The sequence below is a fragment of the Anaerosporobacter sp. genome (genome assembly GCF_031551385.1).
In the GTDB taxonomy this organism is placed as follows: domain Bacteria; phylum Bacillota; class Clostridia; order Lachnospirales; family Lachnospiraceae; genus Anaerosporobacter.
Genome location: NZ_JAVBNS010000009.1, coordinates 57,367 through 115,037, shown reverse-complemented (window position 1 = coordinate 115,037; position 57,671 = coordinate 57,367). Strand labels below are relative to the sequence as shown.

At 36.4% G+C, this 57,671-nt stretch carries 59 protein-coding genes and 3 pseudogenes (1 of these 62 running past the window's edge); 2 read left to right on the top strand and 60 right to left on the bottom strand.

What is annotated here, in order from left to right:
- From pglX to RMR19_RS01655, 5 genes are all read right to left on the bottom strand, one after another.
- Positions 1-919, bottom strand: partial view of a BREX-1 system adenine-specific DNA-methyltransferase PglX gene (gene pglX / locus RMR19_RS01680; protein ID WP_242875498.1) — the 5' portion only. The gene continues 443 nt to the left of window position 1, outside the view; only the first 919 of its 1,362 coding nucleotides appear in the window; it begins with the start codon at positions 917-919; the stop codon falls past the left edge of the window.
- A gap of 203 nt (positions 920-1,122) precedes the next feature.
- On the bottom strand, positions 1,123-2,340 hold the full coding sequence (locus RMR19_RS01675; RefSeq protein ID WP_002835202.1) for a tyrosine-type recombinase/integrase: 1,218 nt from the start codon (positions 2,338-2,340) through the stop codon (positions 1,123-1,125).
- 81 nt (positions 2,341-2,421) lie between these two features.
- On the bottom strand, positions 2,422-2,625 hold the full coding sequence (locus RMR19_RS01670; RefSeq protein WP_000814512.1) for an excisionase: 204 nt from the start codon (positions 2,623-2,625) through the stop codon (positions 2,422-2,424).
- Between the two features lie 456 nt (positions 2,626-3,081).
- Positions 3,082-3,312, bottom strand: a complete 231-nt coding sequence (locus RMR19_RS01660; protein ID WP_000857133.1) for a helix-turn-helix domain-containing protein — start codon at positions 3,310-3,312, stop codon at positions 3,082-3,084.
- A complete protein-coding gene (locus RMR19_RS01655; RefSeq protein ID WP_000804599.1) occupies positions 3,309-3,731 on the bottom strand; it encodes a sigma-70 family RNA polymerase sigma factor in 423 nt (140 codons plus the stop codon). The genes RMR19_RS01660 and RMR19_RS01655 overlap by 4 nt, the downstream gene beginning before the upstream one ends.
- 504 nt (positions 3,732-4,235) lie before the next feature.
- On the opposite strand from RMR19_RS01655, the gene RMR19_RS01650 reads away from it, so the two are divergent.
- Positions 4,236-4,589 carry a helix-turn-helix transcriptional regulator gene (locus RMR19_RS01650; RefSeq protein ID WP_001227347.1) on the top strand — a complete coding sequence of 118 codons (354 nt, stop codon included), beginning with the start codon at positions 4,236-4,238 and terminating at the stop codon, positions 4,587-4,589.
- A 59-nt stretch (positions 4,590-4,648) separates the two neighbouring features.
- Here the strand turns inward: RMR19_RS01650 and RMR19_RS01645 are convergent, their stop codons facing one another.
- The 25 genes and pseudogenes from RMR19_RS01645 to RMR19_RS01520 form a co-directional block, all read right to left on the bottom strand.
- A complete protein-coding gene (locus RMR19_RS01645) occupies positions 4,649-4,837 on the bottom strand; it encodes a cysteine-rich KTR domain-containing protein (RefSeq protein ID WP_012962334.1) in 189 nt (62 codons plus the stop codon).
- A 97-nt stretch (positions 4,838-4,934) separates the two neighbouring features.
- On the bottom strand, positions 4,935-6,854 hold the full coding sequence (gene tet(M) / locus RMR19_RS01640) for a tetracycline resistance ribosomal protection protein Tet(M) (RefSeq protein WP_026389858.1): 1,920 nt from the start codon (positions 6,852-6,854) through the stop codon (positions 4,935-4,937).
- 15 nt (positions 6,855-6,869) lie between these two features.
- A complete protein-coding gene (locus RMR19_RS01635) occupies positions 6,870-6,947 on the bottom strand; it encodes a tetracycline resistance determinant leader peptide (protein ID WP_442871521.1) in 78 nt (25 codons plus the stop codon).
- Between the two features lie 283 nt (positions 6,948-7,230).
- Positions 7,231-8,145 (bottom strand): conjugal transfer protein, encoded by a 915-nt coding sequence (locus tag RMR19_RS01630; protein ID WP_002345006.1) that lies wholly within the window; start codon positions 8,143-8,145, stop codon positions 7,231-7,233.
- A 14-nt stretch (positions 8,146-8,159) separates the two neighbouring features.
- Entirely contained in the window at positions 8,160-9,161 is a 1,002-nt protein-coding gene (locus RMR19_RS01625; RefSeq protein WP_020224359.1) for a bifunctional lytic transglycosylase/C40 family peptidase, read from the bottom strand.
- A 216-nt stretch (positions 9,162-9,377) separates the two neighbouring features.
- The gene (locus RMR19_RS01615; RefSeq protein ID WP_442871519.1) at positions 9,378-9,938 is read right to left on the bottom strand and encodes a hypothetical protein; all 561 of its coding nucleotides are present in this window, start codon (positions 9,936-9,938) and stop codon (positions 9,378-9,380) included.
- A gap of 39 nt (positions 9,939-9,977) precedes the next feature.
- Positions 9,978-10,361, bottom strand: a complete 384-nt coding sequence (locus RMR19_RS01610; protein ID WP_001234287.1) for a YdcP family protein — start codon at positions 10,359-10,361, stop codon at positions 9,978-9,980.
- Between the two features lie 18 nt (positions 10,362-10,379).
- Positions 10,380-10,694 carry a YdcP family protein gene (locus RMR19_RS01605; RefSeq protein ID WP_000420680.1) on the bottom strand — a complete coding sequence of 105 codons (315 nt, stop codon included), beginning with the start codon at positions 10,692-10,694 and terminating at the stop codon, positions 10,380-10,382.
- A gap of 332 nt (positions 10,695-11,026) precedes the next feature.
- Positions 11,027-11,989 carry an Eco57I restriction-modification methylase domain-containing protein gene (locus RMR19_RS01600; protein ID WP_295679510.1) on the bottom strand — a complete coding sequence of 321 codons (963 nt, stop codon included), beginning with the start codon at positions 11,987-11,989 and terminating at the stop codon, positions 11,027-11,029.
- A gap of 405 nt (positions 11,990-12,394) precedes the next feature.
- Positions 12,395-13,204, bottom strand: coding sequence for an ANT(9) family aminoglycoside nucleotidyltransferase Spw (locus RMR19_RS01595; RefSeq protein WP_002294509.1), 810 nt, complete (start codon positions 13,202-13,204; stop codon positions 12,395-12,397).
- Positions 13,205-13,335: 131 nt separating this feature from the next.
- Complete coding sequence (locus tag RMR19_RS01590; protein ID WP_002294507.1) at positions 13,336-13,863, bottom strand: phosphoribosyltransferase family protein; 528 nt, start codon at positions 13,861-13,863, stop codon at positions 13,336-13,338.
- Positions 13,864-13,906: 43 nt separating this feature from the next.
- Positions 13,907-14,770 carry an aminoglycoside nucleotidyltransferase ANT(6)-Ia gene (locus RMR19_RS01585; RefSeq protein ID WP_002294505.1) on the bottom strand — a complete coding sequence of 288 codons (864 nt, stop codon included), beginning with the start codon at positions 14,768-14,770 and terminating at the stop codon, positions 13,907-13,909.
- Between the two features lie 32 nt (positions 14,771-14,802).
- Positions 14,803-15,537, bottom strand: coding sequence for a class I SAM-dependent methyltransferase (locus RMR19_RS01580; protein WP_000662263.1), 735 nt, complete (start codon positions 15,535-15,537; stop codon positions 14,803-14,805).
- Complete coding sequence (locus RMR19_RS01575; RefSeq protein ID WP_000228166.1) at positions 15,518-16,387, bottom strand: nucleotidyltransferase domain-containing protein; 870 nt, start codon at positions 16,385-16,387, stop codon at positions 15,518-15,520. The genes RMR19_RS01580 and RMR19_RS01575 overlap by 20 nt, the downstream gene beginning before the upstream one ends.
- A gap of 102 nt (positions 16,388-16,489) precedes the next feature.
- Positions 16,490-16,735, bottom strand: coding sequence for a single-stranded DNA-binding protein (locus tag RMR19_RS01570; protein WP_000567889.1), 246 nt, complete (start codon positions 16,733-16,735; stop codon positions 16,490-16,492).
- Positions 16,736-16,807: 72 nt separating this feature from the next.
- Positions 16,808-17,002, bottom strand: coding sequence for a hypothetical protein (locus RMR19_RS01565; RefSeq protein ID WP_242952494.1), 195 nt, complete (start codon positions 17,000-17,002; stop codon positions 16,808-16,810).
- Between the two features lie 39 nt (positions 17,003-17,041).
- Positions 17,042-17,164 (bottom strand): hypothetical protein, encoded by a 123-nt coding sequence (locus RMR19_RS01560; RefSeq protein WP_310601764.1) that lies wholly within the window; start codon positions 17,162-17,164, stop codon positions 17,042-17,044.
- A 2-nt stretch (positions 17,165-17,166) separates the two neighbouring features.
- Positions 17,167-18,264, bottom strand: a complete 1,098-nt coding sequence (locus tag RMR19_RS01555) for a restriction endonuclease subunit S (RefSeq protein WP_073285189.1) — start codon at positions 18,262-18,264, stop codon at positions 17,167-17,169.
- Complete coding sequence (locus RMR19_RS01550; protein ID WP_073285192.1) at positions 18,265-18,486, bottom strand: hypothetical protein; 222 nt, start codon at positions 18,484-18,486, stop codon at positions 18,265-18,267.
- Between the two features lie 15 nt (positions 18,487-18,501).
- A complete protein-coding gene (locus tag RMR19_RS01545; protein WP_084139138.1) occupies positions 18,502-19,092 on the bottom strand; it encodes an N-6 DNA methylase in 591 nt (196 codons plus the stop codon).
- Positions 19,093-19,112: 20 nt separating this feature from the next.
- Positions 19,113-19,754: a hypothetical protein gene (locus RMR19_RS01540; protein ID WP_073285195.1), complete on the bottom strand. Its 642-nt coding sequence runs from the start codon at positions 19,752-19,754 to the stop codon at positions 19,113-19,115.
- A 624-nt stretch (positions 19,755-20,378) separates the two neighbouring features.
- A complete protein-coding gene (gene lnu(B), locus RMR19_RS01535; RefSeq protein ID WP_073285199.1) occupies positions 20,379-21,182 on the bottom strand; it encodes a lincosamide nucleotidyltransferase Lnu(B) in 804 nt (267 codons plus the stop codon).
- 53 nt (positions 21,183-21,235) lie between these two features.
- Positions 21,236-22,720, bottom strand: coding sequence for an ABC-F type ribosomal protection protein Lsa(E) (lsa(E), locus tag RMR19_RS01530; protein WP_002294513.1), 1,485 nt, complete (start codon positions 22,718-22,720; stop codon positions 21,236-21,238).
- 442 nt (positions 22,721-23,162) lie between these two features.
- Positions 23,163-23,531: a hypothetical protein gene (locus RMR19_RS01525; protein WP_060854318.1), complete on the bottom strand. Its 369-nt coding sequence runs from the start codon at positions 23,529-23,531 to the stop codon at positions 23,163-23,165.
- Between the two features lie 48 nt (positions 23,532-23,579).
- Positions 23,580-23,741: pseudogene (locus tag RMR19_RS01520) on the bottom strand (recombinase zinc beta ribbon domain-containing protein); the annotation flags it as partial.
- A gap of 67 nt (positions 23,742-23,808) precedes the next feature.
- Here RMR19_RS01520 and RMR19_RS01515 point away from each other — a divergent pair.
- On the top strand, positions 23,809-24,267 hold the full coding sequence (locus RMR19_RS01515; RefSeq protein WP_002325145.1) for a hypothetical protein: 459 nt from the start codon (positions 23,809-23,811) through the stop codon (positions 24,265-24,267).
- Positions 24,268-24,317: 50 nt separating this feature from the next.
- On the opposite strand, the pseudogene RMR19_RS01510 reads toward RMR19_RS01515, so the two are convergent.
- The 30 genes and pseudogenes from RMR19_RS01510 to RMR19_RS01360 all read right to left on the bottom strand — a co-directional run.
- Positions 24,318-24,536 (bottom strand): annotated as a pseudogene (locus tag RMR19_RS01510) (hypothetical protein); the annotation flags it as partial.
- A gap of 615 nt (positions 24,537-25,151) precedes the next feature.
- Positions 25,152-25,316 carry a hypothetical protein gene (locus RMR19_RS01505; RefSeq protein WP_295685181.1) on the bottom strand — a complete coding sequence of 55 codons (165 nt, stop codon included), beginning with the start codon at positions 25,314-25,316 and terminating at the stop codon, positions 25,152-25,154.
- Between the two features lie 18 nt (positions 25,317-25,334).
- Positions 25,335-25,994 (bottom strand): type A chloramphenicol O-acetyltransferase, encoded by a 660-nt coding sequence (gene catA, locus RMR19_RS01500; protein ID WP_073285202.1) that lies wholly within the window; start codon positions 25,992-25,994, stop codon positions 25,335-25,337.
- Between the two features lie 291 nt (positions 25,995-26,285).
- Entirely contained in the window at positions 26,286-26,804 is a 519-nt protein-coding gene (locus tag RMR19_RS01495; RefSeq protein WP_073285207.1) for a GrpB family protein, read from the bottom strand.
- 22 nt (positions 26,805-26,826) lie between these two features.
- Positions 26,827-27,408, bottom strand: coding sequence for a nitroreductase family protein (locus tag RMR19_RS01490; RefSeq protein WP_073285210.1), 582 nt, complete (start codon positions 27,406-27,408; stop codon positions 26,827-26,829).
- Positions 27,409-27,456: 48 nt separating this feature from the next.
- Entirely contained in the window at positions 27,457-27,981 is a 525-nt protein-coding gene (locus tag RMR19_RS01485; RefSeq protein ID WP_031577803.1) for a DinB family protein, read from the bottom strand.
- Between the two features lie 131 nt (positions 27,982-28,112).
- Positions 28,113-29,576, bottom strand: coding sequence for an ABC-F type ribosomal protection protein Msr(D) (gene msr(D), locus RMR19_RS01480; protein ID WP_073285213.1), 1,464 nt, complete (start codon positions 29,574-29,576; stop codon positions 28,113-28,115).
- Between the two features lie 120 nt (positions 29,577-29,696).
- Positions 29,697-30,914 carry a macrolide efflux MFS transporter Mef(A) gene (gene mef(A) / locus RMR19_RS01475; RefSeq protein ID WP_073285216.1) on the bottom strand — a complete coding sequence of 406 codons (1,218 nt, stop codon included), beginning with the start codon at positions 30,912-30,914 and terminating at the stop codon, positions 29,697-29,699.
- A gap of 429 nt (positions 30,915-31,343) precedes the next feature.
- On the bottom strand, positions 31,344-32,924 hold the full coding sequence (locus RMR19_RS01470) for a recombinase family protein (protein ID WP_139241718.1): 1,581 nt from the start codon (positions 32,922-32,924) through the stop codon (positions 31,344-31,346).
- On the bottom strand, positions 32,921-33,340 hold the full coding sequence (locus RMR19_RS01465) for a recombinase (protein ID WP_073285220.1): 420 nt from the start codon (positions 33,338-33,340) through the stop codon (positions 32,921-32,923). Before RMR19_RS01465 ends, RMR19_RS01470 begins: the two co-directional genes overlap by 4 nt.
- Before the next feature lie 323 nt (positions 33,341-33,663).
- Positions 33,664-34,134: a Csac_0668 family 2Fe-2S cluster-binding (seleno)protein gene (locus RMR19_RS01460; RefSeq protein WP_442871520.1), complete on the bottom strand. Its 471-nt coding sequence runs from the start codon at positions 34,132-34,134 to the stop codon at positions 33,664-33,666.
- 152 nt (positions 34,135-34,286) lie between these two features.
- Positions 34,287-36,130 (bottom strand): annotated as a pseudogene (locus tag RMR19_RS21975) (heavy metal translocating P-type ATPase).
- A gap of 15 nt (positions 36,131-36,145) precedes the next feature.
- On the bottom strand, positions 36,146-36,367 hold the full coding sequence (locus RMR19_RS01450) for a cation transporter (protein WP_026478195.1): 222 nt from the start codon (positions 36,365-36,367) through the stop codon (positions 36,146-36,148).
- Between the two features lie 145 nt (positions 36,368-36,512).
- The gene (locus RMR19_RS01445) at positions 36,513-36,881 is read right to left on the bottom strand and encodes an ArsR/SmtB family transcription factor (protein ID WP_073285227.1); all 369 of its coding nucleotides are present in this window, start codon (positions 36,879-36,881) and stop codon (positions 36,513-36,515) included.
- 490 nt (positions 36,882-37,371) lie between these two features.
- Complete coding sequence (locus tag RMR19_RS01440; RefSeq protein ID WP_073285230.1) at positions 37,372-37,551, bottom strand: hypothetical protein; 180 nt, start codon at positions 37,549-37,551, stop codon at positions 37,372-37,374.
- Positions 37,552-37,554: 3 nt separating this feature from the next.
- On the bottom strand, positions 37,555-38,010 hold the full coding sequence (locus RMR19_RS01435; protein ID WP_073285235.1) for a hypothetical protein: 456 nt from the start codon (positions 38,008-38,010) through the stop codon (positions 37,555-37,557).
- 66 nt (positions 38,011-38,076) lie between these two features.
- Complete coding sequence (locus RMR19_RS01430; RefSeq protein WP_073285238.1) at positions 38,077-38,778, bottom strand: SpoVG family protein; 702 nt, start codon at positions 38,776-38,778, stop codon at positions 38,077-38,079.
- A gap of 69 nt (positions 38,779-38,847) precedes the next feature.
- Positions 38,848-39,210 (bottom strand): hypothetical protein, encoded by a 363-nt coding sequence (locus RMR19_RS01425; protein WP_073285241.1) that lies wholly within the window; start codon positions 39,208-39,210, stop codon positions 38,848-38,850.
- Between the two features lie 25 nt (positions 39,211-39,235).
- Positions 39,236-46,765 (bottom strand): helicase-related protein, encoded by a 7,530-nt coding sequence (locus tag RMR19_RS22105; protein WP_331654598.1) that lies wholly within the window; start codon positions 46,763-46,765, stop codon positions 39,236-39,238.
- Between the two features lie 17 nt (positions 46,766-46,782).
- Positions 46,783-47,151, bottom strand: a complete 369-nt coding sequence (locus RMR19_RS01410; protein ID WP_310601763.1) for a hypothetical protein — start codon at positions 47,149-47,151, stop codon at positions 46,783-46,785.
- 15 nt (positions 47,152-47,166) lie between these two features.
- Positions 47,167-47,364 carry a DpnD/PcfM family protein gene (locus RMR19_RS01405; RefSeq protein WP_310601762.1) on the bottom strand — a complete coding sequence of 66 codons (198 nt, stop codon included), beginning with the start codon at positions 47,362-47,364 and terminating at the stop codon, positions 47,167-47,169.
- 65 nt (positions 47,365-47,429) lie between these two features.
- Positions 47,430-49,391: a C40 family peptidase gene (locus tag RMR19_RS01400; RefSeq protein WP_334308187.1), complete on the bottom strand. Its 1,962-nt coding sequence runs from the start codon at positions 49,389-49,391 to the stop codon at positions 47,430-47,432.
- Positions 49,392-49,459: 68 nt separating this feature from the next.
- Positions 49,460-49,780, bottom strand: coding sequence for a hypothetical protein (locus tag RMR19_RS01395; RefSeq protein ID WP_310601761.1), 321 nt, complete (start codon positions 49,778-49,780; stop codon positions 49,460-49,462).
- A gap of 39 nt (positions 49,781-49,819) precedes the next feature.
- The gene (locus RMR19_RS01390) at positions 49,820-50,881 is read right to left on the bottom strand and encodes a S66 family peptidase (protein ID WP_310601760.1); all 1,062 of its coding nucleotides are present in this window, start codon (positions 50,879-50,881) and stop codon (positions 49,820-49,822) included.
- Between the two features lie 87 nt (positions 50,882-50,968).
- Positions 50,969-52,849: a hypothetical protein gene (locus RMR19_RS01385; RefSeq protein ID WP_310601759.1), complete on the bottom strand. Its 1,881-nt coding sequence runs from the start codon at positions 52,847-52,849 to the stop codon at positions 50,969-50,971.
- Positions 52,850-52,869: 20 nt separating this feature from the next.
- Entirely contained in the window at positions 52,870-55,254 is a 2,385-nt protein-coding gene (locus RMR19_RS01380; protein ID WP_310601758.1) for a VirB4-like conjugal transfer ATPase, CD1110 family, read from the bottom strand.
- Between the two features lie 104 nt (positions 55,255-55,358).
- Complete coding sequence (locus tag RMR19_RS01375; RefSeq protein ID WP_310601757.1) at positions 55,359-55,889, bottom strand: PrgI family protein; 531 nt, start codon at positions 55,887-55,889, stop codon at positions 55,359-55,361.
- A 14-nt stretch (positions 55,890-55,903) separates the two neighbouring features.
- Positions 55,904-56,302 (bottom strand): DUF4313 domain-containing protein, encoded by a 399-nt coding sequence (locus tag RMR19_RS01370; RefSeq protein ID WP_310601756.1) that lies wholly within the window; start codon positions 56,300-56,302, stop codon positions 55,904-55,906.
- Between the two features lie 13 nt (positions 56,303-56,315).
- Positions 56,316-57,158 (bottom strand): hypothetical protein, encoded by an 843-nt coding sequence (locus RMR19_RS01365; protein ID WP_073285276.1) that lies wholly within the window; start codon positions 57,156-57,158, stop codon positions 56,316-56,318.
- Positions 57,159-57,219: 61 nt separating this feature from the next.
- The gene (locus RMR19_RS01360) at positions 57,220-57,597 is read right to left on the bottom strand and encodes an electron transporter RnfA (protein WP_310601755.1); all 378 of its coding nucleotides are present in this window, start codon (positions 57,595-57,597) and stop codon (positions 57,220-57,222) included.
- Positions 57,598-57,671: the final 74 nt, after the last annotated feature.

The following is a 57,671-nucleotide window of genomic DNA, read 5'->3' as shown; positions in this document are numbered from 1 at the left end:
ACATACAACCTACTGCATAAGATATAAAACTCTTTATATCCTTTTGTAAGTCAGCTTGATAAATTGTTATATCTTTATCTTCTACTTCTGGACCTAATTCGTTCTGCAAGCCATAAATATCAATAAATATACGATTTATTTCTTCTTCGTTTTTTTTGAGTTGACAAAAGCGTTTTTCACATTCTCTTTTCCACTTTTCAAATGCATTTTTTAAATTTGATGAATCTATAAATGGGTGTTTTGTAAATTCCCAGGATGATTCGAAAGCATTCCAATCCATTTTAGAAATCACTTCACTATTAGCAACTAAATCAATTGTGTCAGAAATATATTTCTCTGATAATATGATCGGAAGCTTGGATATATCTCCTTGATTATAATTCAACCCTTCGTTAAAAAAACCTAAGTATTTTTGTGCAAGCTTAGAATTTAAGAACCCAACTATATAATATAAAACTGCTCTTTCTGCAAAAATAGCCATTCCAGCATTCGAAAACAAAAAACCTTTTGGAAATAATCTGACAGAAAATGAACTACTTGATATTGCAGACCAAGTAGCACCATTTCTAAAATAGTAATCTCTATTTTGTGGCCTGGCTCCCTTTTTTCCAGCCTTATTAATATGGTTAATCACGTAAATCCCATCATCCTTCCAGTTAACTACCTCGTCATTGTTCCCGTACCATTTTCTAAATTCTCCACCATTATTATATGGAAACCATACACTTTTTTCTTTCATAATCACATTATTTAAACATAAGTTTTCAGTTGAACATTCAAACCATTTTCTTACAAATAAATCTACATCACCTGTTTGTAATCCAACTTTAGGGCTACACATGTCAGCTAGAGATTTACCATCTTGAAATGAATTTACAGCAGCTTTGCTTGCCCAAAAGGAAAGTGGACTTCCTGTAATAAAACAAAATTCTTCTATATTTTTTAGATAAACAAAGTATAAATTTCTAATTATCTTTTTATATTTTCTTAAATGCTCGTAAAGCCTTATTCTATGTGCTTTCGAGTATTTTTACTGTAGGAAGATACTTCACGTTTCTTTGCATATTTCCTCATGTCTTAGCTGTCAGAAGTGGTAAATAAGTAGTAAATTCATTTGTACTACTAAGCAACAAGACGCTCCTGTTGCTTCTCTTTATTCAAGCGTTTCATCTCTGACATTGCGGAATCAAATGTTGCGTGTGCGTAATAGTTCAGCGTCATGGCTATATTTGCATGCCCCATAATGTATTGTAATGCTTTTGGGTTCATTCCTGCATTTGCATAGTTGGTACAGAATGTATGTCGCAAACTATGTGGAGTGATGTGTGGTAACTTATCATCATTATACTTGTTGTATTTCTTAACAAGACCTTTCATCATACCATTATAGTCACTCGCCACTTTTGGATAGTTCTTTCTATTAAGAAAGAGGAAATCACTATATCCATCAATCTCAACACGCTTATCATTCTTTCGATTCGCTAACACTCGCTTAAATGCTTGATAGGCTTCTTCAACCATAGGAACTTGACGTTCACCACTTTTGGTCTTTGGTGTTTCAATGTAGTACCCAATTTCAGTATCTCTCAATAGCTGATGGTCTATATTGACAAGACGATTCTCAAAATCTAAATCTGGAAGTGTCAAACCACCAAACTCTGAAATACGAAGACCTGTTTTTAAGAGTATCAGAATTTCATCATAATTTTTGCTGTAGGTTTTATCAGCTTTCGCAAAGGCTAACAGTTTTTCTTCCTGTTCTCCTGTTAGTACGGTCTTAGGGACAGTATCATCATCAAGAACTGCATTCAGTTGAAAGTCAAATGGATTCTTCCGAACACAATCATCTTGTATCGCAATGTAGAATGAAGCCTTTAAAGAACGTTTATAGTTATTGATGGTTTGATAGGCATAACCATTTTCACTCATTCTAATCGCCCATTCTTTAGCGTCTGATGGTTTAATACTATCAATACTTCTTGCACCTAACTTGTCTTTCTTCAAAATATCCATAAGATATTTGCGTCCAGTTTCAGTATTTTTTCTAACCTTTGGTCTTTGAGCGTTCTGTTTTGCGTAAAGCTGGCAGAGTGTCATTTTCTTTCCTACAACATCAATACCATCATGAATGTCTTTCTGTAACTCTGCGATTTTCTCCCTAAGTGAGATACAATCACGCTTTCCTGCTGGTACTCTGTCTGTAGCCACAAGTTTCCACGAGTAAACAAATTGCGGTTCTCCAAATGAATCTGTATATTTGTATAAGTATCTTCCGTCTTTTCGTTGGCTCTCTCCAGTCTTTAAAATTCGACCTTTATTGTCACGTCTTTTTTCTGACATGGCATTTGCTCCTTTCCATTATGGAAAGAGCCCTGATACGACTTAATACTATTTTATCATATACAAGACCCTTTGGCTACGCTAGATTGCGTTCAATGTATCTATAATTTTTTCAAATTGTTTTCGTTTAACCTGAATACGATTGCCATTCATAATCAGCCAGTTTGCATTTTTATTTTCTTCTGCCAAACGACGCAGCTTGTTTTCGCCAATACGAAAATATTTTGACGCTTCTTCAATAGTTAGGGTATAACGCTCCCAAATCGGAATGTCAGTCTGCTTCATAAAATCCTCCTTTCCAAATCACTTATTGGATTTCATAAAAGTTGTTTTACAAGCAATCGAACAGCTCTAGCAAAGCTCACGGGAGTTCCACCCCTGCATGGTTCTCATGTAGCCATACTCATTGCCTGCGACGCTTTTAACGCTCGGACTATTGACTGTATGGGAGTATCATTATCACGATAAGAAAGTCGTCGCTGGCAATCCTGCTAAAGATTGTTTTTCGGAACACTAACTGAAACGCTCGCTATCTTTAGAAGATAGGTCATGGCGGTTAGCTCCGTTGGCTCTTTTCTTATCGAAACGTATTCAATTACTTTTATTCAGTTTTCAAAGAACAATGGCTCGTTAGCCTATCAAAACACATTGAAAGCTCAATATGCTTTGATGGAATAACAAACCTCCCTGTTCGGGAAGCGTGGAATAGTATGGCACGCTTCCACGAAAAGAGAGAGGTTATTACTTAATTTCAAATGACAGAATCTTTGTAATCAGTCTGGTTTCCATTCTTCCACGTAAGACTTCATCAACGACCATACTTTGATTGCCATATTCATCTTTCATAAGTCGTAGGGAACGTTTCGTTATGTACCCTCTGTAATGATGTAGAATCTGGTTAATCGCTTCTGTATCGCCATCTGTTGCCTTTACAATGAGAGGAAAGGGAATCATAGGATATTGTGTTTTCATTCTTCAAATTCCTCCATAAACTTTTTGATTAAGGCTAGTCCACTGGTTCTATGCCGATAGACAGTAGAACGGTTCAATTTCAACAGGTCTGCAATTTCTGAATCGCTCATGTCCATAAAGTAAAACAGCAGTAGAATTTCACGTTTCTTGTCTGGCAACTCACGTAATGCTTCACTCAATAAATCATTTTCAACACCAACTGATATTCCATTGAGTGTAAAAATCTGAAAGTCAGTTGAATAGTTATCTGTTGTCGCAAACTGGCTAACAAGATAATCGCCAACATCAGAAAAGGACACTTCACGCTTTGCGATCCTTGAAAGATAAAGCAGATAATTCTTTCGCTCGTCTTCCATAGCACGTTTACAGATATAGTCAAACTGATTTTCTATTGTGGTCTGAAAAAAAGATGGTTTCATGTTTCTCACCCCCTTTCTGTCTAGGAAAGGAAGTGAGCCTTGCTCTTTTATCTCCTTTCACTCTTAGTCCCAATGTGAAAGGGGGATTTGTTGCATTACTGATGAATAAACTTTGTAAAAAAGTTCTGAATAACCAAAAAAGCACACAAACAGATTGATTTCTCTGTTTACATGCTTTTATTTTTCTATCTATATGATTTATAAAACCACATTGGTGGACGTACTTATCTATTGCAGATAGACGACTTTTTTTGATAAATACTCAATGTGGGGAACTTGATTGTATGTGATATACTTCATGGCGACTTTGACCTCCAACAAACCGCCATTTGGAAGTAAGATACAATATTTTAACAGCATAAATAGCACTACCATATAACGGTTTTTTTTATTGGCGTTTAGTAGTGCTTTTTATTAAATATGAACCTATAAACTATATAACATGTTTTTCTATACCTGTTTCTAATTCAATAGGAACAGTAAAATGTATAGAGGTGGTCTACTATGCGTAAAAAAGAAGATAAATATGATTTTAGAGCCTTTGGTTTAGCCATTAAAGAAGCTCGATTGAAACGAGGTTTAACTCGTGAACAAGTGGGAGCATTGATTGAAATTGACCCACGTTACTTAACTAATATTGAAAATAAGGGGCAACACCCCAGCATACAAGTTCTTTATGACCTTGTATCGTTACTTCATGTTTCCGTTGATGAATTTTTCTTACCTGCTAATAACTTGGTAAAAAGCACCCGACGATTACAGATAGAGAAATACATGGATAGCTTTACAGACAAAGAACTATCCTTAATGGAATCTTTAGCCAGCGGTATCAACGAAGCAAGAAACATCGAAGACTAATTAAAAGAATCCATACATAACGGAAAGAGCCGATAAAATGAGATTGTATTAATCTCATTTTATCGGCTCTGCGTCTTTGCGTCTGGCTCTGTAATCACAGTTACTTTGAACTGCTTTATTTCAATTAAATTTTCTTGTCTGCATTTCGGACAATAGAGGGGGAATTTTTTTAATTCAGTATCTTCCCTTATCTTTAATCGTGTTTTATTTCCACATACAGGACACAATATCCACTTGTAGTTTATAATAACTATCTCCTCCTTTACACTTTAATTCAAATCTTTATTAAAGAATATTTCATCTTATTTAACAAGAAACCATATTTATATAACAACATAAAATACACTAAGTTATTTTATTGAACATATATCGTACTTTATCTATCCGACTATTTGGACGACGGGGCTGGCAAACAGGTTCACCGGTAGTAACATGGTACCCTTTTAACTCTGTTAAACAAACACTACGTCCATTTGTAAAGAAAGTTAAATCACTACGATATTCTTGAATACACCGAGCAGGGATTTCTCCACTAAGAATGACCTCATTATTTTTCAATTGAGTGTCTACGATGTTCGCACAATATTTAGGAGCATCGTTGTATGCTCGTGAAAGATATTCCTGTGGCGCATAAATTTTAAAACTAAGATATGGCTCTAACAATTCTGTTCCAGCTTTTTTTAAGACTTGTTCCAATACAATAGGAGCAAGCATCCGAAAATCTGCTGGGGTACTAACAGGGCTATAGTATAAGCCATACTTAAAACAGATTTTACAGTCCGTCACATTCCAACCATACAATCCTTGTTCACAGCCATAGCGTATCCCCTCCATAACTGCATTTTGAAACGATTGATTTAAGTATCCAAGAGAAACCGAGCTCTCATACTGTACTCCGCTCCCTAATGGAAGCTGTGCTACAGATAGACCAATGGAAGCCCAGAAAGGATTCGGTGGAACTTCGATGTGAATGGTATACTCTGCTTTTTTTAACGGTCTTTCCATATAAATGACTGTAGGCTCTTTTATTTCTATCTCCACATGATACTTTTCTTGCAGCAGAGCACAAGTCACTTCCATTTGTACTTTCCCTAAGAAAGAAAGTATGATTTCATGTGTCGCAGAATCCACATAATATCGCAGAAGCGGGTCACTGTCGGAGATTTCTAAAAGTGCATCAAGTAACATTTCCCTTTGTTGAGGTTTGCTCGGTTCAACAGTCGTTTGCAGCAGAGGGAGGGGATTTTCAATTCTCTCTCTCTGTGGCAATAGCTTTGTATCTCCAAGAACACTATTTAACTTCAAAAACTCATTCTGCAAAATAACAATTTCCCCGGAATAAGCCTTATCAATTTTACATAATTCACCATTTATTGAAGTATACATTTCTGTAATTTTTATTTTTTCCTTTTCCGATATTCTAACCGAATCTCGCAAATGCAGTACGCCACTATAAAGACGTATATATGCAAGACGCTGTCTTTTTTCCGAATACTCAATTTTGAAAACTTTTCCGCAAAGTTCAGACTGACCTCGATGTGTTGATGAATAAAATTTATTCGTAATCACTTCTATAAGGTTATCAATCCCTATATTGTTTTTTGCACTTCCGTGATAAACAGGGAACAGGGAACAATTATGAAATCTTATGCTTTCCTCTTGTTCGAGTTCTAATGCTTCCAATAATTTCCCAGACGTATATTTCTCCAAAAGGTAATCATTTCCTTCTATTACCATATCCCATTGTTCAGATTCGGTAAAGTTCATTACACGCATATTAGGATGCAGTTCTACCTTCTGTTTGATTACAATTTCCGCAGAAAGTTTCTCTTTAATATCCTGATAAACCGTTGATAAATCAATTCCATTTTGGTCAATCTTATTGATAAAAAAGATTGTGGGAATACCTATTTTCCTAAGTGCATGAAACAATATACGAGTTTGTGCTTGTACGCCATCTTTTGCAGAAATCAGTAGAATTGCCCCATCTAATACTGATAATGAACGATATACTTCTGCTAAAAAATCCATATGTCCTGGCGTGTCTATGATGTTCATCTTAGTATTTTTCCACTGAAAAGAGGTTATCGCCGTCTGAATTGTAATTCCTCTCTGACGTTCTAAAAGCGTATTATCCGTTTTCGTTGTACCTCTGTCCACGCTTCCTAATTCTGTAATCGCTCCACTGTTATATAATAAGCTTTCTGTTAAGGTAGTTTTTCCCGCATCAACATGAGCTAAAACTCCAATATTAATAATTTTCATGTGATTTTCCTCCATTCAAAAGCCCAAAAGGGCATACAAATCCCAGTGATAAATACTCTTATCACTGGGATTTTTATGCATAACCATAGGCATACAAAGCATACAGATATTCTCCGGATACTTTAGAATCACATGATAAAGGTATTCTTAAACTGGGTACAAAAAACTAAGCCCTCCTAAAAAAGGACATCCAATTATTTGTTCCCACTATCAAATTGACAGTTTATTTAAGAATACCTTGCCGCATATTTATTAACTCCTTTTAAATAGATACTTAAATAATAGCACGTAAGAGCATATTTGTAAAGGAATCTCCAATTTTTTATCAAAGAGAGTACGTGATTACAAAATAGCTGTAATAATGTACCAATATTTGTTATTCTATAATCTTCCAATTACTCCCGTTCTTTTCAAGTACCAAATCAAATTGAGATACCTGCGTTGCTTTGGTCTGCTGGTCGATATACTCCACTGTCAGCGATACCGTGACTTGATTATCCTTACGATTGTAAATAGGATTTACCAGTTCTTGAAAGATGTACTCTTTTCCGATTGGTTTTAATATCCCGTCATTCACATAGTAGGAAAGTTCACTGGCTGTCGCTGTAGGATAGAGCTTGAAGAACGTCGTTAAAAACTCATTGATTTCATTGGTTGTAATGGAATCAACCGTACCCTCACTTTCAATAGCTTTTGGTTTATAGTCTGATTTCTTTGGTATGCTAGTAATGGTCGGATTCTTAATGAGGACCATATTTCCAGTACTGTCTACATAGACACTCACTATATAAGCAGAGTGGACGGTCTTTGTATTTTCCCCCTCTGTAATGAGTTGGTCTACACTGTAGGTTACATCAAATTGATTGTCGCCATCTGCTTCTACCGTCCATATCTGAAATCCTTTTACAGAAGACGATACAGGAATATCTTTACGAACTGTATCGACATTCAGAGCTTGAAGTTCCTCTGTCAGATATGCTTTCAGGTTTTCTATGCGATTATCAATGGACTTGTCGTTTAGTTCCCATGAATAGTAGACTTTCGCAAAGTTCTCTACAAAATTTTCCACATGATGAGTATCGACATATTCCTTTTCTATGATGGTGGTTTCATGAATGGTATGGGTATCAATGGCTGTAAAGTGCTTGAATATCGCAAAGCTGAAACTAAGTCCTAAAAGTACCCATAGGACAATCACAACCTTTTTACGAGGATTGACCTTATAGACACGAGGTTTCTTTTCCTTTGGTGTCTGTTTTTCTGTATTCTGATTTTTTCCGAATTTCATCATTGAATCGTCCTTTCTTATTGTTTGATTCGTCCTGCTCCCACTAAATGCTGTTGCCAGTAAGAGCTTGTTAAGTCGGCATAACCGATAGGGTCGCCTGCATGAAACATACGGTTATCGCCTAAATAAATCCCGATATGAGTAATATAAGAGCCAGCGTTATAGGTAGAATGAAAGAAAACCAAATCGCCGGCTTTTGCTTCCAATAATGGGATATGCCGGGTTACATCATATTGCTGTTGTGCTGTTCGTGGTAAGTTGATTCCAGCTTTTCCATACGTCCATTGTGTCAGTCCGCTACAATCAAAAGAGGTAGTCGGGGAAGCTCCGCCATAGACATACTTCCAGCCTTCAAATTTCAGAGCTTCGTCCATGATGGCTTGTACTGTATCATCATTAAACTCTGTTGTGACAAGATACTGCGTTACCAGTTGCACATAAAACATATTCCCGTAATTGTATCGCCAGCCCCCATTGATAGGTATGGCTATGGGATTGGGGTAAGACACTTTTTCGTCACCCGAATACTCTTTTGAGAAACTTTGAGCCAGTTCAAAGGTATATTTATTCCCACGATTAGCCACATATCCTAAGAAACCACCACCATAATTGTAGGACTGGATAACCGATTCTAAATCTACACCAAGCCTTTCGCTACTGGCTAATAACTCACTGAAATACTTCACACCTTGCTTAATGGATTCTTCTGTACTCAATGAATTAGGTGGAAGACCGAGGGATTCCGAGGACTGCATAACATCTTCTGCTGTACCACCCGATTCCACCTGTATAATCGCAAGAAGTATATTGACGTATTCTTCAATTCCATATTCTTTGGCAACTTTTTCTACCATAGGCTTATGAGCCAGCACTTCTGCGGAAACATCCACACCGCCATAGTGAATGTTGGAAAAACCGCCATCTTGTTCATCTGAAAATAAAATGGCGACAAACAGAAGCAGTGAGAAGACCATCAAGAATAATCCCGAACCACCAATCACTAAAGTTTTCAGCTTCATGGTTTCTTACTGCCTTTCTTAATGGTGGCGGTTTTGATTGGTGGTCTACTTTTTGTATTTTGTAGTGGTACTCTTTGAACAGTAGACTGACGTTCTTTTGTGATTGAACGTTGTGAAGCTCTATCTGTTGGTGCAGTTGAAGTTACTGGCTTTTGAACCGTTCTTTCTTGAACTGTATTACTTTGACGTTCCGTTTTTAAACTTGAAGAATCGGACTTAACTGTAGGAATCCTTTAACTCTTTATCCGTCAGCTCACAGTACAAGCCACTTTCTAATTTCTTTTCCAAGTGTAGGAGCTGGTCTTGATATTTCCCCAGAGTGATTTCCACTTGTATCTGTATTAAGCCATTTTTAAGGCGATAATAGATTTTAGGGAAGTAGGTTATCTTTTCTTTGGTACGACTGGGGGAATCCTTGAAGAAGCCATCTGTTTTGACCTGTTCTGATTCATACCACTTATTTTCAAGAACCATCTTCGCCAGCTTTTGACGGTGGTAGAGTTGTTTAATCGTATCATAGCGATACCGTTTGAATAGAAACGCCACCAGCAAGCAGACAAGAATTGCGACACTGAAACTGATACTTAAATACGGAATGTCAATCTTATCTGCTTGTGATAGGTTAAAGTCCTGCCAGTTGACCTGCTGGATTGTCTTCACATGAAACAGTCCGACAACAAGCAGTAAAATAGGCAGTAAGGACGCTACTGTAAAATGAAAGACTAAATCTTTGTCACTCGGACGAATCCTTTTACCACGAAAGACACGCTGTTTCATGTTTGATTTTCTCCTTTCTCTCTAATGGAAGATACGTGGCTATTTGTCCGTAGCAGGTTCTTTCTTAGGTGGCTGTTGATTTCTAAAGGAATTAGAATCCTTTGTCAGCACAATATCGTCTGCCTTGATGTACCAGTCAACATCTGCTCCTTGAAAGGTAGCAGTAGCGACAGTATCCGCAATGGGATTGATAAGTTCCACCCGTGCGTTATATTCAAACTCTTTCAAAGGCACGCTGGCAGGAATACTTACTTGAATCATGCGTCCTTGCCCTTTGGATTTTAAGTCATAGGTACGTTCTTTGATTTCCTCTGAAACCGTACCGTCTTCATTTTGGATTCTCACTTCACGACGTAGAGCAGAGAATTTTAATTCTCCAAAAGTCGTGTCTTTATCTAATACGATACCATTTGCTAATCTCATCATTTTTCCTCTCTTTCTTTATTCTTTTACCATGTCGTCAGCATGTAAAAGGTAATTTGTAAAACCACGAGTGCCGATTTTATAGCCCTCGGCGGTAATACGTGGATTGACTAACTTAACACGTTCCTCAAAGCCGAAATGTTTTTCGCCAGCTTCAGCAGGAAGTACGACCACAATATCATCTGCTCTTTGAACGTCTGAATAGAGATTATAGCTTCGAGATAAGACGGTTAGATGTCCGTTGATTCTTCGCTGTACGACTTTATCCTCGCCAGCAAATTCTAAATTGCCGAATGTTTTTTCCATCTTGGGAATCACAAATTTAAGTTCCATATTTTTACCTATCCTTTCTTTTTTATGGTTGAATGAATCTCGTTTGTTTGATGGTCTTTCACGGTGGGGAGCGACCTTTATTCTCTTGTTTTTCTATTTTCGTAGTATCACGTCCTTTCAAATCGGGTAAAAAAATAGACACCTCATTTTTGAAGTGTCCACCTTTTGCCTATTCAATTTTTATTGGAAGTATCTTTGTTTCTTCACTTTTCAAGGGTAAATCGTCGTATCAAAGCTCATTCATAAGTAGTAAATTAGTAGTAAATTGATTGGTTTCGACCTTGATAAAGTGTGATAAGTCCAGTGTTTATACGGATAACTAGATTTTCATACTATTTTTCATTATAAAAATAATTACAACTTTTGTCCTTAAGTGCTTCTATAACTTTCTGTCTCTGTACTTCCATTCCACCTTTAAATTCAGATAATTTAATGTATAATCCATTTTTGCATTCTTTTCCATTTTTTAAAACAAAGGAGCAAATAGGTACTGTCGCTTCCTCAAATGCAGAATACTCCATTTGAACAAGCGTTATAATTGATTTTTGCTCAATAATATACGTTCTTAATTGCTCATAAGTCTTGATAAACATCCACACAAATGGGGTCATAAATGCAGAATATCCATTCTTTGTACAGTAGTCAAAATTCCTATACATAAACACAGAAAACAGATCGCCACTATATGCTTTATATTTTTCAATAACAACTTTTTTCAGCTCCCCTTCTAACTTGTTCATGTATGGTGGATTTGTAGATACAACACAATATTTTCTCGCCATAATATCAGCTTGTTTTGCTACTTTTTGCATTGTAGGCATAACTTCACTATACCAGTTATTACTTTCCATAGTAATCTGACCTGATACGTTACAATTATCTATGTATTCCTTAAATTCAACATAATCATTTCCCTCAACAGAAATCAAACTTCCAACTTCTTTAGCATTTTTATATGTCTTGATTAAATATTCGCCTATTTTATTGAACTCGTTATCATTGGTAACCCCTTCACAATAGAACTGGCTTATCGCATTTGTTTCTATAATCGCAGTTACATTCGGCTGAATTTTTCTTGTTAAGAATCTTCTGTCATAACTTCTTGCTTTCATCATAACAGCAAAATATGCAAGCTGATATGCACGGTTATCAATATCTAAACCAAATAGATTATTTTCAATAATCGCTTGTGCCGCATCCCTATCCACATATCCACACTCTCTATATATTTCCATAAGTACGTCAAAAGCATATACCAGAATATGACCACTTCCCATACAAGGATCTATGTTCATGCAGATTTTGATACAAAAATAAAAAGCCCTCTCCTGGGCAGAACCCCGGAAAAGGCTTGAAATCAATGCGTTTAGAGAAGTCCTCAGACTTGTCAAACGCATTAGATTGCTAACGGATTGAGTTTTTCGATTGGCACGCTACTGAATAAATCTAACTTGAATACCCTTACATTCATTCAGTCAAAATAATTAAAAAGTATAGGTAAAATTAAAAGGTTCAGTGTAGATATGTTTCCTCTAACACCATGGCTCGAGTTGATGGCATTGATGTCTTAAGCTGATTTTTAACCCTTTCGTTCGCGGGAACGTATCAACGGTATTTTGATTATTTTTTAAGAAACTGATATATGGGGGAACATATCGAAGCAATCAATAATGCACATTAACAACTAGTCTTTGTTATATTTAAACTATTCGAAAAGGTAATTGGATATTAAGGGAAGACTCTATAGACTTTTTCATATGATTAACGAGTTCAGCCACCTCAGATTCCATTCCTTCCCACTTGTCAACACACTCTCCTAAATAAGCCTCTCTCGCTTTGTTGAGTAAAGTAGCATGCTCATCGGGTAATTGAGGTATCGCCCATTCAGCTGCCAGATCTTTTGAGCGAATTTCACCAGTAGATGCTGTCAGCCACATTCTGGCTAAAGTTAAAATCACATTGCGTTCGTCACCGTTAATGCTAGCTATCAACCCGGGCAACGATTCTTTAATTGCTTTTCGAATATCTGTCATTGGCACAGGCTCAATTACTTCTGTTGCCTTTGGTCCCAAAAGGTTAATACTATTTTTTCTTAGTTGTGCTAAAAGTATTGCTAAATCCGGATCATAAGTCGACTCAGGAATTTCTCCCTTTTCAAACTGCTCTCTTAGCCACTCGCCATACATAAATTCATATTTGGGGGGGAAATGCCAAGGGACAATATCCTTTTGATTTATGACCGTAACTTCAAGAGGCCTCATATCTTTTATGTTTCCTATTTTCCCAGATATAAGCATTAACCTATTTGTAAGATTCCTTCGAGTTTTTTCAGATAAACTTTGATTTGTTATTACCAAAATATCTACATCGCTATTCATACGTAAACCACCCATTACTGCCGAACCATACAAATACACCCCAATTAACATATTATCAAGTAGTTCCGCTATAGTTTTTAATGCTTGAATTGCTTCTTTCGGAATTTTTTTGTTACTTAAATCTATACTCAACTTCGATCTCCTTTCGTCTGAAAACTGTTTTTTAACGCCTCTTAAAATTTATAAAAAAAGAGTAAACATCTTTCGTTGTATTGTAAATTAACGCCATCCAAAATTTTGATTCAAGATTTTCTTTCGGTTTATTATATGTTTGAGCCAATATAAGCTACAAAACTGCTGTCTATCCATTTTTGAGTAACCTCATTTATATCAATCCCAATAGTAGCCAACCCAATAATGCTGCAATCCAATTTCTCTAACAAAGCTATTAAAGCCTTCATTTGAGAACCTGTCTCTATCCAATCATCTACAATCAAAACTCTTTTGTTCCTCACAATAGAACTCTTAGATATTTCAAAGCTTTTATCTTGACCTGAATAGTCGGTAAAATGTGTCGAAATAATCTCTTCTTTTGCGTATGGCAGCTTATCACCTTTTCTTACTCCAATAAACCCCACTCCAAGTTCTTTGGCTATGGCAGTGCCTAGTATCCATCCAATTGCTTCTGGGGCAGCCACATAATCTACTTTATTTTGAAAATCCAATGATAGTACTTTTACAATTTTATCAAAAACGGTTTTATGTGTAAAAATAGTTAGTAAATCATATTTTCCAATTGAGTTACGAGGTAATATACCTCTAATTTCATTTATAACATCAGTACTTTCCATACATTTACACCCCTTGCTTATGGTTAATAATCTTTGCTAATCTTTAAAAATAGTCATTTTCAACATATTTTTTATACATGTCCTCGGTATATCTTGTTATGTTCTTACCATACTCTGGATAATCAAACCCCAGTAGTTCTGCTACCTCTTTGGACACTTCCCTGAACAATTGGTGGCATATAAATAATGACTTCCAAATATTTTCATAGGAATCCATGCGATATGTAGATAATAATCTATTCCATAGATCTTCATCAATGTATTTGTTAATATACTTATAATTTTTCCCAACACTTAATGAAAATTCTGTCTTTATCCCAACCTTCCACGACATCATCCTAAGTAGTTCAAACCGTAGAATCTGGTTCAGATGATCGATTGCAAACAGTATCTCTTTGCGGCACAATCCTTTAATAACATAAGGTGTTACATTCCAAAATTCATTGCAGCAATCATCATACTCCCTTGCGCTTGGCTTTCTTACATGATAATCTATATCAGTCGGAACTATGTCCCTTTTAATTCTACAATCTTTATCAATTAGAACCTTTATTAATTTATCGCCCTTTAGGTAATTATCTAACTCTTCCAAGGGCAATAAGGTAAGATCAATTTTATTGTAATCATCAAATAGCATAAGATAGGAAAATCCCTTTTCTTCAGGTGGGAATAATTCCATATCCTCCGGCTTTTGCATCATTATTATATTCCCAAATTGATTAAGCCAGTCATCATTAGATATAAACGGTTCTATATCACTTACAAAATATGTAATATCATAATCCTGAAATTCATCTTTAGGTATATTAATATTTGCGCGTGACCCCTCAAGGGTCACAATTCGAATACGTTCATCCTGTTCTGCTAAAGAAAGTACTAAATCCATCATTTCTTTTTCTGATCTCATTTACATACTCCTCGTTTATTTTTTCTATATTATTACATCTTCTTTTTTGCCGATACAATCAGCATCATTGGGCGTCGCATTTCATCCGCCATCCCCGGAATATCCATCATGTTCTCTGGCGGCTGTGGCTCCACAATCTGATTTATTATAAAACTATTTGAAAGCAGTGTATTTAGATATGTGGTCAGTGTTCTATGATATTTTGTAACCTTTTCTTCCAAAAACATAGCTGTCCGTTTGCCCTCATAATAATAATTGTCCACCGGGAAATGCAGTATTTCTCCTTTTTCGTTATAATACCAGTCTTGTGTTCCATGAGCAGTAAAAACAGGATGTTCAACTGTAAAAACTAAATTGCCACCAGCCTTCAGCATCCTATATATCTTTTTTATTAAATTCTCATAGTCTGCTACATAATGAAACGCAAGCGAACTTAGTATTACATCAAAGCTCTCCTCTGGGAAATCCACATCTTCTATGGCACAGCATTCATATTCAATCTGTGGAAAATGGGTTTTTCCTTTTGCTACTTCGAGCATTTTATGAGAAATATCAACACCTACTACAGAGGAAGCACCGTTTTCCATCGCATATATACAGTGCCATCCATAGCCGCATCCTAAATCAAGCACACGCTTACCCTTAAAATCAGGTAGCATCTTTTTCAAAGTCTCCCATTCTCCCGCACCAGCCAGTCCTTTCTGCGAGCGACTCATTTGACTGTATTTTTGAAAAAATATATTATCATCATATTTGTTTTCTTTCATCTGAACTCTCCTCGTTTAAAAAGTTATTTATCTCCGATACAATTTCATTCACTTCATTATAAAGCTTCTCGGTCATGTCGTAGCATTCAAAAAGTGAGATACCGAGTACTTCAAAAATATGATTTACCTTCTCGGTATATTTTTCAGGTTTATGTTCAAAAGTTTCAAGCAGTTTTATAGCTTTCTTTTCGTTGATACAATAAGCATTATTACATGCAAATAACACTTGATTTAAACATGAAACTATACGAAAAACATGACCCGCAATATAATATTTATCGTCTGTTCCCGAATTTGCTTTTACAAACATTAAAGAGAACCCTGCTTCAAACATAAAAAAGTTAACTAAACTTTTCTGCAAAGCATTGGGATAAGTTTCTGCCTGTTTTTTTAATTCGCATAAGCTTTCATTCTTAGCATATAGTATTTTGCTAATCGCTAATTCTCCTCGATACATTGCACTAATATAACCATGGGGATGCCCAGTCTGATAATTGGCAGTAACAATTCCGTGCTCTGTATCTTTCATTATTTGTTCCACACGTTTAATATCACGTAAAATTAAATCCACATGATACCCGTTTATGACTAACCATCCGCCGCCATTAATCCAATCACCCCATGCTCCGGGAGGTACAACAAGGTTATTTCTATGCTCATCATCCAGCTTTGTAGCGAATTGATTAATAGTATTTATGTCAAATGATTCTGAATTGTAATAGATGCCGATATCTATATCCGAATCCTCTGTATGGGTGCCCCTTGCACGTGAACCACCTAAAACAATACCTTCTATATAAGACAGAGAGGATAATTTCTCTGCTACTGATTTAATAATATTATCTACCATCAAGCATGCTCCTTTTATCGATTCACTGCTGTAAAAATTCCAAGCCAAATCTTTTGCTTCTACTCAACATATTTATAATTTTTTTAATTTCACAAAAGATAGTTAAAACTTATCAATTGTCTTTTTATACCTCTGCTGATTAGATGAAGTCTTTTCAATAGCCTTTAAATTACCATTCATTTTGCTAACATGGTTTAAAAATAACGTTCCAAGCAGAAGTCGATCCTTTCTGGGTATCCTATTCCACACATATCCCTTGAATAAATCTTTAACAAGAAAAACTTCGCCATCATTTAGATTTTCAGTTTCTCTAATAGCTTCTTCCAATAGCTCATTTACATCAATCATGTTGTCCACTCCTTATTAATAATAATATCAACAACATTGTTGATATTATTATACGTATATTCACAGTCAAAGTCAATCCGTAAATAAGAAAAGCCACCAATCAAGGAAGTAAACGCCACTCTGTTTTAGGTAATCAATATTCTTGCAGTCCACGAGCTTTATCCGTGGAATCTTATAGGCAACCCCTGTCCAATTGGCAAGTGTACACTTTATGCGACCGTTAGGGGTACTGTCCATAAGAAAATAATTCATATTTTTACCAGCCATAGCACTTACCTCCTTCATAATCACTAATCCCATGTTGCATTAGTTAGCAAATTTAGCAGATTCACCTACTCCGAAATATTTCTCGAAAAAGTATTTTAACTCATCGATTACTGTCTGCTTTTCCTTTGTACGGTTACCACCAAAGCGGCTCACCGGAGGCATGATTATTTAACTGTAGCCTGTCCATTCATAAGCAATGGCAATAACCAATCTCTTAGATCAGTTAGCTTTAGATTTTCTCGTGTTTTCTCAGATAACATGTTGGAAATCGGATAAATAGAGCCGTTAAATAATTTTATTTCATTCTCATCTGGGACATAAATTGGTCGGTCTTTCAATAATTCTTTTTGTAGATGCTTAAGACCAGTTCCCTGAAAAAATTTTTTATTCAACTCACCTTTAATAGAATTCAATAATAGATACATATAGTCTGATAATCCATCCCTTGCGCTAATACACCAAGTATCAGTAGAATATGCAGCACCACCTACATAGAATTTTACATCAGCATTTCCACCTGTATTTAAGAAACAATTTCTACCTTCAACAAGTGCTTCTTTCCATTCAAGAATTGCTTCACCGCTTGTGAAAAACGGATAGTCCCCATTAATATCTTTAGCTTCTCCAACCTTTATACTAGATTTTCCATTTTCTATTAACAGGTCAGAAATTTTTCCATTTGTATTCTTTTTATAGAATAGGTGCATGTAAATATCATGTGCTTGCTGTTGAAGTGTGTCATTAATTCTATTGTTAATCCCAATCTTTTTATCAATAGAGACTAAGATGGATGCAACTTTATCTTGTTCATTTCGTTCACATACAGGTATTACTAGCTCCTTTAAGTCTGGAATATTTAAGTTGCTTACTATTGATCCAGTGACATCTACTTTTCTAATTTGTTTTTGTACGTATTGGGACATTAATGCATATAGTAAATAGTGTGGATTTACCTTTTCAGTCTTAACTTTTAGCAAAACTAGTCTTTGACCTAAGCAACATTTTAAACCTTTTGGCATGATTGCAACTGTCCCCATTGGTGCCTCACGCGAAATAATAATATCGTTTGCTTCTGGTTTTGCTCTTTTAGTTCTATTCAAATATGTCTCTTCATCAACATATGATGATTTGGAGAAGTCAAAATGTGCTCCATTTAAATTGTAGTTTCTAATTACTCTTATTCCACTATCTAACCACCTCGGAGTAGAATGTGGACAATCAATTATCTCATCACAAAGTGATTCTAATTTGAAAAAATCCATTTAAGCCTCCTCCCTTTTTAGTAAGTAATATATCTTTTTCCATTTTGCAGAAGGCTTTTTGCAAATTTTATCTTCAGATGCAAATGCACAAACATTATTTATATAGCTGGAGCCACAAATATCTGGATTTGTATGTCTACACCCATACGTTTGTTTTGCATTATCATCATCATTTAGTCTATCAGTTAAAGCGAAACATAATTCTTTAGGGAAATCGCTCATTATTGCACCTTCTTTCTATAGAAACTTAACTTTCTTAACCTGTTCAATGATTTCTTTCTGAACCTTCTCACCTTCAGAGAACAATGATTCAAGAGTAATAATATACTCATCTATTGTTTCATTAAATTCTTGATTAGTTATTTCTACATACTCTAATTTAACATCAAAAAATTGTCCTGCTGCTAGTGAATATTTCTTCTTTTTGATTTCATCGTAAGTTACAGCTATCGAAAAATCTTCAATAGTCTCTTTCTTTAAAAAAGTCTTAACTATTAATTCTATTTCTTCTTGTCTCAGCCTGCATTTCTTGTTTTTACCATCTTGATAATCTTCTCCCAAATTTGAAGCGTCAATTAACACAACCTTGTCGTTTCTCTTGGAATTATCAAAGAATAATACTGATACATTTGTACCAGTAGTCGCAAAAACATTCGAAGGCATACAAACACACCCATAAACAATTTTTTCATCGACTATATACTGAAGTATTTTTTTCTCAACGCCTGTTTTAGCTGTAATAAATCCTGTCGGAATTACAATTGCACCCTTGCCTGTTGATTTTAATGAATTAATAACGTGTTGAATAAACAATGTATAAATTGCCATAATCCTTAAATAGAACACCTTTAAACATTGCTATCTGTATCCGTAGAATCAATGAGAACTTTTGATTCTATGAACGGACGTGTTAACTCAAACTGAAATTTTACGAAATATAGAAATGCTTCGCTACATTCTTGCAAAACAGGATCTAATTCATTACGAACTGGATGACCAACATTAAACTCCAAAAATGAGGGTTCTTTTACAGATACCACAGAGTAAAATGCCTTCTCAGAATGATGGATGTAACCAGAAGCAGCCTTATACACAGAATCAAATCTCTTGTCAAATTTCGCTAGCTGCTTACGTAGGTAGGCATCTGTCATAAGATTCCCATCCTTAGCTTTCATTCTGTTAATTTGTTTCTCCCCGCTATACACACTTCGGATAATCTCAGTTTGATTTTCCGCTGCATAAAGTGCATATGTCCGTAAACAGTTGTCAATCTGTACTCGTAATAGTATCCCTGCACACGTCAAGTTTCGCTTCTCTATCATAATTGCAAACCCATCGATGAGCCTAATACATTTATCTAAAATACTAATCATGTAGAAATCATCTTCACATAGGGTTTGCCCAATTACCTCTGCAGTTAGTTTTACCGCCTGTTTGCGAACATTTTCTAAATGGTGTTTAATCTTGAAAATCCACTCTTGATAATTCACATTTTCACCATCCTTTAATCATTGAACTCAAGTCCAAAATAAGTAAATTTCAGCTAAAATATAATAAAAGATATAAAAATAACCGGTTGCTCCCGGCCTCGCACATTTGCACACCCTTTTTGCACATTGCATACCCCTATGCACAGTACCTTTGGGCTTTATTAAATTGTATCATTTTCTGAATGATTCTCTCTATGTTCATGCAGATTTTGATACAATAATAAAAAGCCCTCTCCTGGGATTAACCCCGGAAAAGGCTTCAAATCAGTGCGTTTACAGAATCCATCAGACTTTCTAAACACATTAGATTGCTAACATATTGAGTTTTTTCGATTGGCACGTTACTGAATAAATCTAACTTGAATACCCTTACATTCATTCAGTCAAAATAATTAAAAAGTATAGGGAAAATTAAAAGGTTCACAGTCGATATGTTTCCTCTAACACCATGGATTGAGAGGACAGAATGAATGTCATTTGTGTATGTCCGTTCTCGGAAACATATCCACGACACTTTTTGCACTATCGGTAGACGGGAACATATCCATAGGCTTCGCTGTTTTTTGAAAAACTGAGGTATGCTGTTAATTTTCAGTACCCAATACTGTGAATAACGTTACTCTCCTATTCACTAATGTAATTCAACAATCTTTCTAAAATGTCATGTGTAACTTTTAAGTTGTATTGTTCAATAAGGTGACTTTGCAAATCCATAACTAATAGCAAAGAATTTTTATAGGCTTCAAATAATTCTACCTTATCTAATCGAGCAGTGGTCTTTGCAAATTTTTTATAATTTTCAAGGCTAATTTCTTTTTCAAGGTTTTTACTCATGTTTAGCCAATTATCAGCATTTTTTTCTGCCATACGTATAAGTTGTAGTGTATTTTTTTGAAGTTGTGATAAGAGTTCTAATGAACGAGCATATTCTCCTCTTTTTAGAACGTTGATTCCCATCAACCATAGATTAGAGAAATTACACAACAAAAAATTAGCATTTTCTTCAGTAAGTCTATTTGGTCTTGCACCACTTATCTCTGATAAATAATTTTCTAATTGCCCTGTTTCATCGTAAATAAGCATAGCCTTCGTATCAGGAATATAACCTGAATCTTTAAACGAGGGGATTATGTTCATATCTATTTCAGAAAGGAAATGAAATTCCCCACGTATAAGATTATCAAAAATAACTACCTCTGTTCCGTACTCATTTTTATAAAGCATCAAGTACGGAGCTACGTCAAACAACCAGTTGGATGAATCAAAGTTCGAGGTTATACTATCTTTCAAAAATATATAGAACTCTATATCAGAGTATTGGTCACCTTCTCCTTTGGTAAACGATCCATACATCATACAAGCTGTAATTCGTTCATCTGACTCAGTAAGATTCTTAACGTTTGCAATTAATTCTTTTTGTTTTAACATTTCTTCACCCTTTCATGTAAATATCTTTTAGTTATTGTGGCAACTCAAAATCTCTACAAACCTAAATTAATATTTTTCGTACAAATGTTATTGCAAAAAGCATCATCATGCTCCACAAACAATAGTGTAGGACAATATTCCAAAATCATTTTTTCAATTTGGATACGTGAAAAAATATCAATATAGTTCAATGGCTCATCCCATATATACAAATGTGCACTTTCACAAAGGCTTTTAGCAATTAGTACTTTCTTTTTCTGACCAGCACTAAAATCCACCATGTTCTTATCAAACTGCTCTCTATTAAAATCCAGTTTACGAAGAATCGTTTTAAATAGAGTTTCATCGATCTTATTATTATAGGCAAATTCAGATAGATTACCTTTTAAATATGAAGTATCTTGCGAAATATAAGAAATTTTTAGTCCACTTGCTAGCATAAAATTTCCGGTAAATTTAATATCATCTCCATTAATCAATTTTAGGATACTAGACTTACCACTCCCATTTTTTCCGATAATGGCAACTCTATCACCAATATTGACTCTGAAATTAAGATTACTGCATACTTCTTTATCTCCATAAGACAATGATAAATCATTCGCTTCTATTAAGCACTCTTTGTGAAATTCAAGTGGTGAAATTTTTAAGTCATCATATTGTTCAATGTTGTGGAGCAGTTCTGATTTTTGTAAAACGGCTTCCTGATGTCTTGACTCAATATTTTTGGCACGTTTCATCGCTTTTGCAGCCTTATGTCCAACATAACCCTTATCCAGTTTTGAACCAGAATTTGTTGTTCCATATTTACTTTTTTCTACTTTATTTGACCAGTTTGAACTACGTTTTGCTGCATAAGACAACCTTCCTATTTCTTTAAGGAGTTTCTTGTTTTCTGCCAGTTCAAAATTATCTTGTAACGTTTTGTTCTCCCACCAAGAAGTAAAATTTCCCTTTTGGATTTCGATATTCGTTTTATTGATAGATAGTATATGGTCAACACATTGATCAAGTAAGCTTCTATCATGAGATACCAAAATAAACCCCTTCTTGCGTTTCAAATAGTTTTGCACTACATTACGTGCATCGATGTCAAGATGGTTTGTAGGTTCATCAATAAGCAGGAAACAACTCGCTGTAAGGAATAAAGCTGCAAGAAGGACCTTTGTTTGCTCACCATTTGACAATGTATTAAACGGACGATATAAAGCATCTTCTTGAACATCAAGCAATGATATTTCACGAAAAATCTCCCAATCCATACATTCCGTACAAATACTCTTCATTACTTCAATTGTATATAGACTCTTATCTTCCACATCATAAGGAAAATACTCAAACTTAACTGTAGAACTTATATTGCCGGAATACGCATATTTGCCAAGCAGTAAATTTAAGAAAGTAGTTTTACCGCGTCCGTTTCTTCCAATAAAACCGAGTTTCCAATCTGTATCTATCTGAAAACTTACATTTTCAAAAATATTGTCATAACTTCCTTCATATGAAAAAGTTAGATTTGAAACATTTATTAAGGACATATATTTCTTCCTCCTTTACATTATAAAAATTTTATAAGCAAAGTCGGTTTTCGGCATTAATTACTCTATAATGTTATCCAACTCTGCAAGGATTTTGTCATGAATGACATAGTATCATTGTCTATCACGTTTATCTTCCTTTCTTTTACAAATATTAAAAGCCGCAAGAAAGTAAATTCTTACGGCTCAAAAACAAATACTATTATTACCTTTTGTTATACATAACATAAGGTTACTGTAATGTATTATTGAGTGTAGAATACTTAACTTTCTTGCAATTTGCATAACAAAACAAACGGTTCTATAGCCGTTTCTTTAAATATCTTATTATTCATCATATAATTATCAAGAAAAGTTATACATTCTTCCACCTCCAAGTCGTTTTATTATATCATATTATCTTTAAAAATCCAATATAATTCTTCTGTTCTCTTTCTAAAGATTACCCTTCTACATCAATCTCGACTCCTGATTTGAATTCAACGGCGAACTTATCATGAAATACCGTAACTTTTTCTATAAGCCTCCTTACTAACTGCTCATCATATTCCTCTAACTCACAGGATTGTTCATTAAAGAAATCAGTCATTTCAGCGATTCGTTGCCTTTTTCCTTCACGCTCTGCATTTTCAACAAGTGCATTTTGCTTCAATTCTCGAAGGTGGTAGATTTCATCAGCCACATCTTCATAGTCATTCTTGGATTTTGCTTGGATAAGAAGCTGTTGTTGTAATTCTTCCAATTTGCTATCAATATCATTGGTGGCATTATCATTTTCTTCATTAAGTATAGTAGCTATGTTTTTCTGCAACGCCTGGAGGAAGGGTTCTTTGTTAGCCAAAAGTTCGTTAATAGCCTTGACCACTGCTGTCTGCAATGTTTCCTCGTTTATGGTAGGGGCAGTACATTCAGATCCTTTTTCCTCCAAACGGCTGACGCATCTCCAAACAATAGACTTGTAACCTCGGTTATTCCAGTGTACCCGGCGGTAAATATCACCGCACTGGCGAGCAAACTGCAACTGCAACTATGCAGGCACTTAATCTTAAAAGAACTACTTTCTATAAACTGGTGAAGGAAGTGATTGTATGATGACGATGTGTCCACGATGTTTAGAGCTATACAGTGAAATTTGGTCGAAGCCTTGTTGTAAATGCGCCGATAAGACCATTCCTGTTGATATTGAACTCATCAATGTCGTTCAGATGCTGCTCACTAGAGGCTTCGATGTATCTTATGCCACTTGTTACCCAGATAAAGAACAAGGTGAGATCGAAGCTATGGAAATTGAGATTCACTTTAGGGAATTGTATCCGCAGGCTCTCTTTGATGGTCTCCCACCTGACTGGATTGTAATTGACGAATACCCAGTTCTTGGCGGTAAGGTTCTTGATGAACCTGTTGATATCCTTACATGTGCAATCGAATATCGATTTGAAGAGAGCATCCATATTCAAAAGGATATCGCTATAAGCAATCTGGAAACATGGCTCGAAGAGAAAGACCCGCAATCTTGTAGGGCTATCCTTACATTGGCCGGCTTCTGAAAAAGCAAGACCCTCTCAACAGTAATGATCTGCTGAAAGGGTACTTTACTTTAATCTATGACCTTGAAGTGCCTTAATGCGTCTTTAATAGCTTCTACTTTATATTCTGGTGCTGGTTTATATGGGCGTTTTAGTTCTTCAACTGCGTTTGGTGCGTCGTACATCGGCAGGCCTAAGTTTCTTTTGACCTCTGCAATGTTTGCAGTGTGAACTTTGAAGCCGTACTTTTCTTCGATATACTCCTGAATAAGCCTGTAGGTGATACGATCTGGCTGGATTTTTCGGTCGTCTGCGTACTCCATTTTTACACTGATAAAATCGTCTGCACTTTTGTGGGACAATAAAACACACGTCTCAACGTGGCCCGAGTTGCCCCAAATGATGTCTACCTCCGAAATTTTGATACCATACGTAAGTGGAAACAGGTCAACCGTTTTTTAGCGTTTTTGAGGTATGAGGGAACATATCAACGGTTTTAAGGTTTTAGGGAACATATCCACTAATTAAAATGATGATACATATTATGATCGAAATTAATCTGCTCAGGAGAAGGAACAAGATACCCATCCGCAACTCAAAGCATATCACCGGCAATTAGTGGGTAAGAATAATCCTACTGATTTTATCAAATGGGATTCCTACCTTTTTTATCGCTTTCTATATTTGAGTAAGTTGACCAGGATATCCTGAGTAAACTAGAACTGCAGTTTCATCAACCCAAACTAATGCAGGATAAATATCACCAAAATGAAAAATTAAATTCGTAATTGTCATAACAGCCCTCTCCAATTCCTGCAATTTGACCCCGGCCAGTAAATTCATATGCTTTGGTATAAAAATACAAAGAAAAAGGATTAGATTTCTCTAATCCTTTGAAATGATTTTTATAAGGAATATATTACTCCACTAAGCTCAGACTCCTTCCAATCGGTCTTCGCTGTCACTCGTCTTCTCGGGAAGTCCTTGCATAGGTGGAACATCTGCTTCTTCGGTCGCTTTGCTTCCTCACGAGCTTCACAACTTTTTCGATCTTTGTTTATAGCTCCCAAGCACAAGCAATTTTTATATTATTTTTCTCCTAACCATGTCTCATAATTTGACGCTAATTCCTGTGCCTCATTAAAAAATCTGCTTGTATGGTAACCGTCGCAAACCGCATGATGCACCTGTACAGACATAGGTAATAAAATTTTATTATCCTGCTGAAAATACTTACCCAAAGTAAAAATAGGGATTAGATATGTTGCATCATTGTATATATTCAGGTTGAATCCGGTAAAATTCACCCAAGGAATGCTGGACACATTAATTGTATTAGCAGGTTCACCTGTCTTAGGCATGAAATTCAAAACGTCGCTATAGTTTCTAATATCCTCAAGGTAATTATAGTAAAAACGTGGGAAGTTCTCGTCATACTCTGTCCAAATACTTGAAAAAGTTTCGTTATCCTTATGAAAGACAGTATAACTTGGGTTCATACTATCCCAGTATCCTAACTTACCTTTTTGATCAAAACAGGTGCGGAACTCCTTGTGACGGTTAACCACAGTTGTGATGATATAAATAAGCGTAGGGTACAGTTTCAGGCCCTTAAGTTTAATTTCACGCAGTAAACCAGTTATCTCTATATTTGCAGTCATACTGTAAGTGCACCTAACCGCATTTAAATAATGCTCAAAGTATGGCTTTCTATTCCAATCCTCAATATCTATCAAATTAAATTTCATAAATTAGCCTCCTAAAATTTTATTCTTTAATTTTAGAAGGCTAATTTAACTGCCATCATCATCTTGCAACCTCCTGCTATCCAAGCATCTATATTATAAGCAAGTCCATTATACCACATAGAATTATGTAAATCAAATAGGTTCATAGAATATAAAACAAATACACTTGCTACTACAAATATATCCTTTGTTAATTCGTGTTATTCTACCAATACGAATCAGCATGATATGTAATAGTTAGTTATACGGATTATCCTCAACTGCTTCTTGCAATCCTTTGAGAATAACCTCCTAACAGACAGTTTGCCACCATCGCAAAGCATCCTTTTCTAGTTGCTTTACAAATGCATCCTTACCAGCGCAGTAGCCTTCAATATCCTCCGGGAATCGATTAGCCAGCTCCATCTTTAATTCACCATACTCTAAAGCGATGTCAGGATGTGTACGCAGAAAATCCCTTACTGCTATATGCCTATTAATATCTTTGTGATTGCTTTGCTCAAAAATATGAATCTGGTGTGTTCTATTATCGCCACCCTTGCGGAAATATCTCCGTCCTTCAATACCAAACTCACCCATACACTCATATCCAATGGCTACAAATTCCTCATTATACTTATCAACTAAACTAATATTTGTCACTACGGGCATTATATCAATGATTGATTTAGCATGTAACCCTTTAACTGCTGTACTGCCAATATGGTAAATATCCACCAATACGTCCTTCAAAATACCACTTATCTTCTGTGATTCATTTTCATACTCTACTTCCCAAAAGGGGTCATACGGAACTACTCGTATAAACAATATTAAACCTCCAATCTCGTTCTCAACGAATAATATTTACGACATTTTTACGAGGGGCAGCCTGTTTCGGCTCCTCTGCAGCATAACCCATAACGACAGATCCGTAAACAATATGATTTACGGGAACATCAAGATCTGACAAAAGCTCACGGATTAAGGGCATGTGTGTGAGTCCTGGCAGCTGATTTAGCCAGCAGGAACCAATACCGAGTGAGTGTGCTGCCAGCATCATATTCCCGATGGCTAATGCTGAATCCGGCATAGAGTTTCCGTTGTCCTTTAAGTTAGAAACAATAATAAAGGTGGGGGCATGATACAGGAAATTTGAACTCTCGTCTTTCGCTTTTTCAACAAGGCTCACAACATAAGGATGCGTTTCTGCTACAACAGGTATAGATATAAGGGTTAGGCGAATAGCCTCATTCACTTTTGCAAGTACACTGGTTTTTTGAATGGCTGTAAACTTCCAGCTCTGTGTTCCCATCCCGTTAGGCGCATAGCTTCCCGCTGTTAGAATGGTATTTAAATCCTCCTCCGATAGCTGAGTCTCTCTAAAAGTTCGTATGCTTCTTCTTGTTAATATGTTTTCTATTATACTATTCATTGGTAGTCTCCTTCTTTAAAAAAATTATTCTCGTATTTATCGCTATCTCTATTTTTTACAAGCTGCATATAGAAATCGTCCATAACCTATTTCGGCTACATTTTTCATCAATTCTCCATTTAACCATAATGCAGTATCAGCAAAGCTTCTACCCTCAAGTGGCCATTTTGCATACTGCTGTGATTGATATTCTGCATCCGACATATTGATTAATTTTTCAACCCATTTATCATGAAGAGTTTTTATTTCTTCTTTTGCTTTTTCAACACTTCCAGGCCAAGTAATGTCTTCCTTTTTCAAGGTACCATCTCCAAAATTGTAATCTAACGTAGTGCGCCACCAATATATAATATGCCACATAATCCATGCAATACTGGACGGTCCAATCTCGTAACTTTCGATTTCAGGCCAATCTATACTCCATCCATCGTCTTGCCTTCGTATCTGCAGACCCATGGGACTGAATGTCCAAAGTGCCTCTGTCTCCTTTAGATTCTCTGTGTGATAAAGATAAAGTTGCCAGCACATGTCTATCTGAAATAGTATATTCTCTTTTATTTCGATATCTCTCATTGATTTTAATACTCCTTATTAAAATTATTTTAGTATACATTAATTCTTGCCAAAGAAAAAAAGTCTTTATACTTTTTAACAATGGAGCCGCCAGCCAGTATAGACTACATTGACCGGCGACTACCTTAAATTTAATGTTTCAGATTTATTTTCTTATCGCTAATTTCATAAACCACATCAGCCACATTATCGAGTAGCCGTTTGTCATGTGTGATAAACACTATAGTTCCAGCATACTCCTTCATTAATATTTCCAAAGCCTCTAAGCTTGGTATGTCAAGGAAGTTGCTCGGTTCATCCATTAGCAGGATGTTATATCTACCCATAAGCATTTTAGCCAGCAACAATTTAATAATTTCTCCGCCGCTTAAAGCAGATAAGCTTTTTCCAATATCGTTTTGTTTAAGCCCCATTGATGCTAGAACTGAACGAATTTCTGAAACATTGTAATCACAATCCTCCTGCATAAACTCTAGGACTTTCTGATTACCGTTGTACTTGTAACTATTTTGTGCAAAGTAACCTATTTTTGCCTTAGGTGAAATAGAAATTCCATCTTCATGGTTTAACATCATTTGGATTAAAGTTGTTTTTCCTGTTCCATTGCCACCAGTTAGCGCCACTTTTGCTCCTAGGGGAATATGAAAAGATGCTTTTTCAAACAGTATCTTATCCCCAAATATTTTAGTAATTTCCGTACCGACAATAGGATATGGATTGTAGAGTGCCAATGCATCACTTTGCCTGAAACGAATCCTGCGAATGTCTTCTGGAGCTTCTACATTTCCTAAGGCCGCAATCCTATGGTCTAGGGATTTAGCGGCATTATGCAACTTTTTTTCCTTACTTCCTATTGATTTTTGATGAGCTAAACGTCCTCCGCCTTCAGTGTTTTGTTTTTTTGAAGCACCTTTTGCCTTCTGTTCTATTTTACGAGCCTGTTTTCGCTTTTCCTCCGCAGCCCTTTCCAATCGGCCACGTTCCGCAACAAATTGTTCGTATTCTGCTGCCTGGCTCTTGCGTTCTTCCTCTTTCTGGCGAAGAAAATCAGAATAGTTTCCCCAATACTCAGTGATTTTTCCATCTTTCAGTTCCCATATTTTATCTACTACCTCATCAAGAAAATATCGGTCATGGCTAATAACTAACAGTGCACCTGTAAAATATTTTAGCTGTCCAATTAGAAAATCAATTCCTTCACGGTCTAAATGACTGGTAGGTTCATCGGCTAAAATACCATGTACTTGTGCTGATAAAGCCTGTGCTATTTTAAGTCTTGTTTCTTCACCACCGCTCATGGTCTGTATATCTAATTGCTCAACACCCAGCTTGCCTACAAGTGCAAAATCTTTTTCCTCCTGCAAACTTACTTCGTCCAACTGAGGGATATAAGCAAGTTCACCCAGACGATTCATTTTACATCCTGCTGGAGTTAATTCCCCTAAAAGCACCCTGAGTAAAGTGCTTTTCCCTGCACCATTTGCTCCTACTAAACCAATACGGTCATAATCATATACTTCTAATTCATCTATATCTAAAACATCTCGCCCTGTGAATTCCACACGAATGTCTTTAGCTTTTAATATCAATTCCATCTTATTTCCTCCTGTCTATAATCGCATGCTTTCATTTGCTTGTACGCAGGGAAAACCCTGCGATTTTAGCAGGAAGAATTACATGAAAATAAGATACATAAATATCCCTCCAATATTATTTTATTTTAAATCTAATTTTCTAACCTCTGTTATCATGGGGCACACTATAGCAATGCCAATAATTAAAATACCTGATAGTAAAAACCAATGATTTACACCAATTCTATCAGCAAAGAATCCAGAAAGAATTAATCCAATTGGCATAGCAAATGACATAATACTTCCGGTCAAAGAAAATACACGTCCTAAATATTCAGGCTTAATCTTCTCCTGAAAAAGAGCTGTTTGCACACCGCTATAAAATGGCACCGAAAGCCCCATTACTGCACAGCAAGCTACAAATATAACAAATCCACTTGGAGGAAGTAATCCTGAAACGACTAAACTGGCCCCCATTATAAAGAATGAACCAGTTATTAGTAATACACGCTTTTCAAAATTACCCAACCTTCCTAATATTAGACCGCCTACTAGCATTCCAGATGCAAAAGCGATTTCGGTAATTGAAATATGCACAGGTTTTCCATTAAAGTATTCCATGCTAATTAAAGGAAACAGTGCATTAATTGGCATATACACAAACGTATATAGCGTTCCTAAGAGTAATAAGGCAAATAATCCTTTATTTTGTCTCAGTGCGACGATTCCTTCTTTCATTTCTCTTAAGAAATTTGGTTTCAAACTTTGCACTTGTTCTCCCAGCTTAGGAATACTTACAATGGCTACCGTAATAGATGCAATCACAGCGCCTAATACATCGATAGCAATAATTGCATTTAATTCCCAAACGGAGTATAACAATGCTGCAGCCGCCGGACTAATAATATAGCTTATTGACTGCACAGACTGACTATAACCTGCACATTTCGTAAGCTGTTCTTCTGGTACTAAAAGTGGCGTAACCGCATTGAGAGCCGGAGAATGAAAAGCCGTTCCAATGCTACGGATAAACAATACTACCATAACCATCCATACGGGTAATTCCATATACAATGCAACAATAGCTAGCATTGCCCCAGCTGCTGCAATAATTAAATCAGCACCTATCATTATCTTTTTCCTGTCATGACGATCCACTAATACACCAATGGCAGGTCCAAAGACTGCATAGGGCAAAAAACCTACTAGTGAAGCCATAGACAAGACCATAGCAGATCCTGTTTTTTCTGTAAGGTAAAAAATAATCGCCATTTGCAGGATGGCACTAGTGATTAAAGATACTGCCTGTCCTGCCCATATTGTAAAAAACTTAAGTTTCCAGTTGTTGTATTTTTCCATTTATATTTTCTCCTGCATATTATTTTGCTTGAATTTCTACTTTGGATATCATTCTAGGCAATAAAAAATGCAGGCCTAAATCCACAATGTGGCTTTTGGTCTGCTTACATACAATTAGAAGCATTCATATTTAGACATAGTTAAATTAAGGTATAGTTAAATAATCTATATCCTCACCGTAACTAACGAATGCTCAATATCGTATAAATAAGTACAACAAAAAAGCCTATCATCGGGGATAGATTCTGCCTTTTTTATTGCCAGCTTATCTTAAACGCATTGAGGCTGTCATAGTTTCGGTTCCTCCTAAATCCTTATTTGTATCAATTATTATAACACAACGAAATGATATAATCAACGTTTAAAAATGGAAAAACCGCCAAAGGGTGTTGTGATATGGTTCCCTCTATTGGCGGTCAGCTCAATATTCTATACCTCTTTGTCTATTTGTATTTCAATGCCTGATTTAAATTCAACAATGATGTGATCATCGTAAACTGTAATCCTTTCCAAGAGTGTCCTCACATATTCTTCTTCGTAATCAGTAAGCTCGCAAGGCAGGTCATTAAGGAAACGCATCATCTCATCAATTCTAGTTTTCAGATCCTGTCTTAATGCCTGCTCATTTTGAAGGGCCTGCTTCTCATCACGCAGCCTTCTAATCTCCATACCTAGCTCATCACCGGTATTCTTTGAATTGACCGTTGCCAGTAGCTCCTGCTGCATTGATTTCATCTGATCATCAATTGTTGCAATCTGACTAAGGTTGATCTCCTCTAAGCTACTCTCGATATTCTCTCGCAAAAGCGGAAGGATTGTCTCCTTTTCGCGGAACGCTTCGTTTATGGCCTTGATAACCACCTCATGGATCAATTCTTCGTGAACTGTTCTTGCCGGGCAATCAGGACCATCTTTTTCAACCCTGCTAACGCAGCGCCAAACGGTGGACTTACACCCTCGATTGTTCCATTTAATCCTGCGGAAGATATCGCTGCAGTGTGCGCAGAATACCATACCGGATAAGGCGTATCGCCCGCTATAGATACGTTTGCGTTTTGTTGTCCCGTTAGTAAGATTTGCCCTTCTAGCAATTTCCTCCTGTACCTTTAAGAAGATATCCTTTGGAATAATAGCTTCATGACTGTCTTCTACATAATATTTAGGAACCTGACCCTTATTGGCTTCTCGCTTCTTATCGAGTATATCCACTGTATAAGTCTTCTGAAGCAATGCGTCCCCGATGTACTTCTCGTTCGTAAGTATCTGCCTTATATTGCTTTCATGCCATTTTTTATTTCCTGCACCATTTCGTATTTCATCGGCCTCAAGAGACCTTTTTATCTGTAAGAAGCTCTTGCCTTCAAGGTACTCCCTATAAATGCGCTTTACTACTTCGGCTTGCTCTGGATCAATGATAAGGTGACCATCTTCGTCTTTGGTATATCCCAGGAACCAGTTGTGGTTGACCTGAACTTTCCCTTGTTGATATCGGAACTGTAAGCCCAAACGAACGTTAGCTGATAATGACTCGCTTTCTTGCTGTGCAAGAGAAGCCATAATTGTCATAAGAACTTCACCCTTGGCATCGAGCGTATTGATGTTTTCTTTCTCGAAATAAACACCGATATTCTTGTTCTTAAGGGCTCTCGTGTAATTCAGGCAATCAACCGTATTTCTTGCAAATCGGCTTATGGACTTGGTGATGATCATATCTATCTTGCCGTCGTTGCAATCGTTAATCATTCTCTGGAATTCATCACGCTTCTTCGTATTCATTCCGGAGATACCGTCATCGGCATAAATCCCCGCTAGTGTCCACTCTGGATGACTTTTAATATAGGTGGTATAATGCTCAATCTGTGTATCGTAGCTGCTTTCCTGTTCATCACTGTCGGTAGAAACTCGGCAATAAGCAGCTACTCGTGTCTTCTGAACTTTTTCGGTTGGTTTCTGAGTACCGATAATTTTCTTCGCTGGAATAACCGTAACATTTTTAGCTAAGGAAATCATTCATTCACCTCACTTTCTATCAAGCTGTATACGTATTCTGCCTGTATAAAAGGGTCCTCATATTTGATTTGTACCTTTGGCATTTTAAAACCTGTAGCAACCTGGCTCACTTTGTCTGGTTTCTTATCAAATACTCTCCCAAGCTTAGTCTGTCTTTTAACACGCTCGGCTTCTGCTGCATCAAAGGTCTCTTTATCTATAATAGCCGGATAATAATTGTCTCCAAGGTAATATTTATTTTGCAGCATTTTCTTTGCACTTGTGTGGTAAAGCTTAAGTCCAACGGCTTCTGCGGCAGGCATGTAGGCAAGTCCAGAAAGATATCCTTTATAGAGCTTCCTTACTTGCTCTGCTTTTTCTTCATCAATGACAGCTTTACCGTTTTCAATTCTGTATCCATATGGAATATGGCTCATCCTCTCACAACCTTTCCTTAAGATTTAATCCGCACTTGAGCATAAAGCCTATTTCACTTCTACTGTAAACTATAATGTGGTCGACGTGTACTTCAAATGCCTCTGCGTCAAATTCAGTAAATCCTTTACTGTCGTTTATATGTTTTAGTAATCCGTTCACTGCTTCTGCATTCTCAAGTTCCCCATTAACCGAACGGTACAAGGTTTCCTATGGTTAAGGGGAACATATCCACACTCGTAGTTGGAAACATATCCAACATTGGCTCTCGTTTGTGGGAAGATATCAACGGTTTTGTCTGTTCGTGAGAACATATCAACTCAAATCATTTCATGGTTAATCCCTTATCAATGGCTTCCTGAATAATCTTATGACAACATACCCCCAAAGGATTGTTTTCCTTACAAAGCGAATTTTTCATTGCTCCAGTTATGGCATTTACTTCTTTAACGGTTTTCGCACCATGCTTTACAACTGCTTCAATTACCTGATCTTCTGTGACTTTGCTGCAATAACAAGCATACTTAGGATCTGCATCTTTCTTAAACCAGATAGGAACCCTAACTTGGTCTTTTAAGAATTTTATTTCTTTATCTAAGTTATAGTAAATAACGTCGCAGTCCTCATTCATGCATATCTTATATTGATCTCCATCAACGGCATTACGATAATCATCTGTCACCAAGTGTTCAACGGTTATCCTACTAACTGTTACTCCTTCATTATTACAGACAGGGCAACTCTCCTTTGTTCTATTTAAATTTTGTGTGATACATTCACAGCAACATTCATCAATAACTTTCAATTACATAACCTCCATATCTTTAAAACCATTTAATTCAAGGTAAATCCCAACCAATTTTCATTTATAGTTTTTAAATTAAAAAATACCCCTTGATTGTATCGTCAATTATCGGTATCATTCAAGGGGTGAATAGGAAAAATAGTTTATAGCTTCTTTACATTCAAAGCTCTAAAAGCATTTAATACTGCAATGATAGTTACACCTACATCTGCAAATATAGCTGCCCACATAGTAGCTATTCCAAAAGCACTCAAAATAAGAACAATTATCTTTATTCCAATTGCAAATACTATGTTTTGATTTGCAATTTTTAATGTCTTTTTAGAAATCTTCATTGCAGTAGCAATTTTCGATGGCTCATCAGTCATAATTACAATATCAGCAGCTTCAATGGCTGCATCAGAACCTAAACCACCCATTGCTATTCCAATATCTGCACGAGCTAATACAGGTGCATCATTGATTCCGTCACCGACAAAGGCGAGTTTACCTTTTGTGGATTTTTGTGAAAATAATTCTTCTAGTTTTTCAACTTTGTCTGCTGGCAATAGTTCTGCATAAACCTTATCAAGACCAAGCTCTTTAGCAACTTTTGAACCAACACTTTTATTATCACCTGTCAACATAACTGTTTGCTTAATATTAGCTGCCTTAAGTTCCTTGATTGCTTGTGCTGAATCTTCCTTTACCTCATCGGCAATTACAATGTAACCTATATATTTATTATTAACAGCAACATGTACAGCAGTACCAATCAGCTCTCCCTTGAAATAAGGGATATCCATCATTTTCATAAGTTTGATATTTCCTGCCATAACCTTTTTGCCATCTACTGTTGCAATAACACCATGACCTGATATCTCTTCTACATCTGAAATACGTCCATTGTCTATTTCTTGCCATATGCACGTTTCAGTGAAAGTGAAATTGGATGATTGGAATAGCTCTCCACATATGCAGTTAATTCAAGTAGCTCTTCTTTGGAAACCCCTTCTGGATGAATTTCCTGTACATTAAATACACCTTTCGTTAGTGTACCTGTTTTATCAAAAACAACAATCTCTGTTTGAGCCAATGCTTCAAGGTAGTTACTACCTTTAACTAAAATACCTTTTTTTGAAGCTCCACCTATTCCACCGAAGAAACTCAAAGGAATTGAAATAACTAAAGCACACGGACAGGATACCACAAGGAATGCTAGTGCTCTATATATCCAATCACTAAAAGTCGCCCCGTCTATAACAAGAGGCGGTATAATAGCTAGAAAAACTGCAATTATAACCACAACTGGTGTATAATATCTCGCAAACTTAGTAATAAATTGTTCTGAATTGGATTTTTTACTACTTGCATTTTCAACTAAATCAAGAATTTTGCTTACAGTAGATTCTCCAAATTCCTTGGTAACCTCTGCTGTAATAACTCCATTAATATTGATGCAACCACTCAGGATATCACTTCCTACTTCTACTTCACGAGGAACAGATTCACCAGTAAGTGCTGATGTGTCAATCATTGAACTTCCCTCTATTACCTTGCCATCAAGAGGAATTTTTTCTCCTGCTTTAATTACAATAATATCTCCAATTTGTACTTCATCTGGGTCAACTTTGACAAGTTCATCGCCTTTTTTAACATTTGCATAATCTGGTCGAATATCCATAAGGCTTGCAATTGACTTTCTCGACTTGCCAACTGCATAGCTTTGAAACAGTTCTCCAACTTGATAAAACAGCATAACTGCAACACCTTCAGGATACTCACCAATAAAAAATGCACCAATTGTTGCAATACTCATTAAAAAGTTTTCATCGAAAACTTGACCTTTAAAAATATTTTTTACAGCTCTTTTTACAACATCTCCACCTACAATAATGTAACTTATTATAAAGAGAGCAATCTGTAACCATTCGTTATTTAAATTAAGCAATACTGCTGTAGCTAACAAGGCTGCACCAATAATTATTCGCCATAGTCGTTTTGTCATACTAAATAGCCTCCTTTAAGCCTTTTTCATAGTTGTATCGGGTTCAATTTTTTTAATTATTTTTTCGGCCTCTTCTATTATTGTTGGCATTTTTTCATCCTCACCATCAATAACGAGTTTTGTGGTCATAAAGTTAACAGTAGCTTCTTTCACTCCATCAAGCTCATTAATAGCCTTTTCCATTTTTGCCGCGCAATTTGCACAATCCAAACCTTCAAGTATAAATTTCTTTTTCATTATTAAATCCTCCTAAATATTATTTGTAATTTTATTTTGAATACTACAAGTCTTTTTCAAATTTTCTTGAAACATTGCTCATTTGATATGAAGACTTAAATATCTGCCCAAATATCTTCAAAAAATATTCTATTATACCGCATTACTACTTCTCGTTGATATGAATTAGACCTTGGTCAAATATTTCTCTTACATGATCATCAACTAATGAATAATATACTACTTTGCCTTCTTTTCTGTTTTTCACTAAATTAGCTTGTTTTAAGACTCTCAGCTGATGGGAAATTGCTGATTGTGTCATGTTAAGTAATACAGCGATATCACAAACACACATTTCAGCTTCATGTAAAGCCCATAATATCCTGATTCGTGTTGAATCTCCAAATACTTTAAATAATTCTGCTAGATCATAAAGGCTTTCTTCTTGAGGCATTTTATCTCTAACTTGATTTACAATATCCTCATGAATTACATTGCAGTCACATCTTTCAATTGAAATAAATTTTTCAGTCATATTATCACCTCTTTTTAAATCATTTCATATGAATGCTTGAGCAAGCATTTATACGTTGTGTATTTATTATATTATTGTTTTTCTCATATGTCAATAGTTATATGAGCATTTATTCAAGTATTTTTTATATTATTTGAAATATCTCAAAACCATCTATTACGACATTAATACCATAAAAGGGTGATTTCTATACAAACCTATTTTAAAAACACAAATATTGTAGATTATATAAAATTCTTATCATCCCAGAGGATTATTTCTCCCTCTTTCTGAGCCATCAATTTTTCCACCTTTATAATGTCATCACTCTTTTTACCCTATGTCATCTATAAAGCACCCCAAAAATAGGGGTCAAAAAACGGTGTTTTTTCGCTCATTTTTTGCTCCAAAATCACTCTTGAACCACTATATGTTGTGGTCAACTTCTACTTTTCGCCCCCTGAACCACAATACGTCATCAAAATTATACTCTCAACGTGGCCCGATAGGCTCATCTTGATGTCTTGAGTAATTTTTCACATTTATCCGTACGTGGAAACTTTTCTATCTTGTTTTTTTCACTTTGTGTTTCATATAAGTCATTCGCTTTATCGCCCATTTGATTTGCTTTTAACAGACCTATTAATTCTTTTATCATTTCATCCTGTGTTAATGATTTTTCTATATCCATAGCTTACGCCTCCTCATCCCCTGTTTCTTCTCCACGCATCACTCTGATGAACTTCTCATATTTTTCCAGCGAATTATTCGGATCTCCTTCCACTGTGAAATCAAACATATCGGAGAAGTCATGCACATCCCCCATCGAATACAAATCTTTTAAAAACCTGCTGAAATCCTCAACAAATTTAGCTAAAATCTGTTCATGATTATCATTCTCGTTATAAACATAATATTTCACATATTCCTTGCGGCATATTCCAATACAGTCCCAGACCTTATATGTTATTTCACCTTTTTGATATAGGTTGATTTGTAACATTCCTCCACTGAATCGATGATTAATAAATGTGTCATAAAACTTAGATGTCACACTTAATGTTAGTCTTTTGCCTTCTTCTTTCGTGTACTCTACAATCACTGGAATAATCGCAAAAACAGCTGCTCTTTGAAATTCTCTTTTCCTCATATTGTCTTTTCCTCCAAATTCGAAAGAGCCAGAGATAATCCCTGACTCTTTCATCTACATTATTTACTATCGAAACGGTGTCTCTCTATCAGGCAAACTCTGAAACTGTCCTGACTTTTCTTTCTCTTTCTGCAAATCATTTTTTGTTTCTTTTTGCTCTTCCTGCTTCTTTTCCTTTTCTTCCTCATATGTTTTCATTACCTCTCCATAAAGTTTTTCACGAAACTCCTTTGTTACTGGATAACACACGTCCTGATAAATCGCTTTGCCTTGTTCGTCTATCTGCTTTGTCTTATAAGCCGGCATTGCAACAAACAGCTTATCTTTCCCCTGAAGGATACTTACATTATTTACAATAAATTGATTATCGAAATAAATACGTGCAAGACCACATACATTGCTACCATCTCTTTCAAATGGTGTAACCTTTACTGAAAACTCTGGCATTTCAGACTGTGTTTTTTCAATCTGTCCTTGCTCTTTTCCCTGATTTATTACATGCTCATAAGCTTCAAGGATGTTATCGTACAGTTCCTCACGAAATTCCTTGGTGATGGGATTGCAGACATCCTTAAAAATAACACCGCCATTCTCATCTCTTTCACTGGAACGATATCTAGGCATAGATACAAATAACTGATGTCTTTCAGGATTTTCTAAGATTGCAATATTGGTAATCTTAAATGAATCACCAAAGACTACTGTGGCAAATCCTTTGATATTGCCTTCCTTTGTTTTTACTTCATTTACATGAATTGAATATTTCATTTACTACTCACTTTCCGTATGCTCCGTGCATACACCAAAATCAAAAGTGGATGCCTACCATCCACTTCACTACTCTTTGCAGATGCTACAACGCATCTGCTCAATTACATCCAAAGGGACACGACCATTCAGCCAATTAGCTAAGGTAATGACCATTCCGTCCTGTTCAAAGTAGATATAGTGCTGATGTTCTGCACTAGCTTCATATACTACCGTGACAGCAAAATTAGGCATGAACATTTGTGATTCTTCTTCCCAAGTACATACAACCCCCTCATGCAGATTTAGATTTAATTCTGGAATATGCACCCACCATCCACTGATAACAATTTGATACTCTTCATCTGTTTCAGCTATATCATCATCAATATCTGATAAATCCATCTCTGCAATCACTTCTTCCACTTCGAACAAGCGATACACTTTCTCCATTACTCCTCACGTCCTTCCCTATCCATCATCTGCTCCTATCATCCACGTTGGTTTGATAAGCAGTTTTTGCTTCAGCAACATATTTATCATTTTCAGACTTTTCTATATTGCCCTCGTCCAATTCTTCTTTTGTCGCACTTAAGTCCACATCTTCCACTTTCCCATTTTCCAGATTTAGCTGTGCATTCAATTCATATTGACGCGCCAGCTTTTCTTTCAATTCTGTTTCATAAGCAAATGGCTTCTCGTACTCTGACTTTGAGGCATCCAAATCATTCTGATACTGGTCAATCTTCTTCAGTAAAAACTCTTCATTCTCATGAATTCCACTAAATAAATTTTCTAATTTCACCATATTTCCAACTGGGCTAGTTGACAGTTCCGCTTTGTAGTCTGTCTTTCCACGAAGCACCAAATAATTTGTGCCCATGAAGTTCTTTTCTACCAGCAACTCAAACTGATGAAACTGACCAATAGGATTGATTTCACCTGTCTTGCACTTACTAATTGCTTCTAACATAACGGTTCCACCATCCACACGCTCCTCAAAACTTGCTCTACCTATCGTAATAGAAAAATCCGGATTCTGAATTAGTTCTGCATCTCTCAGCTTGATATCTTCCTTTACACAGCACAGTTTCTCTTGTGCTGCCTTAATCAGCTTTGGATAGCGGATCATATAATTATCCTGCAACGAATAATGCTGATTGTCATAAGAAGCTTTTAGTAACTTCAAACGTTGTACCTCATTATCTAATTCCATCTTTTCACGAATCAATGGATTGCCAGTTGCAACTGCTTTAATTTCTGCATATGACAAAGTTGCTTCATCAATATCCTCACAAGTTCTGGATACAGATTTGCTTGTCATAACCTGACTGATAAATCGCTGCTTATTTTCCACTAATGACCATGAATACGCATCAAAAGTTCCTTTTGTAACATAACGATAAATTGCCACCTCGGAATTTTCATTTCCCTGACGGATACCTCTGCCTTCTCGTTGTTCAATAGCAGAAGGCTTCCAAGGACAGTCGATATGATGCATCGCAACAAGATGTGTCTGTACATTTACACCAGTACCGCACTTATCTGTAGAACCGATTAGAATTTTCTTTTTACCTGTTCGCATTTCTTTAAACAAGATATCCCTCTGCCCGTCTGTCTTAGCATCATGGATAAATGCTATTTCTTCTTCTGGAATTCCCCGAAAAATTAGTTGCTCTTTAACATAATTGTAGACATCAAAATCTTTACTCAAGTCACGGCTTGACCATCCACTCTTAGGCGTACCAATATCCGAAAAAATAAGCTGACAACCGATTTTATTCTCGTTGACAGCTTTGAAATATTCGTAGCATACATTTTCTACGACCTTATTTAATTTTCCATCCGTATTGTTTGGTGCATCTGCATCTAATAGCCTTGCATCAGTACCTAGCAGTCTAGCCTCATGTGTGATCTTTAGGAAATTATCCTCTGATGGGTCAATTCCATCATTACGGATTCGCTCTGCCCTTACTACAAAATCCTCCATGACCTGTTTTACATACCAGTCTGGTTCACTTTCCACAATTGTGTACTTATTATCCCTTAGTGTTGGCACTTTCAGATTTAGCATATCTTTGGTTTGTACATCTGCCACTTCACGAAAGATGTTCATTAATTCTGGAAGATTCGTAAACTTATTAAACCTGCTTTTGAATCGGAATCCGCTTCCTTCTACGGTAAGTTCAAGTGCTGTTGTTACTTCACCAAAGTTTGCTGCCCAGGAGTCAAAATGATAAATTCCCATCTGCTCTAGTGCCTCTTTTTGTAGATATAACTGCATCACATACAGTTCGCACATAGTGTTTGAAACCGGGGTTCCTGTTGCAAATACAATTCCTCTGCCATCATTGATTTCACTCAAATACTGGCATTTCAACTGCATATCTGTAGATTTCTTCGCTCCTGAGCTGCTAATACCGGAAACATTATTCATCTTGGAAAAAATAGCAAGGTTCTTAAAATTATGAGCTTCATCCACCATAATTGAATCCACACCTAACTCCTCAAAGGTAATCAAATCATCTTTTCGACTTTCATCTGCCAATGATTTCAACTGTTCCTCTAGCTTTTTCTTCTGTGCCTCCATCTGCTTTACAGTCCATCGTTCTCCGTTCTGTGACTTCATTTCATCAATAGAATAGGCAATCTCCTCAATCTGTTGGTTCAACATCCGCTCCTTTCTTTCTGCCGAGATAGGAATCTTCTCGAACTGCGAATGCGACATAATAATACAGTCATAATCTCCCGTTGCAATTCTAGAGACAAACTGCTTTCTCCTACTCTTTTCAAAATCACGCTCTGTTGCCACTAATATATTAGCGGACGGATACAGGCGCAGGAACTCACTTGCCGTCTGTCCAATCAATGGTTTTGGCACCACCATAATTGTTTTACCTGCAAGTCCCAGTCTTTTCTGCTCCATACAAGCAGCCATCATTTCAAAACTCTTACCCGCCCCAACACAATGAGCCAGTAACGTGTTTCCTCCCATCAGGATTCTTGCTACTGCATTCTTTTGATGTGGCTGTAATTCAATCTCTGGATTCATCCCTGGAAACTGTAACTGTGAACCATCATACTCCCGCAAGCGAATATTATTGAATGTTTCATTATAATACTCCACATACTTTGCTCTTCTCTCTGGATCTCGGAATAACCATTCCTTAAATGCTTCTTTCATCTGGTTCTGCTTTTCTCTTGCTAACATCGTTTCATTTTTATTCACGACATAGTGATATTTTCCATCACCATCATCAATTCTGTCACGAATGGTAACTGTCTTTAGGTTCAGCGTATCCTCAAAAATTGAATAGGCATCCTCTCTGCTCGTTCCATAAGTTTTCGTGGCTGCAACAGAATGTTTATCTCTTGACTTATTTTCAATAAACCATTCCATACTCAGCTTATTCAAATGAACCTGTATTCCCGAATTGTACCACTGAGTTCGTACTGCTCTTTCCCTTCTCGGAGTATTGAGAAGTTCGTAGATAAACTGCTCATAGTCTTCTGCCTCCACCCATGTGGTTCCAATTCTTACATCAATCTCACTTGCTTCAATATCCTTTGGCTGCACCTGTTCCAACGCCTTTATATTTTGTACGAATAACTCTGGATTCGCTCCTCGCATAGCTTTTGCTACACGCAGCTTTTCTCTTACATTTCCAGACAGATAATCATCCGCTGTCTCCCAACCTGCGTTTGGATTATTTTCGTTATAACGGTTTGGATTCAGATAAATTAATCCCTGTAATTCTTCAAGCATAACCGCACGTTCTAACTCTGCTTTTACGTCATCAGATAGTGCAATATTCGAGGACGGTTCATTCCCTTTTGCTGCCAATTCCTCTACCAGCTTTGACAAATCAGGCTGATAAATACTTAACATATAGGGAATGTTGACTGCGCCATATTCATTGATTGATACATTAAGCGCTTCTACCGCTGTTTCCACTCTCTCAATCTGAATTCTGGCTTTGATGGTTTGCTTAAAGAACATGTCTGCTTTCTTCACAATCCCATCCTCATTTACATCTTCTAAAGAGCATAACAGTGGGTAGTCAGAATCATCTCTGAATGCCCTGCTGTTTGCCTGTGCAGTAATACATCCATATTTTTCAACAAAGGCATCGTAGGTTGCATTCAATGTTTTTTGTCCTTCTGCTAATTCTTCCTCACTACAACCATCTGTCTGAATATCGATCAAGTGTCTGGTATTATTTCGAATTTCATCTAGCAAGCGAATCCTATCCTCTACTGTAGCATTTACTTCTTTTCGGTACATATGGGAATTTTCTCTGTAATATAACTTTCCTTCATAAAACGTATAAGAGAAATTTCTCACATCGGGATCTGCAGGTATCGCATCTTCACTTATTTCCTCTGACTCTTCTAAATGTTCAAAATCAGTCATCTGTGCAGATATTGTACGAATAGCTTTATTCAATTCTTCGTACATATTGAAGTTTTCAGCATCATTTACACAGACTGTATATCTGCTATCCTGACCGTAAATTCTAGTGTCATATTCCATATGTCCTAGCATCATATCTGGATGCTCTACAAAATAAGAATTGACCGCAATTCCATTCTGGGTATAGCTCAAATGCACCCAATCTGGTTCAATATCAATCTTACGTTCTCTTTTTTGTAAAAATAAAATATCGCTGGTCACTTCAGTTCCTGCATTTTCTTTAAATGCCATATTAGGAAGTCTTACCGCACCAATTAGTTCCGCTCTCTCCGCCAAATACTTACGGAAGGTAGCATTGCTTTTATCAAGCGTTCCTTTCGTCGTAATAATCGCAACAATACCGCCTGGTCTTACCTGATCCATCGCTTTTGCAATAAAGTAATCGTGAATACGAAGATTTAATTTATTGTATTTCGGATCAAATACCTTATAATCTCCAAATGGTACATTCCCAATCACAACGTCAAAGAAATTATCTGGGAAGGTGGTCTTTTCAAAACCAGTAATACTGATATCTGCTTTCTGATACAGCTGCTTTGCAATTCTACCGGAAATGCTATCTAGTTCCACACCATATAATTTGCAATTCTGCAAAGGTGTTGGCATGCTTCCAAAGAAATTCCCGACTCCCATACTTGGTTCTAACACATTTCCACCTCGGAAACCAAATTGGAGTAACGCCTGATTCATGCAACTTGCAATTTCTGGTGAAGTATAAAATGCATTATTTACAGTAGCTCTAGCTGCAATATATTCATCTTCTGTCAAAAGACTTTTCAGCTCTACATATTCCCTTTTCCAGTTTTCATTATTTTCATCGAATACTTGAGAAATACCACCCCAGCCAACATACTTTGATAAGATTTTCTGTTCCTCACTGTTTGTCAGTCTATGTTCTGATTCCACCTGCTTTAATACTCCTATTGCTTCACTATTCCATTGGAATCTTGTCTTTGCTCCACCTTTAGGAAGTTCCCACAAATTGTAATGAAAGTTACGTTTCTCGGAATGTGTTACTGCATCATCTATGAGATTCTCTGCTGCACTTTCATTACCAGTAGCAACTCGTCTTTGTGCTTGTTCCTCACGATTCTGTTTTGCGCTGTCACATTTATCAAGGAATCTCTGATATATTGGCTGTAAGGTTGTTCTATCCTCAGTTGCCATCATTTCATTATACCGTTGTCTATGATCTGCTCCGCAGAAGAATGGTTGCTTTGACATATAGGACAATACTTCATACAGTTCTCTATAGCCTGTTGCAACTGTTTCTCTTTCACCAAAGCGGTTCTTATAATTCATGTTAATCTCATAAGGCTTTAAGGTGTATTCAATTAAGCCATATTTGTTGTTGCTATAGCCTTTTTGCTCTTCTTTACTTCCTAAGACCATATCTGATAAAAGTTCTAATTTGTTTGGAATGAGCAAATACTCTGAATTTACAATATCCTGTAAAAATGGTTTAAAAGGCATATAACAGCTACATTCTGTCACAAGAATTTCCATTGCCTCTCGCATATCTTCATCCATATCTGCAATTATGTTTGCATAATCAGTAGGAATTACTTCCAGTCTTTCATCACTATGGCTCTCCTCATACTGCTTTTCATATTCACGATTTTCTGCTTCAATCTCCGCACCATATTCAGCCATTGTGACCATACGGTCTTCTTCTGCAAGTTCCTCTGGTGTCATTTCATAAGTTTCTGTCTCTGCTTTCTGTTCTGTGATCTTCCTATGACTTTCATAGCTTTCAGGTTCATCGGGAATCGCAAATGCATCCACGACCTCAACGACTTCCTGTTCATCAGTAGCATCTATTACTCGGTGAACGATATCAACATAATCTTCCCTGTCAGCATCCATAGAGATTTCATCTAATGATTGTCTCTCTGGCTGATACTCTCCAGTCATAATTAGAACACCAATTTCTTTTTCAACTGTCCCCCATGAAATATAGCCTTCTTTTTCGCCTTCCTCATCTCTCCACTGGAAGCGAAGTCCTTGTGCATGGAAAGAATCATAACCATGCAAACCGTAACCCTCTATCGGCCAGCCTGCTCCACCTTGACCATACTCCTTTTTAATACGTCTGGCTCTGGTTCCTGCATCAATTTCATTCTGATATATCTTACATACTCGGCTCATACCATTTACAAAGCCAGTACCACGAAGTAGGGTTTGGCGTACAAACTCATGTGGTACAACCAACTCTTTCTTCGGTTGAATATAAGTATATTTTTGTCCAGCAGCTGAAATTTTGGTGGTTTGTACATGCATCAATCCGCTAGTATTCAGCCCAAAATCCCCATCAAAAAAGGAAGCCTGATGGTAATTGGCTTCCTTACTATTTCCAAATGAATTGATTTCATTTAGTTCTCTATTCAGTTCTTCATCTGCTCCTAGTGAAATTTCATTACGATCTGCTGAAGGACTACTTCCTCTGCCTGCATCTTCGCCTGTTCTCTCAGTTTCCACATCTCCATCGTGGAATTCGGATTCTCTGGTTTGTGTTTCTTCAGGTAATCGTTCATCAGCTGGTCTAACAGTTGATAAGCTTCCTCGTTCACCTCGTTCATTTTCTCTGCCAGTTTCCCGAATCGGTAAAGTGTCTTGTACCTTGCTGGTTCGTTCTCCTTTAGATAATTCATCGCCAGTATTCCGTATTTCCCTAAATTCGTTAATTTCACTTCCTGCTCTTCCGGCATCCGAATATCCGGATACAGTAGTCCGTCCACTTCGTGATACGTCATTGTTAATTCTGCCATATGCAATTCTCCTCTCGCTTTCAATCGTTTTTAGGTTTCTACTAAATTCTCTAAGAACGCTGCAGGAGACATCGCATACCAGGGAACCAAGACGGTAAATGACTTCCTCATCGGTTATCTTTACGATCTGACTAAAATCCTGTTCTTGCATAGATAAGTCAAATCCGCATCTCGTACCAACCGCATACATAACACTTTGATATACCAAGTCATCTGTGGTTAGCCCTGACGTTTCATAATTGAGTTCCTTTATCATACTCCCAGCTAGCTGCGATAATTCTGAGATTCTTTCCTCAAAATCTGTTCTTATTATACCCCAAACATTTGTTCCTGTAAATAATTTTAATGAATTTAGTAATTCTTCTCGTGTTGTTCCTTCATACTGCTCCATCTGTCCTTCAGATACCAGATAATCCAAATAATCCTTTAGGTTTTCACCCTCCAAATCCCATGTGAGCTTTTGTTTCTTTCCACCCGTATCGATGATATCAAATACATATCTCATGCGAGGATTTAATGCTCTTGATGGAAAAATAGCTATGCCTTTACTTCCACGCTTGACATATCTTTCAACTTTTTTCCAAGTATCATAATCGGCTATCATAGTTGAATGTGGGCGCTGACCATACACCATCAGGATGTTATCAAACTCAAATCTATATATCTGACCGGTGAGTCGACAAACATCCTGCCACTTCTTTTCAGAAGTGGTGACATCATGAATCATCTCATCATAGATAGCTTTTGCTTCATACTTATTGCTCATCCGATTCTCCTCCTGTTCTAGTTTTTCTTGTCAAACAACTCCTTATAAAGCTTTGCTTCCTCTTTATCTAAAGTAATGGCAAATTCCTCTGTTTCATCCTTCTCTGCCTTTTCAATTGCGGTAATAATCTTTTTTGTGATTCTAAGAAGCGTATGATTTTCTTTGTTCATCATCATACACTCCTTAAATGTCATTCCATTATTACTGTTAAGAACTCCTGTATTAACCTGAATCATAAAAGACAGATCAGATTTTACCTTTGCTACCTCATCCATTGAAATAAAAACAGTCTTAATGCTCTCCTTTGAAACTTCCCATTCCTTTTCCAGCATTTTTATTAAAAATGCCATGTTCTTTACTACGTTTTCTTCTACTACTTTGCTCATATTCTTTATCCTCCGCTATTTGCTTTTTCCTAATTGTTGTTTTTGTTCATATGGACGAAAATCCACATCTTTCATGTCCTCGGCATCAAGAATGATTTCCTGTGCATAATACTTTTCCATTGCTTTATCAATGGCTTCTCCAAGAGAAGCTGCTTCGATTTTTTCAATCCTTGACAAAACCTCTTTGATTTCGACCTCATATTCTTTAGACATTTTTCCTCCAATCAAAAAAAGACCGAACCTTATGTTACTAGCTCCGCCTCACTTTCTATTCCTATTTATTTGTTTGGTCTTGCATACATTACAACACTTCCATTATGGAAGTCTCCATATACAACACCCTCTGCTTCATTCTTTGCCTCGACCATCTTTCCATTACCTGTATATATCCCAACATGACTGATGTTCTTATATCTTCCGTTTGTGGTATAACTATAGAAAATAAGATCTCCAGGTTGTAAATCTGCTTCTGTTATACTCTTGCCTGCTTCATCAAGCCCCTGTGCTTCTGCTGCCGCTGTGGTCGCACCGCCAAAACTAATATCGACTCCAGCCGTTTTCCACGAGTAGTAAGCCAGCGAACTGCAATCATAATAAATTCCTGTATCTCTGTAAGCCTGACTATATGGATATCCTACTTTGCTTAAAGCAAAACTTACGGTTTCCTTCTGTGTTGGATCAGCGATACTACTAACGATTGCTTCAATTTCTGTATTAGTTAAAGAGGATACGCTATTTCCACTGCCACTTCCTCCACCAGATTCTCCACCACTATAACCTATCATCGCAAGGTTTTCTGGACTCATCATTTCATTGATTAGTTCTATCTGGTCTTCATCAAAGTTATATTCGGTAATCATATCTCTGTAATCTTTCAGCGTAACATTAACAGAAAGAATTGTTTCCGAATCTGTTGTTCCATCTCCATTCTCATGGGTTTCTGTTCGGGAACTGGTCGTGTAAGAACACATATCATTAACTATATCCTGAAGCCAATCTTTTGACATATCATTCATGATTGTAGCAGTATCACCAATGCCATGCTTTACCATATAGACACACATGATATCGTAATAATTGCTTGGACTAGCAGCTGTACCTTCATAGTCCACATAGACGATTTCTCCTCTATCATATCCATTATGCTCATTGGCTAGTGTGTTGGCCTCCCTGTTGAAATTAGCAACATATTCTGTTGTAACGCTCATTACCGTATCACCTTCTTCCAACGGTGGCAGGAATAGAGCAAACGGGGAATTATAAATCGTTGCAACTACTGTAACAACTGGAACTGTTATAACAGATATCAGCAAAATCAATATTAATAAGAATCCTCCCACAGCAAGAGCCATTTTCTTTAATGGAATGGCAGCCCGATTCATAACTAAGTCTTTTAAAAGCTTAAATAAACTGTCTTGCTGTTTATCCTGGGAATTCATCTTATCTATAAAGAATTTGATTTTACGGACTCGGCTATTACGCTTCATATCATCATGATCTATCTTTGCTCCTACAACTTCTCCGGCAGCAATCCCAATCAATGGACTAAGTGGTCCAACTGCCGCAGTTCCTGCTACCGTCACAGCAACATCCGTCGTAACTTTTGTAGCTACTTTCGCTGATTTCTTTGCTGTTTCTTTTGCCACCTTCTTAGCAGTGTCCTTTGCTGCTTTCTTTGCAACCTTCTGTGTTGTCTTTTTAATCTGCCTTCTCGAAAGCTTCCTACCAGACTCCACTTTTTTAATCTTTCGCTTCTTCTCTGCCAATGACTTCTGCCTAAAGAATTCTGCTCCTTTAGAAGCTGCTCCAGTCATGGGTCTTGTAACCCCATAAGCAATCATTGATGCATCTCTTATTTCCTCTGCACCTTCCATCTGATTTGCTGCTACATTTGCACCTACTGCACCCACTAACTTAATACTGGAATTCTTTGTCTTAATAGTCTTCTTGTCATCCTTGATATTTCTGTTATGCTGATGGATTCGTCCTCTACGTTTTTCCTGATTCTGATGAATCGTGCTTTTCCGATACGTAGTTTTTCCCCTTCTACGAACTGCCCCTTTTCCCATTGTCTGCGTTGTAGTAGTGGCTGACATAATCTTCGGACTTCTTTTTACAGAATAAACATTGTGACCTTTAATCCCAGTAGACTTCGCTTCATGTGAATGAATCTTTGTCTTCGCTTTTGTGTGGATTATCATTGGTTTGTCATCCACTTTTTTGATTTTCAATTGTCTCACCTTCTTTCCAATCGAGATAAAAAAAAGAGAGCAGACAAGTTTTGGCTTGAATGCTCTATGTATAATTATTATTCAGTTACATTTTCATCTTGGAAATCTTCCGAGAATTCCTTCTTTAATCTCTTCAGTAATTTGCTATGCCTGCTTTGATAATGCTTGTATATCTCATCTTCTGGAATCCAGATTTCAGCGGCTTCTATCCTTTCAAATACAGAAAACAAAATCTCATCTACTTTGCGTTTATCCGGTACTTTCTTATATTTCAGATAACAGTCCTTATATACCTCATATTCCCACTCTGCAATTTTTGTCTTTTGGGACTCTTTTAGTGCTGAGAATTTCTTATTAGTTTGAAGAAGTCTGCCGTCTATTATTTTGTGGTTTTTCATGGTAACCAACTCCTATGTTTAGATTTTACGTTGCCTATATTATTCCATGATGATGATTTTTTTCTTTATCATATCAACCTGTATTTCAGCACCAATTGGTAGTGTGCATCTTGGTGTTGCATGTCCGAAATTTACATTATACAAAATCGGTAGCTTTACATTTGAAATAACTTCTCTTAAAGCAACTTTATATTCCTCATAGAATGTTTCATCTTGCGGTTTACCGACTATAATACCACTAACGACTTCAAATACACCTTTTTCTTTTAGGGCTCGTAACTCTTTCGTAAATAGATCAGGCGATGGTTTCTCCTCACAAGTTTCTATAAATAAGATTTTGTCTTTCCATTCACTTTGTTCTGGAAATAGGTGATATTTTTCACTGATCTTCACTTCATCTTCATATCTACTCCCCGCCAAAATATCATAAAGGCTTTCCAAACATCCACCTAATAATCTTCCCGAAAAAACTTCTTTCCCTTGTAGCAGTTCATAACCTCTTGATTCATCATGCGCAACTCTTGATGTTCCAACGGCTGCCTTTGAAAAATCAGTTCTTTCCTCGTACCAGATTTTACTCGATGTAATCTCTTTTTGCTCATGTCCTTCTAAATAACTTTCAAATGCTTTTTTACTATAAGGTAGCATTTGATTATCTATTTCTCCCAAATCACAAATAAAATTAGGTCCATAATAAGTAGTAAGCCCCAACTGATAAAACATTAGGTGATTGATTGTCGTATCCGAAAAACCAGTAAATAGCTTTGGAGTCTTTTTTACTGATGATATGAAATCTATATCATCCATCAGATATGGAAGAATTCTATAAGTGTCATCTCCTCCTATTGCACATATAATTCCAGCTATAGAGTCATCTAAAAAAGCCTTTTTTAAATCTTCGGCTCTTGCTTTTGGGTTCGCTTTTAAAAATTCAATTCCTTTTAAAGAATTTGGCATAAAAATCGGTTCTAAGAAGTACTCTTTTAATCTATTTACAGCAATCTCTATATTATGACTGCAAAAATCTTCTCCCAACATTCCACTTGAAAGACTGACAATCGCTACTCTATCTCCTTTTCTTAACTTACGCGGTATAATCATTCTATACTCCTCCCTGATCTATCTCAAAAAATCATCTTCACTGCTTTAATTTTTCTATGTTCTATGCGTTACTCCAAAAATGACACTCTATAACTGAAGATATTTCTTAATCTTGTCTTCGTCAAAACCAAAGCAAATTAGTTCCGGTGATTTCATTTTCTCTGTAGATAATATGCTATCGTTGTGATATTTAACAATAAGTGGTTCTTTTATTGAAGTTATATTTTCCTTCATCCACTCATCATCAATCACCGTTTTATCCCAAAATGTATCTACAGGTATCATATTTTCATCTGCAATTTTTTTAATTAAATCTACTGTTGTATCATCTGCTTTCAACTGTTGACCCCAATACAAGATGTGATTTTCTTTAAACCACTTTCTAATTGAATCTAATTTACAGTCAGGTAAATATAAAATCGTTAGATAGTTGTTTGGTGCAAATTCATTCCATGTAGTCCAATAATATTTATCAATAATTTTACCTATCTCTCCACTGCCTTGTCCTCTATCTGCGAATCTATCATATATCTGTTTTAATTTTTCACACTGTTCAGCAATAATATCATCCGATAATTTTTTTTCATTACTTCGAATTTCTTCCATCAAATCCGATAATTTCTCATTGCATATATTAGAATAATTACTCCGAATCGAGCCCAGCATTTGTAATATTAATTGCATATTTGTATTCTGAGCCATTTTAAGAAGACTCTGCATATATCCAGCCACCTCATACATCTTAATCAAATAAGACGGCAATTGCTTGTCAAAATCATAGGAATTTAAAGCCTCTAATAAATCATTCCTAAAATCAATTATTTTTTTGATGTCCTCAACATTTTTGCTTTTATCTGCAATTGGAATTGAGTAATAAATTGGCATTGACCAATTCAGTTTTTCTTTAAGTTTAATGCTATACATATCCTTATCACCAGGAAGAAGAGCTGGTAATACTAAATCGTATGCACACCAACTGCTCGTAAATGCGCTCGTATCAAGACACGTAAAATATGAAACTCCTTGTACAAAACCAATATTTCTTTGTATCCACTGCATCAGCATTTGGGGAATAATATACTCTTGCTTAAATGGAGATTTTCCGCTTGAATTCACAAAAGCACATGCTAACGTTAACGGGTACATTATCAAGGATTGTTTTATAACCTGAATCCAGAATTCAAAATCATTATATTTTACAGATGTACCCCAATTTCTAATTTCATTTGGAGAATATATTGATAAAAATCTTAATTCATTTGATCTATCACCATCCTTCTTACCCAGATCGTCATAGCAAAACTCTGAATAGTAATATTTTTCTGGATATCCTGTTTCTTGCCATGCTAATGGTAACATTGTAGCCAAATAGAGACACGGAAATCCTGCCAAGCTAAATCTTTCATTGCTTACATTTCTCCTTTTCGAAAAAGGAATATGAAAGAGTTCATTTGCATTATCTGATATATCTACTGATGGTGAATCTACTGCACGAACTCTAAAAAATGAACGTCCTGGCGTCATGCGAAACTTAGTATAATGTGGCTTGTTATCTACAGTAATCTTTGTCCAATCGTCAATATATGAAACAAATAAATCATCTTTCATATTTGCCATAAGAATATCAAAAGACTGTTGTGCACTCCCAAGATCAGCTTTCTCATAATAAGAAAAAATGTCTAATACAAGATTGAAATTGGCTTCTATAACAGTCGAAATACTTTCTAAAACAGTATGTACTTTCTCATTCTTTTTATCTTTAAATTCTTCCCCGTGACAATCTTTAAATAATCTCAAAAAGTTGTTTTTTTCTTCTTCATATTTTTCAGAAATAATAAATTCTTCTTGATCATATCTTTTTGGCAAAGATATTTTAAGTAAAAAATCCTCAATACTAAGATTATCAATCATGGTAGTCTCCTCAATCATAAATTTAGAGCCAGATACTTCTCTGGCATCTGGCTCCATTATACTAAATTTACCTACTTCTATCCATTGATATTTTCTTTTTCTTCTCTTGCTTTCTGTTCCGCAATTTTCTCGTGGATATTTGTATTATAAAGTCTATATAATCCTGTATCCTTACTAATCTGATTATCAAATGGAATCACTGCACTGCCACACTTAATCAGTCCCATACCTGATGGACTGTTAGTTACAAATCGAAGCTGTGCTTCTGACACACCAATAACCTCTGCCATTTTAGAACTGTCTGTATTTGCCTGCTTTAATAATGCTACAAACTCAGAGTTTGCAAGCATTGTGGTTGCTGTGTAATTCTGTAATAGATCGACGACGTTTTGTGTGATGCCTGTACATAACCCACCCTGTTTTCTTACTTTCTTCCATAACTGCTGTAAATACTTTGCAGAATACTCGGAATTTAGTAAGACGTGGAATTCGTCAATATAGAGCCAAGTTGCTTTCCCTCTCTTTCCATTCTCCACGATTCTCTGCTGGATGCTTTCCATCATGACAAGCATGGTAATAGGCGAGAGCTCTGATCCTAAGTCTCTAATTCCATAGACTGTGAAGCGATTGTCAACATCCACATTCGATTGATGATTGAAGATATTAAGTGATCCATTAACGAACAGTTCCAGTGATAATGCGATGTCTTTTGCTTCCTCTTCTGGCTGCTGATTCAATAACTCATAGAAATCTGACATAACTGGAATATACTTTTCTCTGCATCTGGCGATGTCGATATACAGCTTTCTTACACATCTATCAATAATGGATTTCTGTCTGGAATTTAGGGAATCGCCGATACACTGTTCACAAAGTCCCAGCATAAATTCACCTTTTTCTCTTACCCATCCTTTGGAATCATTCTGATCCAAGTTCCATACATCCATTGCCATCGGATTCACATAATTATCGGTATATGTTGACATATTTACAACTGTTCCACCGTAGGTTTCAGCAATATCAAAATATTCGTTCATTGGATCTATCACTATGATTTCATCGTCTCCAGACAAGAATACATTTCCCATTTCCATCTTACAGAAGAAAGATTTTCCTGATCCAGGAACACCAAATACAAAACCATTACCATTAATTAATCTCTTACGATTTCCGATATTAATATTCTTTGATACCTGATTGATACCATAATAATTACCACCTGCATCATTCAATTCCTGCACATTAAAAGGCATCAATACAGCAAGACTTTGGGTAAGCATGGTTCTCATATTTTCTACCTGCCTTACGCCAATCGGCAATGCTGTATTTAATGCCTCTCTCTGTTTCAGATAATGCACATCAATAGTGCAGCTGTTACGCTTTCCAATAGTTTCTACGGTTTCACTGATACTCTCTAATTCCTTTTTTGAATCTGCCATCAAAATGATTGTCACCGCTACATAATACAGGCATTGGTCATTCTCACGCACATCATCCATGATGGTTTCAATTTCCTTCTTTTCCGTTCTCTTAGCATAGGAGATATCGGACGAGAAGTCATTGTTCTTGTTACGAACTCTCTGCTGTTTGATGATATCAGATTCAATGCCCAGATATTTCTTCTGCAATACCTTAGTGGTCAAATCCTTTGGAACTGGCACTACATCAATGCTGACAATGGAGTGAACTGGAAGTGATGTGATTTCATTTAGGAATCGATCAGATAAGCTACTTGGATACTTTTTTATGAACAATGCTTTGCAAAATTTACGCTCATCCTCAAAGCTATCTGGAAAGTACTTAATCATACCGTTACTTAAATCATTTTTGAAATCCCTTCCTATTTTCTTTGCTTCTTTGATGTCAAAGTCCCAGTTGTTCTCATTACCAAGGTGATAAAAATCATGAAGAATTTTTAATCTCTCATTCCCACTGAGTGCTACGATATCTGCTCCCAACTCATTGAATGCCTTGCGAAGCGTTGCTTCTAATGTAGCAAACTGCGCCTTAGCTTCCTCAAAATTCTTTCGTTCGATTGTGAGTGTTACATATCTCTCCTGCTCAATCCCTTGTCTGCCTTCTAGAATCTTTGCTTCTATGATATCGTTATATACTTTACGGAAGTTATCATAACCGTCATCCATATACTTCAATAACACATACTGCTTTAAATCTTCCATATTTTTATTCTTATTGTTGATTGTAATCTTAAAATTACAGTCCAAAGAATTCAAGAACTTACAGTATCGTTCAAAAATATCAATCTGCTCGTCCTCATTTGTGGTGGTGTAGTTAATATCCTGAAAGCGGTAGCATTTTGAATATCGATTCTTTGCCACCTCGAAAATCCCATTCTCTGCTACTGCCATAATTTCAATGGTTTCCTGAATTGATTTCGGAGACTTATAAAGCGGTTCACTTGCTTTTTTCAGTTCCTTAAATTCATCTGTAAATAATACCATTTCTTTACCTCTCTTTCGCTTAATAACACACCAGTCGGGAACTATCCCGGCTGATGCCCGAATTGTCCAGACCTAAGAGGTCAGTGCAATCTATTTCAAAGTTTCTAATGCATATACTTATATGCTGCAATGCCTGCAATCGTTGCTACAATTACTCCCATACAAGCAATTGCAATTTTCTTTGTTTTCTTTTTCATCTCTTCAAACTCCTCCCTACTTCCTTTATTTACTGATTTTACTTCCTCTTTTGACTTATTTATCTTTTTGGTAAAGCACTTTATTCCCTTTGCTTTCTCTGCAAAAGCAAACTCCGTTTCAAATTCCTTTATTGCTTGCTCTCCTTCTGTAGAAACATAGGTTAATGCCTTGTTCCCAAACATGAAATGGAATTTTCTTCCCATATACTCATAAAAGCCCATTCCATTGTAAGAATAAAATCCACCTAGAGCGATTGGTGCAACACAAGGAATTGCAACATAAGCTGCACCCGTTAAACCAATATAGCGGTACAAAAGAAGAACTAGACCACCACCCACAACTATACTTGCAATAGAAAACACCAGCTGTTTTGCTGATAATCCTAGTGCTACTGATTCCTGATAGCGATCAATATCTTTGTTGATTTCAATTACCACTGTTGAAATACCTCCTATCTACATTTTTCCTTTTCGGACAACTTTTCTTTAGCAATGTTTTTTTCATACGCTGCCATTCCATCGGGACAAAGTTCTCTTAGTTTTTCTGGATTAAACAGATATAATGGATATTCACAAAATCCACTTCTCTGTGTTAACCCTGTAAACTCTCCAAGTTCATTTTTTTCAATAAACCTCTCAAGTTCTGGCATATTGTTGAGATCAATATATCCACAATAATCCGGTGCTTTTCCACCCAGATTAACAGTGATATCTCCAAATGGTTCGGGGTATCCTTCTTCATTTATTACCAATCCAATATAGATACACCCATTGTTCTGATAGCTATTAATATCAAAGAATACCTCTTCTTTGCTTCCCCACTGGGTTTCATATTCTAATGTCTTTTCCATGTTCCATTCCTTCCTACAATCCAAATGCCTTACTAGTTAATGATTGTGCTCCTTTTACACTTCCTACCGTCAGTGCAATGGTAAATGTCATTTCACACAGATAGATTAGTGTCTGTGCCCAATCCGCGTAACTTCCTGTAAATGATGGAAGCCCAGCATTCACAAATGCATTACATACAATAATTGCAAGTGCCATAGTAACCGCCTCGAACGTGACAGATAAAAAGTATTTGCAATACGCCACTACCGTTTGGTTGACTGTTCTGTTTCCTCCCATAGTTGAAAATGCAATTGCTCCCATTGGCACAATGATCAATAATCTTAAAAATCTGAAATACACTGTGTATATCATAAAAAATCCACAAATAATGATAATAATGGATAACAATGCCGCAAGTATTAGCATAATAAGGCTTTCTCCAAATCCTAAATTCTTAATTATGTCTGCCTGTGTGCTATCAATGGTCATTGTCGTATTTGTGCCCGCTGATAATATATTTACCAGGTTTCCAATGGATGTGAAAAATGCCTTCATGATTGTCACATTATTCGCCACAAACCATTCAGCTAGTGCCACTCGGATGAGCATCCGAAGTATCACTTCAAATCGCATCTCTTCCCTGATGTCCACACTTTCGGAGCAAAACCCAATGACAAAGAACAATACCACCAGGGATGAGCCAACCGCTACAAAGATTGGTTCAATTCCTTCAATCACTGCCCAGGGACCGCCACCTTTGAAATTTACGGGTGATTGTCCGAGCATTGCAAATACTAAAGATATCTGGTTGTTCCAGAATCCGAATACCATTTCCAGCAGGGAAAGAATCTTGTCTCCAAGTTTAAAAATATCCATACTTGTTTCTCACCTCTTCCTTCTGTTTTAGGGGTGTTTCCACCCCCGGTGCTGCTTTTTCTTAGAATCCTAAGAAAGTTAATACGGTTGAAATACCTGTCATCATGACTCCTGCTACAATACCCTTTAATGCAGAGTTCATAGTTGAAGAATCCTGCTGCTGATAAGCCTGTGCAAATTCCATAACATTCTTTGCAAGAATGATTACACCCACGGCACCGATAACCGCAATTACCAGAGTCTTTAGGTTATCAAGTGGCTGCGTAACCGCAGACGTTCCTGATGCTGCAAAACACTGTGTACTCATAAGGCTGACTGCCATAATTGCACCAGACATTGCTGGCACTACTTTTCTTTTCACGTTTTTAAATAATCCTTTCATTCCTTTTTCCTCCATCTGCTTGTTATTCATGTTCTGATTTACTATTCTTTCTTTCATTTGAATCTCCTTTACAACGAAAAAATGGGCAGTTATTATTGGCTTGCAATAATAACCACCCATTCCACTTAGGT

Excerpts from the sequence above, each read along its gene's own strand:
- RMR19_RS01555 (WP_073285189.1), bottom strand. The coding sequence starts at position 18,264 with ATGGATTTTTTCAAATTAGAATCACTTTGTGATGAGATAATTGATTGT.
- RMR19_RS01465 (WP_073285220.1), bottom strand. The coding sequence starts at position 33,340 with ATGAGCCATATTCCATATGGATACAGAATTGAAAACGGTAAAGCTGTC.
- RMR19_RS01450 (WP_026478195.1), bottom strand. The coding sequence starts at position 36,367 with ATGAAAAAGAAATTTATACTTGAAGGTTTGGATTGTGCAAATTGCGCG.
- RMR19_RS01575 (WP_000228166.1), bottom strand. The coding sequence starts at position 16,387 with ATGGTAGATAATATTATTAAATCAGTAGCAGAGAAATTATCCTCTCTG.
- RMR19_RS01590 (WP_002294507.1), bottom strand. The coding sequence starts at position 13,863 with ATGGAAAGTACTGATGTTATAAATGAAATTAGAGGTATATTACCTCGT.
- RMR19_RS01550 (WP_073285192.1), bottom strand. The coding sequence starts at position 18,486 with ATGAGCGATTTCCCTAAAGAATTATGTTTCGCTTTAACTGATAGACTA.
- RMR19_RS01370 (WP_310601756.1), bottom strand. The coding sequence starts at position 56,302 with ATGGAAAAGACATTAGAATATGAAACCCAGTGGGGAAGCAAAGAAGAG.
- catA (WP_073285202.1), bottom strand. The coding sequence starts at position 25,994 with ATGAAATTTAATTTGATAGATATTGAGGATTGGAATAGAAAGCCATAC.
- RMR19_RS01660 (WP_000857133.1), bottom strand. The coding sequence starts at position 3,312 with ATGAAAACACAATATCCTATGATTCCCTTTCCTCTCATTGTAAAGGCA.
- RMR19_RS01515 (WP_002325145.1), top strand. The coding sequence starts at position 23,809 with ATGATGACGATGTGTCCACGATGTTTAGAGCTATACAGTGAAATTTGG.
- RMR19_RS01625 (WP_020224359.1), bottom strand. The coding sequence starts at position 9,161 with ATGAAGCTGAAAACTTTAGTGATTGGTGGTTCGGGATTATTCTTGATG.
- RMR19_RS01565 (WP_242952494.1), bottom strand. The coding sequence starts at position 17,002 with ATGGCTGGTAAAAATATGAATTATTTTCTTATGGACAGTACCCCTAAC.
- RMR19_RS22105 (WP_331654598.1), bottom strand. The coding sequence starts at position 46,765 with ATGAGCAATAAGTATGAAGCAAAAGCTATCTATGATGAGATGATTCAT.
- RMR19_RS01405 (WP_310601762.1), bottom strand. The coding sequence starts at position 47,364 with ATGTCTAAAGAATATGAGGTCGAAATCAAAGAGGTTTTGTCAAGGATT.
- RMR19_RS01440 (WP_073285230.1), bottom strand. The coding sequence starts at position 37,551 with ATGGATATAGAAAAATCATTAACACAGGATGAAATGATAAAAGAATTA.
- RMR19_RS01470 (WP_139241718.1), bottom strand. The coding sequence starts at position 32,924 with ATGATTTCCTTAGCTAAAAATGTTACGGTTATTCCAGCGAAGAAAATT.
- RMR19_RS01615 (WP_442871519.1), bottom strand. The coding sequence starts at position 9,938 with ATGAAACAGCGTGTCTTTCGTGGTAAAAGGATTCGTCCGAGTGACAAA.
- RMR19_RS01365 (WP_073285276.1), bottom strand. The coding sequence starts at position 57,158 with ATGGATATTTTTAAACTTGGAGACAAGATTCTTTCCCTGCTGGAAATG.
- RMR19_RS01570 (WP_000567889.1), bottom strand. The coding sequence starts at position 16,735 with ATGATTGATGTAAATGAGCTATTGGAAGAAGCTATTAGAGAAACTGAA.
- RMR19_RS01430 (WP_073285238.1), bottom strand. The coding sequence starts at position 38,778 with ATGAAATATTCAATTCATGTAAATGAAGTAAAAACAAAGGAAGGCAAT.
- RMR19_RS01410 (WP_310601763.1), bottom strand. The coding sequence starts at position 47,151 with ATGAGCAAAGTAGTAGAAGAAAACGTAGTAAAGAACATGGCATTTTTA.
- RMR19_RS01655 (WP_000804599.1), bottom strand. The coding sequence starts at position 3,731 with ATGAAACCATCTTTTTTTCAGACCACAATAGAAAATCAGTTTGACTAT.
- RMR19_RS01605 (WP_000420680.1), bottom strand. The coding sequence starts at position 10,694 with ATGGAACTTAAATTTGTGATTCCCAAGATGGAAAAAACATTCGGCAAT.
- RMR19_RS01545 (WP_084139138.1), bottom strand. The coding sequence starts at position 19,092 with ATGGCAATTTATACATTGTTTATTCAACACGTTATTAATTCATTAAAA.
- RMR19_RS01670 (WP_000814512.1), bottom strand. The coding sequence starts at position 2,625 with ATGAAGCAGACTGACATTCCGATTTGGGAGCGTTATACCCTAACTATT.
- RMR19_RS01380 (WP_310601758.1), bottom strand. The coding sequence starts at position 55,254 with ATGGTATTATTTACAGATGAATTTAAGGAACTGAAAAAAGCAAGTGAA.
- RMR19_RS01675 (WP_002835202.1), bottom strand. The coding sequence starts at position 2,340 with ATGTCAGAAAAAAGACGTGACAATAAAGGTCGAATTTTAAAGACTGGA.
- RMR19_RS01630 (WP_002345006.1), bottom strand. The coding sequence starts at position 8,145 with ATGATGAAATTCGGAAAAAATCAGAATACAGAAAAACAGACACCAAAG.
- RMR19_RS01600 (WP_295679510.1), bottom strand. The coding sequence starts at position 11,989 with ATGAACATAGATCCTTGTATGGGAAGTGGTCATATTCTGGTATATGCT.
- RMR19_RS01580 (WP_000662263.1), bottom strand. The coding sequence starts at position 15,537 with ATGAAAGAAAACAAATATGATGATAATATATTTTTTCAAAAATACAGT.
- RMR19_RS01425 (WP_073285241.1), bottom strand. The coding sequence starts at position 39,210 with ATGGAGAAAGTGTATCGCTTGTTCGAAGTGGAAGAAGTGATTGCAGAG.
- RMR19_RS01485 (WP_031577803.1), bottom strand. The coding sequence starts at position 27,981 with ATGAGAGATATCGAAATAAAAGAGAATATACTATTTCAGATAGACATG.
- RMR19_RS01385 (WP_310601759.1), bottom strand. The coding sequence starts at position 52,849 with ATGGAGCCAGATGCCAGAGAAGTATCTGGCTCTAAATTTATGATTGAG.
- RMR19_RS01360 (WP_310601755.1), bottom strand. The coding sequence starts at position 57,597 with ATGAAAGAAAGAATAGTAAATCAGAACATGAATAACAAGCAGATGGAG.
- RMR19_RS01390 (WP_310601760.1), bottom strand. The coding sequence starts at position 50,881 with ATGATTATACCGCGTAAGTTAAGAAAAGGAGATAGAGTAGCGATTGTC.
- RMR19_RS01435 (WP_073285235.1), bottom strand. The coding sequence starts at position 38,010 with ATGAGGAAAAGAGAATTTCAAAGAGCAGCTGTTTTTGCGATTATTCCA.
- RMR19_RS01635 (WP_442871521.1), bottom strand. The coding sequence starts at position 6,947 with ATGCCTATGGTTATGCATAAAAATCCCAGTGATAAGAGTATTTATCAC.
- RMR19_RS01650 (WP_001227347.1), top strand. The coding sequence starts at position 4,236 with ATGCGTAAAAAAGAAGATAAATATGATTTTAGAGCCTTTGGTTTAGCC.
- RMR19_RS01490 (WP_073285210.1), bottom strand. The coding sequence starts at position 27,408 with ATGAATAGTATAATAGAAAACATATTAACAAGAAGAAGCATACGAACT.
- RMR19_RS01395 (WP_310601761.1), bottom strand. The coding sequence starts at position 49,780 with ATGAAAAACCACAAAATAATAGACGGCAGACTTCTTCAAACTAATAAG.
- RMR19_RS01445 (WP_073285227.1), bottom strand. The coding sequence starts at position 36,881 with ATGACTGAAAAATTTATTTCAATTGAAAGATGTGACTGCAATGTAATT.
- RMR19_RS01610 (WP_001234287.1), bottom strand. The coding sequence starts at position 10,361 with ATGAGATTAGCAAATGGTATCGTATTAGATAAAGACACGACTTTTGGA.
- RMR19_RS01560 (WP_310601764.1), bottom strand. The coding sequence starts at position 17,164 with ATGCCTCCGGTGAGCCGCTTTGGTGGTAACCGTACAAAGGAAAAGCAG.
- RMR19_RS01585 (WP_002294505.1), bottom strand. The coding sequence starts at position 14,770 with ATGAGATCAGAAAAAGAAATGATGGATTTAGTACTTTCTTTAGCAGAA.